The organism is Frigoribacterium sp. Leaf8, from assembly GCF_001421165.1.
Taxonomy (GTDB): Bacteria; Actinomycetota; Actinomycetes; order Actinomycetales; family Microbacteriaceae; genus Frigoribacterium.
This window is the reverse complement of the sequence record NZ_LMKB01000005.1, coordinates 1,214,891-1,259,700: the sequence shown is the minus strand read 5'-3', so window position 1 is coordinate 1,259,700 and position 44,810 is coordinate 1,214,891. Positions and strand designations below refer to the sequence as shown.

Here is a 44,810-nt window from a genome sequence, read left to right as displayed (position 1 = left end):
GGGTGGCCCCGCCGCGGCCGGGTCGACCCGCGCCTCCTGCCGGTTCAGGGGGAAGGAGGCGCGGGTCGCGACCCGACGCGACTCAGGCGCGGTGCAGGCGCAGTGTCACGACCTGGAACGGGCGCAGGGTCAGGTCGGCCCCGGTGGCGTCGGGCGCGAAGCGCAGCGCGCTGGGCATGGCCTCGGTCAGCGGACGCTCGAGCACGTCGACCTCGGTCACGCGGGTCACGTCGAAGTGGGCGTCGACACGGGTGCCGGCCCGGGCGCCGGTCGACTCGTACAGCCGCACGACCACGTCGCCCGTCTCGTCGTCGGCCAGTTTGAGCGACTCGATGCGCACCTGCTCGCCCGAGAGCGACACGAGACCCCCGACCGCCCAGGACGTCGACGGCGTCGAGGCGGCCGAGGTGGTCGAGCTGGCCGAGACGTCCGAGGCCGGAGGGACCTCCGCAGTCGTCGACGCGCCGTGCCCCGCACCCGCCGTGCTGCCGGCACCCGCGCCGAGCACGAACGTCGCCCCGCCGCGTCCGGCGCCGACCACGCGCACGGGCAGGTTCTGCTCGTACCCCGCGCGGACGACCTCGTCGATGGTCGCACCCGGCACGAGCGCGTAGTCGAAGCGGTGGTGACCGATGTCCTGCACGGGGTCCGGGCTGCGGGCCGCGCGCACCAGGCTGACGCGCACCTCGGTCTCGACCTCGCCGGTCTCGCCCACGGTGCGGGTGATGTCGTGGCCGTAGCTGCCCGAGTTCGTCAGGCCGACGCCGTAGCCGGGCTCCTCGACGTGCACCCAGCGGTGCGCCATCACCTCGAACCGGGCGTCGTCCCACGAGGTGTTGGTGTGGGTGGCGCGGCGGACGTGGCCGAACTGGATCTCGGCGCTGTGGTGCTGCGCGTGCAGCACGAGCGGGAAGCTCACCTTGAGCAGCTTCTCGTCCTCGCGCCAGTCGAGCTCGGTGCGGACGTGCACGCGGGCGTCGTCGGCCACGAGCGAGACGAACTGCTCGACCCGCGAGCGGCCGAACGAGCGCTCGACGCGCACCGTGACGCGCAGCGGCCCTTCTTCGACGATCTCGACCGCGTCGGCCTCGACCAGGTCGGTGCGGCTGTGGCGGTAGTGCGCGTCGATGTCCCACGCGTCCCACGCGTTCGGCAGGTCCTCGTGCAGCTGCAGCAGGTTGGCCGCGCGGCCGGCCGGCACCAGCTCGCGGTCGTGCCGCAGGTCGACGATCGAGGTGATCAGGCCGCGCTCGTCGACGACGATGCGCACGAGCCCGTTCTCGACCGTCGCACCCCCCGAGGAGGCGCGGGTCACCACCACCGGCGAGGTCGCGTCCACGGCGACCAGCGGCGCGACGCCCGAGCCGGGCACCGCTACCAGGGCGGCGGCGACACCCGAGGCGTCCTCGACCAGGGCAACGCGGTCGTGACCGGCCGCGTTGACGACGCTGCCGGGCGAGGCCACGGCGACCAGCGCCTCCTCGATCAGCAGGTCGAGCTCGGCGAGGCTGCGGCGGTAGTCGTCCTCGTTCTCGCGGTGCACCCAGGCGATCGACGAGCCCGGAAGGATGTCGTGGAACTGCTGCAGCAGTGTGAGCTTCCAGAGGCGGTCGAGGGCGGCGTACGGGTAGGCGGCACCGGTGCGGACGGCCGCGGTGGTCCACCACAGCTCGGCCTCGCGGAGGCGGTGCTCGGCCTCGCGGTTGCCGCGTTTCTCACGGGCGTGCGAGGTGAACGTGCCGCGGTGCAGCTCGAGGTAGAGCTCGCCGACCCAGACGGGGGCGTCCTCGTACTCGGCACGGGCCTTGGCGAAGAACTCGTCGGGGTGCTCGATCTCGACCCGGGGCGAACCCTCGAGGTCCTTCACCCGACGCTGGCGTTCCATCATCTCGCGGATCGGGCCACCGCCTCCGTCGCCGTAGCCGAAGGGGACGAGCGAGCGCGTGGCGGCGCCCTTCTCTCGGAACTGCCGCACCGCATGGTGCAGCTCTTCGGCCTCGAGGGTCGAGTTGTAGGTGTCGATCGGCGGGAAGTGGGTGAAGACCCGCGAACCGTCGATGCCCTCCCACCAGAAGGTGTGGTGCGGGAACGTGTTGGTCTGGTTCCACGACAGCTTCTGGGTGAGGAACCACTCGAGGCCCGCCAGCTTGGCGATCTGCGGGAACGACGCCGTGTAGCCGAACGAGTCGGGCAGCCAGACGCCGTGCGTCTCGACGCCGAGCTCGTCGGCGAAGAAGCGCAGGCCGTGGGTGATCTGACGCACCATGGCCTCGCCGCCCGGCAGGTTGCCGTCGGGTTCGATCCACTGCGAGCCGACGGGGTACCAGGTTCCGTCGGCGATGGCCTGCTTGATGCCCTCGAAGACGGTCGGGTAGTTCTCTTTCACCCACTGGTACTGCTGCGCCGACGAGCAGGCGAAGCGGAAGTCGGGATACTGCTTCGCCAGCGTCAGCACGTTCGAGAAGGTGCGGGCCGTCTTGCGTTTGGTCTCGCGGATCGGCCAGAGCCAGGCGCTGTCGATGTGCGCGTGGCCGATGCCGCTCAGGGTGTGGGCGCTCGGGACGGCCGGGCTCGCGAGCACCGGGGCGAGCACCTCGCGGGCGGCTGCCGCGGTGCCGACGATGTCGTCGAGGCGCAGCACGTCGAGCGAGCGTTCGAGGGCTCGCAGCACCTCGTGGCGACGCGGGTCGTCCTGGTGCAGCTCCTTCATCATCTGGTAGAGCACCTCGACGTCGAAGCGCAGGCCCCAGACCTCGTGCTCGAAGACGGCCAGCTGCGCGGTGCGGAACCGGTAGATCGGCTCCGTCGGCGCGGTCGACTTCTCGCCGTAGGCGGTCGGAACGAACTCGTTCACCAAGATGTCGGGGTTCCCGGCGGCCTCGACGAAGAAGTGCACGGCTTCGCCCCCGGCGGCCTCGTCGTGCAGGCGCACGTAGGTGTTGCGCGGGTGGATGCCCTTGATCGGCACGCCGTCCGGGGTGTGCACCAGGCACTCGGCCTGGTTGCCCGGCCAGTCGCCGATGAACCCGGGGTCGAGCACGAGCTCGACCGTGTGCCCGGCCCAGTCGGCAGGGACCTCGCCGAGGACTTCGAACCACCAGGTCGACCAGGCGCGTCCCCACGGCTGGCCGATCTCGAAGGGGTCGTACGTCTGGACCAGGGCCTCGGCGACCGGCACCGGTTCGTCGGGCACCTGCCAGGCGCGCAGGGTGACCGGGGTGGTCGCCGAGTGGACGGCGGGGGTGATGCGCTCGTTCAGCACGCGCTCGATGCGCTCTTCGACGAGTTTCTGGTTCTGGTGCACGGTGGGTCCTCACGGGGTGGGGCCCCGGCGGCGTCGCCGGGTAAGAGGGTGGTCGGGGGGAGGTCGAGGAGGCGCGGGTCGCCCCGGCCCTGCGGGGTCGCGCCTCAGCGCAGGTAGTCGAGCCCGGGGAAGCTCGCCATCGCGTCGCCGAGCAGCGAGCGGGCGACGGTGACCGAGTCGACCAGCGGGTGGTGCGCGAGGGCGCGCACGGCGGCCGCCTTCGAGCCGTCGACGCCGGCCTCGATCGTCTGGCGCTCGACGTACTTCGCGTTCGTGACGAGGCCGACGCCGAAGTCGGGCAGCGAGGTGCCCACGACGGGGTGGGCGCCGCTCGCGTCGACGACGCAGGGCACCTCGACGACGGCGTCCGCGTCGAGTTCGGGCAAGGTGCCGCCGTTCCGCACGTTGAGGATGAGTCGGGCGCTCTGGTCGTAGGCGATGCCGCGCATCAGGGCCAGCGCGACGTGCTCGTAGCCGCCCGAGACGAGGTCGTCCTGGTCGCGGTCGCCCATGCCTGCGGACTGCCGGTTGGTCGCCATGTAGGTCGTCTCGCGTTCGAGTCGGGTGCGTTCCCAGAGGGCGAGGGCCGAGCCGTCGCCCTCGGCGAGTTCGTCGTAGAAGCGGGCCTGTTGGTCGACGAGGTAACCACCGCGGGTCTGCACGGCCAGCTGGTCGGCGTGCAGCACGTCGCGGGTGAAGTAGTAGTAGTGCAGGTACTCGTTGGGCACGGCGCCCAGTTCGGTGACCCAGTCGGCACCGAACAGCTTGCCTTCCTCGAAGGTCTCGATGCGCTCCGGCTGCTCGAAGAGCCGGGGCAGCACGTCGACGCCGTCGACGGTCAGTCCGCGCAGCCAGCCCAGGTGGTTGAGGCCCGCGTAGTCGATGGTGACGCTGTCGAAGGCGTCGTCGGGCACGCGCACGTCGAGGGCTCCGAGCACGCGGCGCGCGAGGCCGATGGGGCTGTCGCAGATGCCGATCACCCGGTCGCCGAGCACGCGCGACATCGCCTCGGTCACGACGCCGGCCGGGTTGGTGAAGTTGATCACGAAGGCGTCGGGGGCCAGGGCCTTGACGCGGACGGCGAGGTCCATCACGACGGGCAGGGTGCGCAGGGCGTACGAGATGCCGCCGTAGCCCACGGTCTCTTGACCGATCACGCCGTGCGACAGACCGATCCGTTCGTCGCAGGAGCGACCGGCCATGCCGCCGACCCGGATCGCCGAGAAGACGAAGTCGGCTCCGCGCAGGGCGTCGTCGAGGTCGGTGTGCAGCGAGACCACGGGCGCGTCGAGGTGCTCGAGTGCCTGCTCTCGCAGCACGCGGGCGACGGCCGAGAGTCTGATCGCGTCGGTGTCGTACAGGGCCACCGAGGTGACCCGGCCCTCGGCGTGGTCGCGCAGCAGCGCCGAGTAGACGAGCGGGACGCGGAAGCCGCCCCCGCCCAGGATGGTCAGCTTCATGCGACGGTCACCGTCACTCCCTTGCGTGCCAGCGCAGCCGAGACGTTCTCGTGCGGCGTCGATTCGGTGATCAGCTGCGTCAACGACGCGCTGGGGGCGACGCGGCCGGCGCCGGTGCCCGGGAACTTGCTCGAGTCCGCGAGCACCGTGGCCCGGTCGCTCACCTCGGCCATGGCGCGCTTGATCGGCACCTGGCTCATGGTCGTGTCGCGGAGGTCGCCGTTGTCGGCGATGCCACTGACGCCCATGAAGGCGTGGTCGGCGTGCAGTAGTCGCAGGCTCTCGGCCGTCAGCGGGCCCGAGACGGACCGGTAGACCGGGTCCCAGTCGCCCGGCAGCAGGATGAGCTGGACGGCACGGTCGTCGCGCAGCAGATCGAAGACCGCGATGCTCGCCGTGATCACCGTGACGTCGCGACCCCGAAGGTGTTCGGCGACGTGCAGGGTCGTGGTGCCGATGTCGAGCACGACCGACTGACCGTCGGCCACCTGGGATGCCGCCGCCGCGGCGATGCGCTCTTTCGCGCGGCGATTGACCTGCTCGACCTCGGCGAAGGGGGCATCCGCCTCGACGAGCACGGCGCCGCCGTGGGTCCGTCTCAGCACCCCCGCCTCGTCGAGGCGCTGCAGGTCGCGGCGGATCGTGGCCTCGCTCGTGCTGGTGGCGAGGGCCAGGTCGGTGACCGTCGCCGCCCGCTCGGAGCGCAGCCGATCGAGGATCACGATGTCTCGGACGTCTTTCATAGTCTGAACAGTAGCGCGCAATTTCGAGCAGAAACAATCTTGTAACAAACAAAATCATTCACATTTGTGCGCACATGGGCTAGAAACGTCTCAGCAGGTCGACGCCGACGCCGATCTGACCCGAGGAGGACCCCGTGCAGACCGCACCCCGCACCGCCCCACCCGCCGAGAGCGACGCCCTCGCCGGCATGCTCGTCGTGGGGCAGCTGTTCGCCGACGTGGTGTTCGGTGACCTGCCCGGTGCGCCCGTGCTCGGTCACGAGGTCTGGACCTCGTCGTTCGGGGCCGGCCCCGGCGGCATCGCCAACTTCGCCCTGGTGGGCGCTCGCCTCGGTGTCCCCACCTCGATCGCTGCCGCCGTGGGCGGCGACACGTTCTCGACCATGACCCGCGCCTCCTTGGCTGCCGAGGGCATCGAACTGTCGTACCTCGTCACCGTGCCCGGCTGGGCCCTGCCCGTCACCGCGTCCCTCGGCTACGGCGACGACCGCGCGCTGGTCACCGGCGGCACGCCCGCTCCGATCGGGTCGGACGCCCTGCTGCCCGACGTCCTGCCCGCCGCCGCCGTCGCCCTCGTGCACCTCGAGGAGGCGCGCAGCACCTGGATCGCGCGGGCCACCGCCCAGGGCACCCGCGTCTTCGCCGACGTCGGATGGGACCCGTCCGAACGCTGGGACCCTTCCCTGCTCGAGCAGCTCGACGACTGCCACGCGTTCATGCCGAACCACCTCGAGGCCATGGCCTACACCGGCACCGACTCGGCGATCGACGCCGCACGCCGCCTCGGCGACCGCGTGCCGCTGAGCGTCGTGACCTCGGGCTCGGCCGGCGTCGTCGCCGTCGACTCCGCCAGTGGTGACGAGGTGGTCCGTCCACCCGTGCGGGTGCACGCCGTCGACGCCACCGGGGCGGGCGACGTGTTCGGTGCCGCGCTGGCCGTGGCCGGCTCGCGGTCCGACTGGTCGCTGTTGCAGCGCGTCGACTTCGCCTGCCTCGTGGCCGGCGTCACCGTCTCGCGACCGGGTGGCGCCTCGGGCGCCCCTCGGCTCGACGAACTCGCCGACTGGCTCGGTGCCCATCCGACGGCGGCCGAACCCGGCCGCTACGACTTCGTGCTCGAGGCCCTCCACGACCAGGGCGAGAGCAGCACGACGCTGTTCCGCTGACCCGTACCTCCTGCTCGTCCCCCCGCCCCACTTCGGCTTCCCCCCAACCGATTGAGAGACCCCATGGCACTCCCCACCCGACGCCTCGTCGGCAAGATCGCCGGCACCGTCGCCGTGCTCGCCCTCGTCACCCCCCTGCTCGCCTCGTGCGCCGGTTCGGGCGGGGGTGCGAACGCCTCCGGAGAGACCGACGTCTGGATCTGGCCCGACGGCCTGAGCGACAAGGTGTTGAGCAGCGTGGACGAGACGACGCCGATCAAGGTGTCGACGATCGGCGGCGACTTCAAGCAGAAGCTCGTCACCACGTTCACCGGCCGCACCGGCCTGCCCGCCGTCAGCGGCGTCAAAGGTGAGGACATGCCGTACTTCCTCAGCGAATCCGACCTCTTCACCGACCTGAACGACCTCGGTGCCAAGGACATCGTCGACCAGTTCCCGGCCTGGAAGCTCGCCGAGGCGACGACCGCCGACGGCAAGCTGATCGGCATCCCGATCGACATCGGCCCCACCGCCCTCTACTACCGGGCCGACGTGCTCGCCGCGGCCGGTCTGCCCTCCGAGCCCGCTGACGTCGCCGCGGCGACCTCGACCTGGGACGACTACTTCGCCTTCGGCGAGAAGCTCAAGGCGGCGACGGGGGCGAGCCTCGAGGTCGACATGGGCGACGTGTTCACCAAGTCGATCGGTCAGGGCAGCGCCCGCTTCGTGAACGAGGAGGGCGAGTTCACCGGCGACGGCGACGAGATCAAGGCGGCCTGGGACCGTGCGGTCGAGGCCAAGGAGAAGGGCCTGACCGCCGGGCTCACCGACGGCAGCCCCGACTGGGCCGCCGCCATCACCGGTGGCTCGCTGCCGACGCTGCTCGGTGCCGCCTGGTACCAGGCCGACATCAAGAGCGCCACGGCCGACACCTCGGGCGACTGGCGCGTCGCACCGATGCCCGGCGGCCCCGCCAACATCGGAGGGTCGTTCTTGACGATCCCCGAGGGCACCGACGACCCCGAGGCCGCATTCGCCGTGATCAAGGACATCCTGAGCGAGCAGAACCAGATCGTCGCCTACCAGGACAAGGGCATCTTCCCGTCGGCCACGGCCGCCTACTCGGCCCCCGAGCTGACCGCGGGCGACGAGTTCTTCGGCGGTCAGTCGACCGTCGAGGTCTTCGCGCAGGCCGCCGCCGACATGCCCACCGCGTACACCAGCCCGTTCGAGAACCAGGTCGCGGCGCCCTACATGACCGAGCTGCAGAACGTGCAGTCGCTCGGCAAGGACCCCGACCAGGCCTGGAACGACGCCGTCTCGGCCGGCGAGGCCGCCCTGAAGGCCGCCGAGTAGTGATCCCCACCGTGCTGAGCCCGGGAGCGCGCCCCACCGCGCGCTCCCGGGCGGGGCTGCGCAAGAGCTGGCCCTACTACGTCGCCATCGCGCCGTTCTTCGTGCTCTTCGCGATCTTCGGGCTGTTCCCCGCGGGCTACTCGCTGGTGCTGTCGTTCCAGGACTGGAACGGCCTCGGCTCGCCCGAATGGGTCGGCCTCGACAACTTCCGGGCCCTGGTCGCCGACCAGACCTTCTGGCTGTCGATCAAGAACACCCTGATCATCTTCGCCCTGTCGACCTTCCCGATGATGGTCATCGCCGTGATCGTGGCGGCCATGCTCAACTCGGCGAAGCGGTTCGGCACGTTCTACCGCATCGCGTTCTTCGTGCCGAACGTCACCTCGGTCGTCGCGATGGCGGTGCTCTTCGGCTCGATCTTCGGTGACAGCTTCGGCCTGCTGAACGCCGGCCTGCGGGCCCTCGGCTTCGACGGCGTGGCCTGGCTGTCGACCCCCTGGGCGATCCAGGTCACCATCGCCGTGCTGATCACCTACCAGTGGACCGGTTACAACGCGATCCTGTTCCTGGCCGGCATGCAGTCGATCAGTGGCGAGGTCTACGAGGCCGCCAAGCTCGACGGCGCGGGGGTGATCCGCAGTTTCTGGTCGATCACGCTTCCGCTGCTGCGCCCGACGATCCTCTTCGTGCTGGTGGTCTCGACGATCACCGGCCTGCAGAGCTTCACCGAAGCGCAGGTGCTGACGGCGTCGTCGTCGACGACGAACCCCAACTCCGGAGGCGCGGGTCAAGCCGGTCTCACGACGGTCCTGTACTTCTACCAGCAGGCCTTCAACTACAACCGCTTCGGCTACGGAGCAGCCATCGCCTGGGCCGTGTTCCTGCTCGTCGTGATCTTCGTGATCATCAACTGGCGGCTCGGATCGGGCAAGAAGGAGAAACCCGTGGACGTCGATCCCGTCTCCCCGCGCGAGGAGGTGGTCGCGCGATGAGCACGATCGTGAACGCCGCCCGCGGCGTGACCGCCGAGGTCGTCGACGCCACGGCGGACGACGATCCGAAGCAGCGTCGTGGCCGGGCCGCCGGGCGCGGCGCGAAGGTGCCGACCTCGCGAGCCGTGCTGCACGGCCTGCTCGCCGCCGGAGCCGTCGTCTCGCTGTTCCCGTTGTACTGGCTCGTGGTCATGGCGAGCAACACGACGAGCGACATCTACAAGTCGCCGCCCGTGCTCGTGCCCGGCACGCACCTGTTCGACAACATCCGCGCGGTGTTCGAGACCATCGACTTCGGTGGCTCGTTGCTCAACACGGTGATCGTCGCCGTCTCGGTCACGGCACTCGTGCTGTTCTTCGACTCGATCGCGGCGTTCACCTTCGCGAAGTTCTCGTTCCCGGGCCGCAAACTGCTCTTCACCCTGTTGCTCGTCACCTTCATGCTGCCCGCTCAACTCAGCGTGATCCCGCAGTTCATCACGATGATCAACCTCGGGTGGGTCGGTCAGCTGCAGGCCCTGATCGTGCCCGCCGCGGCCAACGCCTTCGGCATCTTCTGGCTGCGCCAGTACATCGTGTCGGCCGTGCCCGACGAACTGATCGACGCCGCCAAGATCGACGGCGCCGGGTTCTTCCGTCAGTACCTCACGGTCTGCATCCCGCTGATCCGCCCGGGCCTCGGCTTCTTGGGCGTCTTCACCTTCATCGCCTCGTGGAACGACTACCTCTGGCCCCTGATCGTGCTGAACGACCCGGGCACGCTGACGCTGCAGGTCGCGATGAGCCAGCTGAACAGCGCCCACGGCAAGGACTACGGCATGGTCATGGCGGGGGCCCTGCTCGCCGTCCTGCCCCTGATCATCGTGTTCCTCATCGGTGCCAAGCAGTTCATCGGTGACATCGCGAAGGGGGCGCTGAAGTGACCGAGGCCGTCGTCGGCCCCGAGGTCGTCGCGGCCTCGGGGGCCCACGAGATCGGCCAGCACGCGGCCGACGTCGTCGCCGCCTTCGTGCGGGCCGAACCCCATGGCGTGCTCGGCGTGGCGACCGGCTCGTCACCCGAGCCGCTCTACGCCGAGCTCGTGCTGCGCCGACAGGACGGCCTGCGCACCTGCGGCCTGACCCTCGTCGCGCTCGACGAGTACGTGGGGCTCGAGGCCCACCACCCCGAGAGCTACCGTACGTTCGTGCGTGACCGCATCGCGAGGCCGCTCGGCGTCGACGACGACCGGGTCGTCGTGCCCGACGGGTCGTGCCCCGACCCCGTCGACGCGACCCTCGCCGCCGACGCGCACGAGAGGCGCATCGTCGAGCTCGGCGGAGTCGGGCTGCAGATCGTCGGCATCGGGGCCAACGGCCACCTGGGCTTCAACGAGCCCGGTTCGCCGTTCGACGGCCGCAGCCGCGTGGTCGAACTGGCCGACCGTACCCGCCTCGACAACGCCCGCTACTTCGGTGGCGACGCCCGGGCCGTGCCGTCGCACGCGATCACGCAGGGGCTCGGGACGATCATGGCTGCGCGGCAGGTGCTGCTGGTCGCGCGCGGTCGCGCGAAGGCCGCGGCGCTCGCCGCGGCCTTGCAGGGCCCGGTGACCGAGTCGGTGCCCGCCTCGCTGCTGCGGCGCCACCCGCGTGTCACGATCGTCGCGGACCGGGAGGCGTTGGGCGCGGTCTGACCGCCCCGCGCCTCCCGCGCGCCTCCCGCCCCCCGCGCCTCCTGCGACCGCCCCCACCACAGAGAGCACCATGACCCACCTCGACGACGTCGCCCCCGGTTCCGCCTCACGGCTTGCCCCCCGCTCGTGGCTGCACAGCGACGCCCCGACCCATTCGCTCGACGGGCCGTGGCGGTTCCGACTGCTGCCCGAGGCTCCCCTCGACGACGAGGCACGGGTCCCCGAGGTCGCCGACCCCGAACTCGACGACGCCGACTGGGATGAGCTGCCGGTGCCCTCGCACTGGGTGCTGCACGGGCACGGGTCGCCGATCTACACGAACCTGCAGTACCCGTTCCCTATCGATCCGCCGCACGTGCCCGACGAGAACCCGACCGGAGAGTACCGACGCACGGTCGTCGTGCCGGCGTCGTTCCGGAGTGGCGCGCGCGTCGTGCTGCGGTTCGACGGCGTCGACGGCCTCGCGACCGTGTGGCTGAACGGCGTCGAGCTCGGCTGGACGACGGGCAGCCGCCTCGCCACCGAGTTCGACGTGACCGACGCGCTGGTCGAGGGGGCCAACGCCCTCGCGGTCCGGGTGAACCAGTGGTCGGCGGCCAGCTACCTCGAGGACCAGGACCAGTGGTGGATGCCCGGCATCTTCCGCAGCGTCACCCTGCAGTCGCGCCCCGCCGCGGCCCTCGACGACGTCGACCTGCGGGCGTCGTACGACCACGCCACCGGGGCGGGCCGGCTCGACCTCGACGTGGTCGGCGCGTTCCCCGTGACCTTGCGCGTGCCGGCACTGGGCGTCGACGTCACCTGGGCGACCCCGGCCGACGTGGCTCCCGTCGACCTGCCCGCGGTCGAGCCGTGGAGCGCCGAGGTGCCGCGCCTCTACGACGCGACCGTCGCCTCGCCGGGCGAGACCGTCTCGTTGCGGGTGGGGTTCCGCACGGTGCGCATCGTGGGCGACTCGTTCGAGGTCAACGGCCGCCGCGTGACCTTCCGGGGCGTCAACCGCCACGAGTCCCACCCGGTGCGAGGACGCGTGTTCGACGAGGCCGAGGCGCGTGCCGACCTCGAGCTGATGAAGCGGGCCCACGTGAACGCGATCCGCACCGCGCACTACCCGCCGCACCCGCGACTCCTCGACCTGGCGGACGAGTACGGCTTCTGGGTCGTGCTCGAGTGCGACCTCGAGACCCACGGCTTCTGGGACGTCGAGTGGCGCGGCAACCCCAGCGACGAACCCGCCTGGTGCGATGCCTACCTCGACCGGATCGCCCGCACGGTCGAACGCGACAAGAACCACCCGAGCATCGTGATGTGGTCGCTCGGCAACGAGTCGGGCACGGGGCGCAACCTCGCCGCCATGGCGACCTGGCTGCACGGGCGCGACGCCACCCGACCGGTGCACTACGAGGGCGACCTGGCCGGCGAGTACACCGACGTCTACTCGCGCATGTACCCGACCCTCGAAGAGATCGCGTCGGTCTGCGGCGAACCGGCCACGACGATCCACGAGACCGAGGGCGCCCAGGGTGCCCGGCAGCGGCAGAAGCCCTTCGTGCTCTGCGAGTACGGCCACGCGATGGGCAACGGCCCGGGCTCGTTCGCCGACTACGAGGCGGCCGTCGACCGCTGGCCAAGCCTGCACGGAGGCTTCGTCTGGGAGTGGCGCGACCACGGCATCGCCACCCGCACCCCCGACGGCACGCCGTACTTCGCCTACGGCGGCGATTTCGGCGAGGTCGTGCACGACGGTCAGTTCGTCATGGACGGCCTGCTGCTCTCGGACGGCACGCCCACCCCGGCCCTCGCCGAGTTCGCCGCCGTGATCACCCCGGTCCGCGTGCGTCTGCTCGACGCGGCCCGACTGGTCGCCGTCGAGAACCGACGGCACACCGCGTCGACCGACGACGTCGAGGTGCGCTGGCAGCTCGAGCACGACGGTCACGTCGTCGCCTCGGGCGTGCTCGACGTGCCGTCGCTGACCGCGCAGTCGACCGCGACGGTCGAGGTCCCCGAGGAGGCGCGCGCGGCAGGCGACGCCGCCACCGTCCGTGAGGCCCACCTCACCGTCACGGCGGTGACGCGTCACGACCTGCGCTGGGCCGGGGCCGGCCACGTGCTCGGGCGCGACCAGGCGCTCGTGGCGAGTCGCCCGGCGGCCCGCACCCGCGCCTCCGGGGCCTGGAGCGGTGACACGCTCGGTGCGCTCACCTTCGACGCCCGGGGCGCCCTGACCTCGTGGCACGGGCTGCCCGTGGCGGGGCCCCGCCTCGAACTGTGGCGGGCACCGACCGACAACGACCGCGGGGCCGGCCAGGGCTCGTACGAGCTCGCCGAACCCGAACTGACCCACGGTCGCGGGGCCGAGGAGACCCCGCCCTCGGCCGAGCGCTGGGTCGAGCGCGGCCTGCACCGGCTCGTGCACCGGGTGCTGTCGGTGTGCCGGTCCGACCACGGGCTCGAGCAGCGCGTGCGGGTGTCCGCCGCGCACACCGGCACCGGCGTCGACGTCACCTTCCGCTGGACGGCGACCGCCGACGGCGTGCTGCTGCGCACCGAGGCCGTGCCGTTCGGGCCGTGGGACTGCACCTGGCCGCGCGTCGGCGCCCGGTTCGACCTGCCGCTGTCGCTCGCGTCGTCGCCGGTCGACTGGCTCGGTACCGGGCCCGCCGAGTCGTACGCGGACAGCGCGGCGGCCGCCCGGGTGGGCCGGTTCACGTCGAGCGTCGACGGGCTCTCGGTCGAGTACGCCCGGCCGCAGGAGACCGGGCACCGCCCCGGGTTGCGGTCGCTGACGCTCGGGGGTACGGGTGGCGTCGCTGCGTCGGCGGGGGGCCCGGTGCTGTCGGTGACGACCGTGCCCGACGGAGCGGGGCACCGGTGCGGGTTCCAGCTCGCGAGGCACACGGCACAGCAGGTCGCCCTCGCCGCGCACCCCCACGAGTTGCCCGAGCCCACGGCGCTGCACCTCTACCTCGACGACGCGCAGCACGGACTCGGCTCGCGGGCCTGCGGTCCCGACGTGTTGCCCCGTCATGCCCTGTGGCCCTCCGCTCGCGCCTGGGAGGTCGTGCTCGCCTGACCCGTCGGTGCGACCTACTCCGCGTCACGACCTACTCCGCGTCGAGCGGCAGCAGGATGCCCTTCACGCGAGGGTCGGTCGCGAGGAACTCCTGCACGGCCGGGTCCTGGAAGGCGGCGACGAGCTTCTTCACGTTGTCCTCGTCGGCGTAGTCGCTGCCGATGGTGAGCTGGCCGGCGAACTCGTCCGGTGCGGCGGGGGCGAAGATCTGCTGCTCGATCGGCACGCCGGCGGCGAGGTAGTACTCGGTGTAGCCGACGGCTGCGTCGAGGTCGGGCAGGGCCCGCGACTGTGCGGCGAAGTCGAGCAGGGTGAACTGCAGGTCCTTCGGGTTCGAGGCGATGTCGTCCTGGGTGGCGTGTGCCTTGTCGACGCCGTCCTTCAGCGTGATGAGGCCGGCGCGCTCGAGCACCCAGAGCCCCTGGGCCTCGTTGGCCGGGTCGGAGTACAGCGACACCGTGGCACCGTCGGGCAGCTGCCCGGCATCGGTGTACTTCGACGACCAGAGGCCGAAGCCCCAGCGGAACACCGGCGTCGCCGCTTCTTCCCGGAAGTCCGGGTTCGAGGCGAGCACCTGGTCCAGCCAGAGTTCGTGCTGGTACACCGTGCCGGCGATCTCGCCCTCGCTGACGGCCCGGTTGATCGTGTTGCTGTCGCTCAGGCCCGTGAAGGCGACGGTGATGCCGTACTTCGGGGCGACCTCGTCGGCGACGAACTGCACGAGGGCCTGCTCGGACGCGTTGCCCTCGGCGGTGGCGACGGTCAGCGTCGCCCCGGCCTCGGCGACGGCCGGCCCGGCGGGCGCGGTCAGGGGCACGACGATCGCGGCGGCGACGGCGACGACCGCCACCGCGCCTCCGGCGATCCAGGGCCAGCGGCGACGACGCCTCAGCTCGAAGCCGTGGTCGTCCGTGACGGACGGGGTGCCGGGTGCGGGGGTGGGGGTGTTCTCGGGCATGGCTGTCCTTCGGGAGGGGCAGGCGGCGCCTGCGGGCGGGGGGAGGCGCGGTGCAGGACCGCAAGGGGGCAACGGGGAGGCGCGGTGCGGGACCGCAGAGGGGGACGAGGAGGCGCGGTGCAGGACCGCAAGGGGGACGAGGAGGCGCGGTGCGGCTCAGACCGCGGCGGCCACCGGGGGCAGGTCGGTCGCGTGGCGTCGCCACCAGCGGCGCCGGCGGACCGGTTCGGGGCTCGTGGCCCGCACGGCGAGGTCGCCGAGCTGTTGGACGGCCGCGACCGTCGCGACGAGCAACACGATCGTGACGATCATCACGGTATGGTCGAAGCGCTGGTAGCCGTAGGTGACGGCGACGTAGCCGATGCCGCCGGCGCCGATGGTGCCGGCGATGGCGGAGTACTCGATCATCGCGATCGTGTTGATCGTGAGGCCACCGATCAGGCCCGGCAGCGCCTCAAACAGCTGTGCCGTGCGGACGATCTGGAGGCGGGACGCCCCGCTCGCGGTCGCCACGCGCACCCGATCGCTCGGGACGCTCCGCAGGGAGTTCTCGACGATGCGGGTGAAGAAGGCGATGCCCGCGATCGACATCGGCACCACCGCGGCCGCGATGCCGATGTTGGTGCCGGTCACGAACCGGGTGAACGGGACGATCGACGCCATGAGGATCAAGAACGGCAGCGAGCGTCCGATGCTGATGACGGCACTGAGCACCGTGTGCACCGGCGCGTTCGGCACGAGGCCCGCGGGGCCGAGGTTGTGCACCAGGGCCCCGAGCGGCACCCCGACCAGCACGACGATCGCCATCACGATGCCGACCATCACGAACGTGTCGCCGAGTGCGGGGAGCACCAGGGCGGGGATCTGCGCCCACGGCACCGAGTTGTCGTACGCGGTCGACGGGCTCGTGCCCGACGCGAGGACGGTCGTCGTGATCGGGGCGACGGTGCTGGCGACGCTCATCGGACGAGCTCCTGTTCGGGCGTGGGCGTGAGCGTCCGCGTCGGCGTGGGCGTGGGCGCCGGGGACGGGTCGAGGGAGCGGGCGGTGAGTCCGAGTGCGGCGGCGACCCCGGGCAGGCGCGAGGCGACCGCCTCGGGGACGGCGACGGTCGCGTGCCCGACGGTCGCGCCTCCCAGGGTCTCGATCGAGGCTCCGAGTAGCGACACGGGCGACCCCAGGGCCGATCCGAGCGTGGTCGGCCAGTCGGTCGGGACGTCGGCCGAGACGTAGTCGAGCCGCCAGGTGCGGGAGCCGTCGGGGGCGCCGGCCGCCGGTCGGGTCGGTCGCAGCGCCGCACCGAGCGCCGACGCGGGGTCGCGCAGCAGGTCGAGCACACGACCCCGTTCGACGATGCGTCCGTGGTCGAGGCGCGCGACGGTGTCGGCGATCTGCAGCACGGTGTCCATCTCGTGGGTGACGAACAGGATCGACAGGCCGAGGTCGTCACGCAACTCGCGCAGCAGGTCGACGATCGAGGTGGTCGAGGCGGGGTCGAGGCCCGACGTCGCCTCGTCCGAGAGCAGCACGGTCGGCCGCAGGGCGAGGGCCCGGGCGATGCCGACGCGCTGGCGTTGGCCGCCCGAGAGCTCGTGCGGCCGGGCGTCGGCACGGTGGCCGAGCCCCACACGGTCGAGCAGCTCGGCGACTCGACGCCTCGTCTCGGCCTTCGTCACGCCCAGGTACTCGAGCGGCAGGGCCACGTTCTGTGCGGCGGTCCGACGGCCGAAGAGCCCGTCCGACTGGAACACCGTGCCGATCCGACGGCGGGCGACCCGCAGGTCGCGCTCGCCGAGCCGGGTCAGGTCGTCGCCGTTGACGACGACCGAGCCCGAGGTCGGTCGTTCGAGCAGCGTCACGCACTGGGCCAAGGTGCTCTTGCCGGCGCCGCTCGGGCCGACGACCGCGGCGATCTCGCCGGTGTCGACCCGGAAGTCGACGCGGTCGAGGACGGTCGTGCGGTGCGATCCGGTCTCGTAGACCTTCGTCAGCTGCTCGAGGCTGATCATGGGGGCTCCAGGGTGTCGGCTGAGGTGGTGGGTTCGGGGTGTCGCCGAGCATAAGGAGGCGCGGGTCGCGTTCGCGAGGACGTGTCACGTCATGCGTCGCCGCGTGACGCCGTGTGTCGCACCGCCCGGCCGCGGGGCCCGGTCGCGGGCGCCGACCGCGGGGCCCAGCCGCGGGGCCCGGCCGCACCACGCTCGCGTGGTCGAACCAGCCCCCCGGGTGGTTCGACGACGCGAGCGTGGTGCGACCTCCTCCGACGGCGGGCGCGGCAGGATGGGCGACATGCCCGCACCCACCACGTCCCTGCCCACCGCACTCGTCACCGGCGCCTCCGGCGGCATCGGCGCGGAGTTCGCCCGGCGGCTCGCCCCCGACCACGACGTGGTGATCGTGGCGCGCAGCGGCGACCGTCTCGAGCAGGTGAGGGCCGAGCTCGTGGCGACCCGCGCCTCCGGGTCGTTCACAGCCGTGGTCGCCGACCTGTCGACGCCCGACGGGGTCGAGACCGTGCTGGCCGCCGTCGGCGACCGCGCGATCGACGTGCTGGTGAACAACGCCGGCGTCGGCTCCCACGGGGCGTTCGTCGAGTCCGACCTCGCCGCCGTCCAGGCGCAGGTGCACCTCAACTGCTCGCAGGTGGTCGCGCTGACGCGCGCGCTGCTGCCGGGCATGGTCGAGCGACGCCGCGGCACGGTGGTCAACGTCGCCTCGACCGCGGCTTTCCAGCCGATCCCGACGATGGCGGTCTACGGGGCGACCAAGTCGTTCGTGCTCTCGTTCAGCGAGGCGGTGCACGCCGAGGTGCGGGGGTCGGGCGTCACCGTCACGGCCCTCTGCCCGGGGGCGACCGAGACCGGCTTCTTCGCCGCGACCGGCAGCGACTTCCTTACGAGCGGTCGCCAGACCCCCGAGCAGGTCGTCACCGCGGCACTACGGGCCGTGCGCCGTCGCCGTGCCGTGGTGGTCAGCGGGCTCGGCAACGCGATCGGTGCCCAGGCGCACCGGTTCCTGCCCCGGCGGCTCGTGAGCGCGGCCTCGGCCCTGATCGTGCGCGAGCGCTAGGAGCCGGGCGCGATCGCGGGCGGGGCCACCGGGCCGGCCTCGGGCCCGGCCACCTGGGCCGGGCCCCGGCCCGCCCGCCGCGGTCGAGCAACGCACCGCCCGCTGGACGTCGCACCGCCCACATCGGCGGTGCGATGTTCAGTCGGCGGTGCGACGCGACCGGTCGCCGGCTCGACCGAGGGCGGCGTCGCGCGCCGCGACGAGCAGGTCGGTCAGCACCGTGCCGGTGGCCCCGCGGTCCTCGGGGTGCCATTGCACGCACCACACCGGAGCCGTGACGTGCTCGACGGCCTCGACCGTGCCGTCGTCGGCCCAGGCCACCGCGCGCAGCCCCTCGCCCAGGCGTCCCACCGCCTGGTGGTGCGAGCTGCGCACGACCAGCGACGTCGTGCCGAGCATCGAGGCGAGGGTGCTGTCGTCGGCGAGGCGGACCGGGTGGTCGACCATGCTGTCCGAGACGTCGTCCGGGTTCACGTGGCCGGGGTGTTCGAGGTGCTGCACGAGGTCGCCGCCGAGGGCGACGTCGACCACCTGCATGCCGCGACAGATGCCGACCAGCGGCAGCCGCGCCTCCACGGACCCGCGCACCACCTCGATCTGCACCCGGTCGGCGTCGGCGAAGGTCTGGCCCCGCCCCGGGTGGTCGAGGGGACCGCCGTAGTGGCTCGGGTCGACGTCCTCGCCACCGGTGACGAGCACCGCGTCCGCCTCGGCGAGGGCGGCGTGCACGTCGCCGAGCCGGTTGGCCGGCACCCGGCGCACCGTGAACCCGACCTGCTCGGCGGCGGCGACCACCGAGGTGGACAGGTCGTCGAGCTCGCGCTCGAACGCGGGGTCGTCGCGGGCCTCGTCGGTGACGTCGAGGAGCAACAGGTTCAGGAGGCGCGGTGCGGGCGAGTCGCTCATCGCGCCATCCTGGCAGCCCCGGCCGCACCGCACCGCCTTTCGTGCACGGCACCGCGACGAGACGCGGTGCCGTGCACGAAACGCGGTGCGGAGGGCCGAGGGCCGAAGGCCCCCGGCTAGTCGGTGCCGTCGATCCCGCCCAGCCGTTCGAGCACGCCCGTGAGGATCGTGCCGGCCGCGTCGGGGAGCACGTGGTGATTCATGTAGATCGCCTCGAGCCAGGGCAGCACCTCGTCGCGACCCCAGCCCACGGCCTCCCAGTCGACGCCGGGCAGGGCCTTCGTCCGGGGCTGGTCGGTCCGGGGGTCGAGCCAGGCCTCGGCGATCGGCACGCCCTCGGACGCGCCCTGGGGCGTCCAGGTCAGCGCGATCGGGTGGTCGTCGCCCTCGATGTGGTCGTGTTCGACGGCACCCGAGCCGAGCCACGGCAGGGTCAGCAGCTCGCCCTCGATGTCGACCTCGACCAGGTCGAGCTTGCGTGGTTCCTCGACCTCGCAGACGTAGAGGTCGAAGCCGGCGTCGTGCCAGGCCGCTGCCTCGTCGACCTCGTCGAGCAGGTCGGGCATGCGGCGGTGCAGGTCGACGATCAGCCGGGTCGACCACTCGACGAGCACCCGCGTGTCGGCGACGCCGAAGGGGCTGAGGTCGCTGTCGTCGCCGTTCGCGAGGTGGAAGTGGTGCTCGACGTCGCCCGAGGGCGTGGTCTCGAGGTGCACCTGTCCGGTCTCGTAGCCGACGTACAGGGCGGTGATCAGGTCGTCGTCGTCGTACTCGGCGTAGAGGTTCGGCTTGCCGAGCGCGGTCGGCAGCGGCGTCTGCGCGGCCGGGCGCTGGCCCAGGTCGAACACGGCACGGAAATGGGTGGTGGGGAGCCTCAGGCTCATGTCGGTCACGGCGTGGGGTCCAATCGGTTGCTCACGCCAGGGTAGAGGACGCGGCCGCCCGTCCGCGGCCCGTCCACGGACGAGGAGGCGCGCTCCGGGACTTCCCGGAACGCGCCTCCTCGTGTGGTCGCCTCGACGGCGTCGGTGCGGCGCGGCGTCGCTGCTACGCGGCGACGGGGCTGCGCTGGCCGACGACCGAACCGGCCTCGGCGGCCTCGGCCGACGCGTCGGCCCCGGCGGCCGCACCTCGGCGGACGAACTTCTTCAGCAGGACGAGCACGAACGCGCTCACGACGGTGCCGGCGACGATAGCCAACGCCCACATGCCCAGGTTGCCGATCGCGAAGAACACGAAGATGCCACCGTGGGGGGCCTGCGACGTGACGCCGGCGGCCATCGAGATGGCTCCGGTCACCGCGCCTCCGACCATGCTGGCGGGGATCACGCGCAGCGGGTCGGCCGCGGCGAAGGGGATCGCGCCCTCGGAGATGAACGAGGCGCCCAGCAGCCAGGCGGCCGTGCCGTTGGAGCGCTCGACCTGCGAGAAGCCCTTGCGGTAGAGGACGGTCGACGCGAGGGCCATGGCCAGCGGCGGCACCATGCCGGCACCCATCACGGCGGCCATGATCATCAGCGGAGCGGGGTTGTCGCTGATGGAGCCCGCCGACAGACCGGCGACGGCGAACGAGTAGGCGACCTTGTTGACCGGACCACCGAGGTCGATGCACATCATGAGGCCGAGGATGACGCCCAGGACGATCGCCCCGGTGCCGCTGAGGCCGTTGAGGAAGTCGGTCAGGGCGACGGTCAGGGCGGCGATCGGGCCGCCGAGCACGAGCACGAGCAGACCCGAGGCGAAGATCGACGCGAGCAGCGGGATGATCACGACGGGCATCAGGCCGCGCAGCCAGCGGGGCACGTCGGGCTTGCCGATCCAGTAGGCGGCGAAGCCGGCGAGCAGACCACCGACGAGACCGCCGATGAAGCCGGCCCCCATGAAGACCGCGACGGCGCCGGCGACGAAACCGGGCGCGATGCCGGGTCGATCGGCGATGGCGTAGGCGATGTAACCGGCCAGGGCGGCGACGAGGAAGCCCATCGACAGGTTGCCGATCTGGAACGCGGCGGCACCGAGGAAGTAGATCAGGCCCTCGGGCGGCAGGTTCACGAGCGAGTAGTCGGTCAGCACGGTCGCGGCGTTGCCGGCGATCTCGTAACCCGAGAGCAGGAAGCCCAGGGCGAGCAGCAGGCCGCCACCGGCGACGAACGGGATCATGTACGAGACGCCGGTCAGCAGCCAGCGCTTGAGCGACGAGCCGAAGCCCTGCTTCTCGGCGGTCGAGCCCGCGGCGGCACCGGCGGCACCGGCCGTGCCGCCCACGCGGGCGGCGTTCGGGTCCTTGGCGGCGGCCAGCGCCTCCTTCACCATGGCGTCGGGAGCGTCGACGCCGCGCTTGACCGGTCCGCGGACGACGGGCTTGCCGGCGAAGCGGCCCTGGTCGCGCACGTCGACGTCGACGGCGAAGATCACGGCGTCGGCCTCGGCGATGACGGCCGGGTCGAGGGGAGTGACCGTGCCCGAGCCCTGCGGCTCGATCTGCAGGTCGGCACCGAGGCGCTTCGCCGCGGCGACGAGGGCGTCGGCGGCCATGAAGGTGTGGGCGATGCCGGTGGGGCAGGCGGTGACGCCGACCAGCTTCGGGCGCCGCGCGCCGTCGCCCGTCGCGGCGGCCGCGGACGAGGAGGCGCTGGTCGCCCCGGACGCGGAGGCGGCGGTGGCGCCGCGCGTCTCGGCGACCTCGCCGCTGACCTCGTCGTCGACGAGCTGCACGATGTCGGCGGGCGTCTTCGCGGCGCGGAGGGCGGCGGTGAAGTCGTCGCGGATGAGGGCGCGGGCGAGGGTCGAGAGGACCGTCATGTGGTCGCCGTCGGCGCCCTCGGGCACCGCGATCATGAAGACGATGTCGGCGTCGCCGTCGGGGGCACCGAAGCCGACCGTGCGCGCGAGCCGGGAGAAGGCGAGGGTGGGCTCGGTGACCGAGGCCGACCGGGCGTGGGGGATCGCGATGCCGCCGGGGACGCCGGTGCCGACCGAGGCTTCACGCTTGATGGCGTCGTCGGCGAGCGAATCGGCCGAGCCGGCGCGGCCCGAGGCCGCGACGCGCGCGGCCAGGGCGCGGATGACGTCGGTCGACGTGCCGCCCAGGTCTTCGTCGAGACCGACGAGGTCGGTGCTGATGAGGGATGACATGCTGTTCTGCTCCTTGGGGTTGGGCGACGCTGCTCAGAGGTGCCCGACGGCCGCGGGGGCCACCGGGACGACGTCGATGTCGTCAGGGAAGGTCTGGTCGAGGCGGGGGACGATGCTGCCGGGCAGGGCCGCGGCGGCGGCTCCGGACGCGACGGCCTGGGCGAGGCGGGCCGGGGCGGGTGCCCCGGTGGTCTCGGCGAGCAGGTAGCCCGACAGCGACGAGTCGCCGGCGCCCACCGTGCTCAGGGCGGTGATGACGGGGGCGGCGGCGAACCACGAGCCCTCGTCGTCGATCAACAGGGCGCCCGCGCTGCCGAGGGTGAGCAGCACGGTCTCGACGCCCAGCTCGCGCAGGCGTCGGGCCCCGGCGACGGCCGAGGCCGGGTCGGCCTCGTACGCCTCGGGGTCGCCGCCGACGATCTCGGCGAGCTCGTCGGCGTTGGGCTTGACGAGGTCGATGCCGACGCCCGACGCGATCAGGGCCGCGAACGGCTCGCCCGACGAGTCGACCGCGATGCGCGGGGCGGCGTCACCGCAGGAGGCGCGCACGGCCCGGACGACGTCGGCCAGCCAGGTCGTCGGCAGGCCGGGCGGCAGCGAGCCGGCGAGCACCAGCCACGAGGCGAGGGCCGCGTGTTCGACGACGAGGGCCGTGAGTTCGTCCACGTGGGAGCCGAGGTCGGGGCCGAGCTCGTTGATCTTGGTGGTCGTGCCGTCGGGTTCGGTCAGGGTGACGTTGGCCCGGAGGCGCTGGCCGATCGGCAGGTTGACGGTGGGCACGCCTCGCTCGCGCAGGGCGACGAGGACCGGGTCGTCGAGGGCGCCGGGCAGCAGGGCCACGGTCTCGGCACCCGACGCCGCCAGGGCCCGGGACACGTTGACGCCCTTGCCGCCGGGCTCGTCGGTCGTGCTGACCGAGCGCTGGACCGCCCCGCGCTGCAGGGTGCCCGGCAGCTCGATCGTGCGGTCGAGCGAGGGGTTCGCGGTGACGGTGAGGATCATGCGGGTGCCTCCTGGCTGCGGGGCGGTGTCGATCGGGGCCACGACGGGGCGGGGCGTGGGGGTCGGGGCGCTCATGCGACGATCACCTCGACGTCGGCGAGCTCGAGGGCCTCGCCCAGGTCGGGCGCGGGGGGCGCGTCGGTGACCACGGTGTCGATCTCGGCCAGGCGAGCGAACCGCACCAGCGCCTCCTCGCCGTGTTTGGTCTGGTCGACCACGGCCACGACGCGGCGTCCGGCACGGACGTACGCCGACTTGACGGCGCCCTCGAACTCGTCGGGGGTCGACAGCCCGAAGCCGGCGCTGACGCCGTTCGCGCCGACGAAGACGATGTCGGGGCGGAGCGCCTGGATCTGCTCGACCGTGCTGGTGCCGACGGCGGCGCTGGTCAGCCCGCGGACGCGTCCGCCGAGCAGGTGCAGGTCGACGTGGGGGCTGTGCTGCAGCAGCGCCGCGATCGGGACGGCGTTGGTGATGACGGTGAGGACGGTGCCGGGCGTCGCCGGCGTCCAGCGGGCGAGTTCGGCGGCGACGGCGGCGGTGGTGGTGCCGGCGTCGAGGGCGATCGAGCCCGTGAACGTCGGCGGCACGAGGTGCGCGGCGGCCTGGGCCACCGAGGTCTTCTCGGGGCTGTGCCGGGTCTCGCGCTCGCTCAGGCTGAGTTCGCTGACGCTGGAGCGGCCGGCGGCGACGGCACCGCCGTGCACGCGCTGGAGCAGGCCCGCCTGTTCGAGGGCGTCGAGGTCTCGGCGGACCGTCTCGGCCGTGACGTCGAGACGCAGGGCGAGATCGCTGACCGACACCCGACCGGCCGAGCGCAGGGCTTCGGCGATCGACTCGTGCCGTTCGGTGGCGTACATGCGACCTCCTCGTCGTCTCGCGGTGCTGCCGGCATGCGTGCTGCCGGCGTGGGCCGACTGTACGTCGCTTCCACAGAGAAAACAAGACAAAAGCAGAAAAACGAAGAAGAACGCAGATCGTGCAGGCGAGGACCGAGCCATGTCCGCAATGCGCACTCTTCCCGATCTGGCTAGTTCATCTAGCAATCGGCCTGCCACAGTGGTGGGCGTACCGGTTCACGGCGGTACGGGCACCGACTTCACGGGCGGTGCCGGAGTTCCAGCAGGTTCCTCAGGTGACGCAGGGTCACCAGAAATGAGAAGAACATGAACACCAGCAGCACCTCGCTCCAGGGCCTCGGCCACGAGCAACTCGTCTCCCTCGTCCGGGGCACGGTCGGTTCGGCCCGCCCCGCGGCGACCCGCCCGACCACCGGTCGCGTCGACGCGGGCCTCTACCGCCGCGACCCCCGCGTCCCGGCCGTCCGCATCGAGACCTACCCCCGTCGTCGTCGGGCGCGAGTCGCGGCCGTCGCCCTCGCCGCGCCGATCTCGGCAGCCGTCTCGGCCGTCGCCCGGGTCGACGAGCCCACCTACGCCGACTTCCTCGTGGCCGCTCCGGCCCACGCGATGTCGGCCTGAGGCGCGCGTCGTGACCTTCGCCCAGCGCATCCTCGCCGACCAGGTCGGCGATCACGTGTCGTACTTCGACACGGCCCTCGACGACACCGACGACCTCGACTGAACGGCCCGACCATGACCTCCTCACTTCCCTCGCTCGACACCCTCGTCCACCCCGACCTCCACGAGTACGTGGCCGATCGCTACCCCTTCGTGGCGGGTCTGGTGGACGACGACCAGATCTGACCGTCCCGGGCCCCGGCCCGGTGCACGACTTCGGACGGGCTGACGCCCGGCCCGTCGACGGTGCGTACCAGCGACCCGCAGCGCGGGACGCCGACGAGCACCCCACGAGAGCCCCCTCGCCGCACGGCGAGGGGGCTCTCGCGTGTCCGCGGCCGCGACCCGCGGAGGAGGCGGGTGGTCCTCGGGGCGGACGCCGCGCCTCCTCGGGGTTCGTAGCGTGGACGAGGTCGCACCCGCGGGGCGCGACGGTGCGGCCACCCGGCCCGCACCGACGACGAACCCCGAGGAGGCACGGTGTCCGCAGTCGAGGTCGTCCCGCGTCACGGTCCGGGTCGCGTCGCCCGGGCGCGCGAGTCCTTGCTCGACCTGCTGGCCTTCGGCCGCGCCCAGGCCCTCTCGTGCGCGTTCGCCGTCGCGATCTTCGCCGGGCTCGCCGTGACCCGCGTGGTCGACGTGGGCGTGCCGCGCTACGACGCGATGCTGATCTGGTGCCTGCTCGTGCAGGTCGTCCTCGTCGCGACGCGGCTCGAGACCCGGGACGAGCTGCTCGTCATCTGCGTCTTCCACGTCCTCGGGCTCGGGCTCGAGGTCTTCAAGGTCGCGATCGGCTCGTGGTCGTACCCCGAGCCCGGCGTGCTGCGCCTGGGGGACGTGCCGCTCTACAGCGGCTTCATGTACGCGGCCGTCGCGAGCTACATCTGCCAGGCGTGGCGCCGGCTGGACCTCCGCGTCGACCCCGTGCCGATGGCGGCGACCATGGCCGTCGCCGTCGGCTTCTACGTGAACTTCTTCACAAACCACTGGATCGCCGACCTGCGCTGGGTGCTGCTCGGCGTCGCCGCGCTGCTGATCACCCGGCGGTCCGTGACCTTCCGCGTGCGGGGCGTCGACCGCCGCATGCCCCTGCTCGTGTCGTTCGCCCTCATCGGGCTGTTCATCTGGATCGCCGAGAACGCCGCGACCCTGCTCGGCGCCTGGACCTACGCCTCGCAGGTCGACGGCTGGAGCCTCGTGCACCCCAGCAAGATCGGCTCGTGGATGGTGCTCGTGATCTTCAGCTTCGTGCTCGTGCTCTGGCTGAAGCAGCGGAAGGGCGCCGCACCGACCGCCACGGCGTGACGGCGTGCTGGTGTGCCGGTCGCACCACCGTCGCGTCGTCGAACCACGCTCTCGGGTGGTTCGACGACGCGGACGTGGTGCGTCCTCGCCCGCAGGTCGCGGTCAGGGGGCGGCGTGGCGCCCGACGCGCGTGGGGGCCGGAGTGGGTGCGGCAGCAGCCGCCACGGGGACCGCACCCGCACCCGCAGCCGCAGCCGAGGGCGCAGCCGTGGGCGTAGCCGCGGGCCGGGGCGCGGCGACGACGCTCGTGGCGTCGGCCACGCCCTGTGCCAGCGCGGCCGCCTGTGGGGCGCGACCCGACACGGCCGCCGCGACCGCCGCCTCCCGGGTCTCGTACATCGTCGGCAGGTCGTGACCGCCCTCGGCCGTCTCGTAGCTCTGCAGCTCGAGTTCGGCGAGGCGGGCGAACTCGGCGAGCTTCTCGGACGACACGCTCTTCGCTTTGCGGGGCCGCGTGTTGTGCAGGCAGAAGGTGCCGATCGCCTCGCCGGACGACGAGTGGATCGGGTGCCCGGCGTAGAAGTACCCGTGGTTGAGGTCGAGGTAGGGGTTGTCCTTGAACCGGTCGTCCTTGCGGGCGTCCTCGACGATCACGGGTGCGTCGGCCGCCACGGTCACGTCGCAGAACGTCAGCTCGCGGGGGATCGAGACCGGCAGCAGCTCGGTGTTGACCGCGTAGTAGAGCTTCTTGCCGTCGAGCAGCGAGACGACCGCGACGTCGACGCCGAACTCCTTCTCGGCTCGGCGGGCGAGGTCCTGCAGGGTGTCCGACCCGCCGCTGCTCGCGAGCTCGACCAGCTTCTCGGCTCCCGACCACTCGAAGGTCGGCTCGGGCAGGGCCCGTCGCGGACGGGCAGGAGGCGCGGCGTCGGTCGTCGAGGTGGCCCCGGTTCCGAGGGCGGTCGCGGGTGCGTCCGCCGGGGTCGGTGCGGGTGCGGGTGCGGCAGCCGGGGCCGGCGCGGGTGCGTCCGCCGGGCGTGCCGACGCGGGTGCGTCCGCCGGGCGTGCCGCGACGGCCTGCTCGGCCTCGAGTCGGGCGACGGCCGCCCGCGCGGCCTCCAGCTGCGCGACGACCGGGTCGACCGGGGCCGGTGCGGCCACCGACGCCGCCAGTCGGGCCACCTCGAGCTGGGCGGCGACCCGCTCGGGCACGACGGGCGCGACGGACGTGCGTCCGATGTGCTCGACGGTCTCGCCGCGGCGCACGACGTCGAGGGTCGGGGCCACCCGGTCGGCGACCACGGCGCCCCACTGCCGGTACATCGTCTCGCAGCCGTGCGGGCGACCGGGCTGCAGCTCTCCCGGGGGCAGCCGGAAGTACGAGGCCGACGGGTGCTGCGCGGCGATCCGCTCGGTGATCTCGTTCATGCGGGCGGCGTGCCGGTCCGCGACCGATCCGAACGGGTTGTCGAACCGCGTGACCGAGCGCACGGGCTGCACGCCGACCAGCACGATGCGGGCGGTCGGGTGGACGCGGCGGGTCAGGTCGGTGACGAGTGTCGTCACGTCACGCTGCCATCCCTCGAGCGGGGTGAGCATGACGGCGTCGTTGAGGCCGAGCATCACGACGACCGTGTCGTACAGGCTGAGGTCGTGGTCGCCGATCCACGAACGGGCCGAACCGGCGTTCATCATCTCGTCGCCGATGTAGTCGACCGAGCAGGCGCGACCGGTGCTCTTCGAGGTCTCCTTGGCGATCTGACCGGTGAGGGCCTGCTCGTGGCTCGTCACGCCGAAGCCGTGGGTCGGACCCGTGCCGATCAGCAGCACGGTGTCGGGGTCGGGGGAGTCCGCCCGGTAGGTCGGCCGTCCGCGTGGCGAGGGCACGTGGCGGGAACGCGAGAGCGTCCACAGGTAGAACAGGCGCATGGCAGGCCTCAGCCGCTCGTAGCTGCGCGTCGGGTGCGCGGGTGTGTCGACCGTCCTGGTCACGTGGTGCTCCTCGGGTGTCTCTCGGTGTCTCGTCCCCCTGTCCCAGGCTAGGCAGCGGTCGGCAGCCGGGCTGCCCCCAGTGCGGGTCGACGGTGGCCCCCCTTCTGGTCGCACCCCCGCCCGGAGCCCGTCGACGCGGACCGCCGGCCCGAACCTGGACGCCGGAGGCGCGGGGCGAGCAGGCTGGTACCCGTGACCCCCGCAGACAGCACGACCCCCGACGACGACCACGGTTCCGTCGCCACCGCCCTCGAGCTCGTGGCCGACGAGGTCGACGCCGCCGTCTCGGCGGTGCTCGACGCGGATGCCGGAGGCGACGACTCGTCCGACACGTCCGGCCAGCTCGACGCCTTCGCCGACCTGCTCGACGACGCCGAGCGCGTCTTCGTCCACGGTGCGGGTCGCTCGGGTCTCGCCCTCCGCATGACCGCGATGCGGTTGATGCACCTCGGGCTCGAGGTCCACGTCGTCGGCGAGGTCACGACGCCGGCCATCGCCGACGGGGACGTGCTGCTCACCGCGAGCGGCTCGGGCACGACGTCCGGCATCGTCGCCGCGGCCCGGACGGCCGTCGACGCCGGCGCGCGGGTGGCCGCCATCACCACCGCCGCCGACTCGCCGCTGGCCGACCTGGCCGAGGCCGTGCTCGTGGTGCCCGCCGCCGACAAGCAGGACCGCTCGGGAGCCGCGTCGTCGCAGTACGCCGGCGGGCTGTTCGAGCAGACCGTCGTGCTGCTCGGTGACGCCGTCTTCCACGCGCTGTGGAAGCGCTCGGGTGCCGATGCCGACGAGCTCTGGCCCCGCCACGCCAACCTCGAGTAGCCGCCCCGCGCCTCCTCGCCTCCGCGCGGCTTCTTCGCCCCGCTCTGCACGAGGTCGCACCACCGTCGAGTCATCGAACTGCCCCGTCGGGCGGTTCGATGCCGCAGACGTGATGTGACCTCGTCCTCGCCCTGCCTGTGGACGACCACTGGCGGACCGCCATGTGACGGCAGTCTCTCCCTGTGATCGAACATCTGCCCCACATCATCCGGTCCGACCGGCTCGAGCACGGGCGGCGGGAGTCCGAGGCCGTGCGTCGTGGTGTCGAGCGGGGTGAGTTCGTCCGGGTGCGTCGTGCGGCAGCCGTCGACGCTGCCGCGTGGCGAGCGGCCTCCTCTCGGGATCGCCACCTGATCCTCGTCCTCGCCGTCATGCCGCGGCTCGCTTCGCGGATGGTGGTGTCTCATGCGTCGGCGGCCGCATGCTGGGAGCTGCCGGCCCTCGGTGAGCGGCCGAGCCGCGTGCACGTCGTCGACCCGGACCGCCGCACGACCCAGACGACGGCGAACGTCGTGCGGCACCCGGGACCGCTCTCCGGTGAGGAGGTGCGGTCGATCCCTCCACTTTCCCTCACCTCTCCGGCTCGAACAGCAGCCGATCTCGCCCTCACGTCGTCGTTCCGTGACGCGGTGGTCGCCCTCGATGCCCTCGTGCGGAGGGGGCTCGCGACCGCGGATGACGTGCGGCACGTCCTCGACGGACGTGGGTCGGCACGAGGCCTGCCGAGTGCACGCCGGGCGGTCGCCTTCGCGACGCCCGAGGCCGAATCCCCGGGGGAGTCGCTGACGCGGGTCGTCCTGCACGAGCTGGGCGCGCCTCCTCCGGTGCTCCAGCAGCATTTCACCTGGGGCGACGGCGGCCTCTTCGCCGACGTCGTCGACTTCTGGTGGCCCCGGTTCGGCGTCGTGCTCGAATTCGACGGACGGATCAAGTACGCGGAAGGGCGGTGGAAGAAGGGCCGGTCGCCCGGACAAGTCGTCGTGGACGAGAAGATCCGAGAGGACCGCATCCGCAACCGGCCCGAGGTCAACGGATTCGCGCGAACGGTCTGGGACGAGTTGTCGCACCCACCCCGCCTGGCCGCGAACCTCCGCTCAGCAGGGCTGCCCTTGCCGTGACGCTCAGGTCGCACCACTTCCGAGTCGTCGAACCAACCCCGAGCGTGGTTTCGTGACGCGATCGTGGTGCGACCTCGGTGCGGGTGCGGGTGCGGGTGCGGGTGCGGGCGGGTGCGTCTCTAGGCGAGACGGGCCGGAGCCGGACCGGCCGGGCCACGTTTTACCCGCGCGAAACAATTCGTATACAAAACTGGGGCGTGCGGCAGGATTGTATGCAATCCACGCCGCGCAGACCGATACCACCCGAGCATCGGAGGCCCGATGGCCCGCCCACCCCGCCCGACCCGCGCCGCGAGCGCCGGCACGGCCCGCGCCGCGAGCGCGACCCCCGCCGCGAGCTCCCCGGCCGGGCGTCGCCGCCTGCGCCGGGCCCTCGCGCTGCCGGCCCTCGCCGCCGCCGCGACGCTCGCCCTGACGGCCTGCGTCCCGCAGCAACCCGCCGGGACGAACCCGCCCGACAAGACCGACGTGACCACCGCGCCGATCGGCGACCGGACCATCGTCGAGGGGGGCGACCTGGTCATGGCGCTGTCCGCCGAGCCGGACGCCCTCGACCCCACCACGTCGTCGTCGCTCTACACGCGCTACGTCATGGAGACCGTGTGCCAGAAGCTGTACGACATCGACGCCGAGGGTGACCTCGTGCCGCTGCTGGCGACCGAGCTGCCGACGCTGTCGGACGGCGGGCTGACGGTCGACATCCCCGTGCGCACGGACGCCGTGTTCGCGGACGGCACCCCGTTGGACGCCCAGGCCGTCGTCACGACGCTGCGTCGTCACCTCGACAAGCCCGACTCGTCGCGGGCCAGCGAGCTCGGCCCGGTGACCGGGGTCGAGGCCCTCGACGACGACACGGTGCGCCTGACCTACGAGCGCCCCTTCGCCCCGCTGACCGCGGCCCTCGCCGACCGCGCGGGGATGATCATGTCCCCGACGGCGCTCGAGGCCGAGGGCGACGACTTCGGCGACGCCCCGGTCTGCGTGGGCCCCTTCAAGTTCGTCGACCGCGTGCCGCAGACCTCGATCTCGGTCGAGCGCGACCCGCTCTACTACGACGCCGAGGACGTGCACCTCGACTCGATCACCTACCGCATCATCACCGACGCGAGCATCCGTGCGGCGAACGTCCGCGCGGGCGACGTGCAGGTCGCCGACTCGATGTCGACGATGGACGTCGACTCCCTCATGGCGGACGACGGCCTCACGGTGCTGCAGGTCGGTTCGTTCGGCTACCAGGGCATCACCGTGAACATCGGCAACCAGGACGGCGTCGGGACCGACCCCGTCCAAATCGACACCCCCTTGGCGAGCGACGTGCGCGTCCGTCAGGCGCTGGCCATGTCGATCGACCGGGACGCGCTGGTCCAGAGCGTGTTCGGCGGGTGGAACGACACCGCCTGCTCGCCGATCCCGCCGACGAGTCCGTTCGCCACCGATGCCAGCGACGCCTGCCCGGGCTACGACCCCGAGGGGGCGAAGCGCCTCCTCGCCGAGGCGGGTGTGACGACGCCCTACGAGATCGAGATCCAGGCCAGCAACAACGCCGACACGCTGCGCCTCGCCCAGGCGTTGCAGGCCCAGGTCGCCGACGGTGGGTTCCGCCTGTCGATCACCCCGGTCGAGTACTCGACCCTGCTCGACGTCCAGTCGCGCGGCGACTTCGACGCGCTGCAGCTCGGCTGGTCGGGCCGCGTCGACCCGAACGGCAACATGGTGAACTTCCTGCGCACCGGTGGCGGCAACAACTACTCGGGCTACAGCAACCCCCGGGTCGATGAGCTGCTGGCCGACGCCGCCGCGTCCATCGACGTCGACGAGCGTGCGGCGCTCTACGGCGAGGCCGTGACGCAGGTGCAGGAGGACGAACCGCTGATCTACCTGTACCGCACCCGCAGCCTGACCGCGCTGACGAACGAGGTCGCCGGGGTGTCCACCTACGCCGACGGCGTCGTGCGGCTCAGCAACGCCGCGTTCGTCGAGGGGGAGTGACCTGATGACCCGTTACCTGTTCACCCGGCTCTGGCAGTCGGCCGTCACGCTCGTGATCGCCTCGATCGTCGTGTTCTGGGGCGTGCGCCAGCTGCCCGGCGACCCGGCGCTGGCCCTCGCCGGAGAAGAGGCGACGCCCGAGCGCGTCGCCGCGATCCGGGCCGACCTCGGCCTCGACGACTCGCTGCTGGTCCAGTACGGCCGGTTCGTCGGCAACTTCGTCCGCGGCGACTTCGGTGAGTCCACCCGCACCGGCACCCCGGTCACCGAGCTGATCGGGGCCACCCTGCCGGTCACTCTGTGGCTCGCCCTCTACGCCATCGTCGTGGCGGTCGTCGTGGGCGTCGCCCTCGGCGTCGTCGCCGAGCGCTACCGCGGACGCTGGCCCGAGTGGATGGCCAACGCCGCCGCCCTGGTCGGTCTGTCGGTGCCGAACTTCTGGCTCGGCATCCTCGCGATCCTCTGGCTCGCGGCGGGCCTCGGCCTGTTCCCGGCGTCGGGCTACGTGCCGGTGGCCGAGAACCCGGCGAGCGCGTTCTACCACCTGACCCTGCCGGCTCTGATCCTCGGCACGAGCCTCGCCGCGGTCATCATGCGGCAGACCCGGGCCTCGATGATCGAGACGATGAAGACCGACTACGTGCGCACCGCGCGGGCCAAGGGGCTCGGGCGTGGGCGGGTGCTGATGCGCTACGGCCTGCGCAACTCGATGATCGTGGTCGTCACGATCGTCGGCCTACAACTCGGCGGCCTGATCTCGGGCGCCGTGGTGACGGAGCGCATCTTCGCGCTGCCGGGCTTCGGCAAGCTCACGCTCGACTCGGTCTTCACCCGTGACTACCCCGTGATCCAGGCCGTCGTGCTGATCATCACGGTCGGCTACATCCTGATCAACCTGGCGGTGGACGTCCTGTACTCCGTCATCAACCCGCGCATCAGGGTAGGAGGCGCATCGTGACCGTCATCGAGACACCCACCGCCGCAGGGGCGGGCCTCGGGTCGGGGCGGGGACGCGTCTGGCGCGGCCTCGTCCGCAACAAGCTCGGCGTCACGGGCGGCGTCATGCTGCTCGTCGTGCTCGTCGCCGGCCTTGCCGCGCCCCTCATCGCCCCGTACGACCCGACCCGGGTGAACTTCGAGCTGCCGTTCCAGGTGCCCGGCACGGTCGGCTACGTGCTCGGCACGGACGACCTCGGCCGCGACATCCTCTCGCGCACCGTCTACGGCATCCGCGTCTCGCTGCAGGTCGGCGTGCTGTCGGTGCTGCTGGCCGTCGTGGTCGGCACGCCGCTCGGGTTGCTGGCCGGCTACTGGCGGTGGCTCGACGGCGTGATCTCGCGCCTCACGGACGTCATGCTGGCGTTCCCGTTCCTCATCATCGCCGTCGCGCTCGCCGCGATCAGCGGTCCCAGCCTGACGAACGCGGTGGTCGCCCTCGGCATCGCGCAGGTGCCGACGATGATCCGCGTGGTGCGCGGCGAGACGCTCCGGATCAAGTCGACCGACTTCGTCCTCGCCGCGGCGACCATGGATGCCTCGGGGCTGCGGGTGATCTTCCAGCACGTCCTGCCGAACTGCGTCTCGGCGATCATCGTCCAGGCGACGGTCATCATGCCGGTCGCCGTGATCGGCGAGGCCCTCCTGTCGTTCCTCGGGCTGGGTATCCAGCCGCCGACGGCGAGTCTCGGCATCATGCTCAGCGACGCGCAGCAGTACCTGGCCAAGGCGCCCTTCGCGGCCGTCGTGCCGGGTCTCGCGATCGCCGTGATCTGCCTCGGCTTCAACCTGTTCGGCGACGCCCTGCGCGACGCCCTCGACCCCACCGCCAGCGACCGGAAGTGACCCCCTCGTGACCTACACCACCCCTGACGAGTTCGTCACCCGCCCCGACCTGCGCGGCACCTTCGGCATGACGTCGTCGACGCACTGGCTGGCGACGGCCTCGGCCCAGTCGGTCCTCGAGCGCGGCGGCAACGCCTTCGACGCGGCCGTCGCGGGCGCCTTCGTCCTGCACGTCGTCGAGCCGCACCTCAACGGTCCGGGCGGCGACCTCACGGCGATCTACGCGACGGCCGAGGCCCCCGACGCCCCGACCGTGCTCGTCGGCCAGGGCCCCGCCCCGGCCGGGGCCACCCGCGAGCACTACCTGGCCGAGGGCCTCGAGCTCGTCCCCGGGTCGGGAGCCCTCGCGGCCGCCGTCCCCGGTGCCGTCGACGCCTGGCTGAAGCTGCTGGCCGAGCACGGCACCTGGTCCCTGGCCGACGTCCTGGCCTACGCGATCGGCTACGCCCGCGACGGCCACCCGATCGTGGCGCGCGTGGCGTCGACCATCGAGACCGTCGCCGACCTGTTCACCGAGCACTGGCCCACGTCCGCCGCCCAGTGGATGCCGGGTGGCGAGGTGCCGCGTGAGGGCGACCTGCTGACGAACCCCGCCTACGCGGCGGTGCTCGACGAGTTGGTCGCGGCGGGCGAGGCCCTCGGCCCCGACGCGTCCCGCGAGGCGAAGATCGAGGAGGCGCGGGTCGAGTGGGGCAGCGGACACGTCGCGCAGGCGATCGACGCGTTCGTCCGCACTCCGCACCGTCACTCGTCGGGCACCGACCACGCGGGCGTGGTCACGGCCGCCGACCTCGCCGCCTTCCGGGCCACGACCGAGCCGGCGACCACGATCGAGTTCCGCGGCCACACCGTCGCCAAGACCGGCGCCTGGGGTCAGGGTCCCGCCCTGCTGCAGGTGCTGGCGCTGCTCGAGCCGCTCGACGACGCCCTGCTCGACCCGTCGACCGCCGACGGCGCCCACACCATCGTCGAGGCGCAGAAGCTCGCGATGGCCGATCGCGAGGCCTGGTACGGCCCCGGGGACGTGCCCCTCGACGTGCTGTTGTCCGCGGACTACGCCGGCCGGCGCCGCGCGCTGATCGGCGAGCGGGCGTCGCACGAGCTGCGACCGGGCGACGTCCCGGGGCGCGAACCGTTCGCCCTGCCCACGATGCGCACCGAGTACCTGCCACCCGCGCTCAGCGAGGCACCGGCCGGCGTCGGCGAGCCCACCGTCGCCGCCCCCGGACGGGCACCGGTTCGCGCCGACGCAGCCGACGCAGCCGACGCAGCCGACGCACCCGTCGCACCGACCGAGGACGCCCCGGCGACCGCCACCGCGCCTCCGGCCGACCGTCTGGCCGAGCCGTTCACCGAGCCCACCGGCGAGACGCGCGGCGACACCTGCCACCTCGACGTCGTCGACCGCTGGGGCAACGTCGTGTCGGCGACCCCGTCGGGCGGCTGGTTGCAGTCGTCGCCGACGATCCCCGAGCTTGGCTTCTGCCTCGGCAGCCGGCTGCAGATGTCGTGGCTCGACGAGGGCACGGCGTCGACGCTCGCACCCGGCACCCGCCCGCGCACCACGCTGACGCCCACGCTCGTGCTGAAGGACGGCGAGTCCGTCGTCGCGCTCGGTTCGCCCGGCGGCGACCAGCAGGACCAGTGGCAGCTGCTCTACCTGCTGCGCACGATCGTCGGCGGCTACACCCCGCAGCAGGCGATCGACGCCCCGGCCCTGCACACCACGTCGTTCCCGGGCAGCTTCTGGCCCCGCACCTGGGAGCCCGGAGGCGTCGTGGTCGAGGACCGCCTGGGCGACGACGTCATCGACGCGCTGGTCGCCCGCGGCCACGTCGTCACCCGCGCCGGCGGCTGGTCCCTGGGCCGGCTGTCCAGCGTGTCGCGAGACCCCGAGACCGGTGTGCTCTCCGCCGCCGCCAACCCCCGAGGAGCCCAGGCCTATGCCGCAGGACGCTGAGAACCCGACCTCCCCCCTGCTGAGCGTGCGCGACCTCCGCGTCTCGTTCGGCGACACCCCCGCCGTCCACGGCGTCGACCTCGACGTCCTGCCTGGCGAGCGGGTGGCGATCGTCGGCCAGTCCGGCTCGGGCAAGTCGACGGTGGTCGCCGCCATCCTGCGCCTGCTGCCCGGGGCCGGCCACATCACGGGTGGCACGATCGAGCTGGCGGGGCCCGACGGCGGCACCCTCGACCTCGCGCAGGCGACCGAGGCCCCCATGCGTCAGGTGCGCGGCGCCCGGATCGGCCTCGTGCCGCAGGACCCGTCGACCAACCTGAACCCGTCGATGAAGGTCGGCGCGCAGATCGCCGACGCGCTGCGCACCCACGGCCTCCGCGGCCACGACGAGGTCCAGCGTCGCGTCGTCGCGCTGATGAGCGAGGCGGGCATCCCCGAGGCCGAGCGCCGGGCGGGGCAGTTCCCCCACGAGTTCTCGGGCGGCATGCGCCAGCGCGTGCTCATCGCGATCGCCCTGGCACGGGAGCCGCAGCTGCTCATCGCCGACGAGCCGACCAGCGCGCTCGACGTGACGGTGCAGCGGCAGATCCTGAACCACCTGCAGACGCTGGTCGAGAGCCGTGGCACCTCCCTGCTCTTCATCACCCACGACCTGGGGCTCGCCGCCGACCGCACCGACCGCATCGTCGTGATGCTCGAGGGACGCGTCGTCGAGCAGGGCACGCCCGAGCAGATCCTGCGTCGCCCGCAGCACGAGTACACGAAGCGCCTCGTCGCGGCGGCGCCGACGCTGGCCTCGGCCACCGCCCTCCGTCGGGGCGAGGCCGTCCTCGACGAGGCGACGGACGCGAAGGAGGCGCGGGTCGACCCGATCCTGACCGTCACGGACCTGGTCAAGGAGTTCCGCCTCCGTGGTCGCCGTGGCGAGCAGGTGCGGGCCGTCGACCACGTCTCGTTCGAGGTGCCGCGCGGCACCACGACGGCGATCGTGGGGGAGTCCGGCTCGGGCAAGACGACCGTGGCCCGCATCGTGCTCGGCCTCGAGTCGGCGACGAGCGGGTCGGCCCTGATCGACGGCGAGAGCATCACGACGAGCCGCGGTGCGTCCCGTCGCGCGCTGCGTCGCCGGGTGCAGCCCGTCTTCCAGGACCCCTACGGTTCGCTCGACCCGACCTCCAGCGTCGAGCGGCTGATCGACGAGCCGTTGCGCATCTTCGGCGTCGGCGACCGTGCCTCGCGTCGGCACCGGGTCGCCGAGCTGCTCGACCAGGTCGCCCTGCCGCGCTCGGTCGCGCAGAGCCGTCCGAACGAGTTGTCCGGCGGGCAGCGTCAGCGCGTGGCCATCGCCCGGGCGCTGGCGCTCGAGCCCGAGCTGCTCATCTGCGACGAGGCCGTCTCGGCGCTCGACGTGCTCGTCCAGGAGCAGATCCTCGAGCTGCTCGGCGACCTGCAGCGTCGGCTCGGCCTCAGCTACCTGTTCATCACGCACGACCTGGCGGTCGTGAGGCAGATCGCCCACGACGTGGTGGTGATGCGCAAGGGCGCCGTGGTCGAGCGCGGTAGCGTCGACGACATCTTCTTGTCGCCCCGTGCCGAGTACACGACCGAACTGTTGGGAGCCATCCCCGGTGCCAGCCTCGCCCTCTGAGGGCCCGACGCCCGTCGTCCTCGTCGACGCCCTGCGTCGCGAGATCGTCGAGGGCGCCCTCGTGCCGGGGACGCGCATCACCGAGGCGTCGGTCGCCCGCCGCCACGGCGTCTCGCGCGTCCCCGTGCGCGAGGCGCTGCGTGCGCTCGAGGCCGAGGGGTTCGTCGAGTCGACGCCTCACGTGGGCAGCCGGGTCGCGGCGATCCCGGTCGACGAGGCCGACGACCTCTTCGCCGTCCGCGAGGCCCTCGAGATCTCGACCGCGCGACGCGCCGCCCAGCGGGCGCGCGAGCTGTTCGGAGAGCCGCGCCCGCCCGAGGACTGGTGGCGCACGCGGCGCGTGCTCGGCCAGCTGCTCGACGACGGGGACGCCGCCGTCGAGGCCGGCGACCTCGACCGTCTCGTCGAACTGAACGACCGGTTCCACGTGGGCGTGGCGCAGCTGAGCGGGAGCGCCACCCTGGCCACCCTGCTGCGCCAGCTGTCGAACAAGATCGAGTGGCTGTACGCCCTCGACACCTTCTCGCGAGGCAAGCGGCTCTGGCCCGACCACCGACGCATCCTCGCGGCGATCGACGCCGGCGACGAGGCCGGGGCCGCCGAGCTGATGGGCTGGCACGTGCGCGAGTCGCGCATCGGGTTCCTCGCCCGCACCGAGCCGGCCGACCGCGTGGCCGACCTGCGGGCCACTCCGCCCGCCCTGCCGCCGACCATCCCGACGCCGACCATCCCGACGCCGACCATCCCGACGCCCACGATCTCGACGTCGGAGACCTCCACGCCGACCACCTCGGCGGCGGCGGCCCCTCCGGCCTGACCCGCGCCTCCTCGGCTCGAGGGCGGGTCGACTGCATCGACTGCACGTTCTCAGGCATCGGTCGGGGGATCTGCTTACTGTTCTCGGTCATGGACGAACCTCCCTCTCACATGCCCTGGCCTCTCCCACGCCTGACCGCCCGCGCGGTCGTCACAGACGGGGAGGGGCGACATGAATGACTGGGTCATGGTCGGCATCGGCCTCGTGCTCACCGTCGGCACCGGCTTCTTCGTCGCGTCCGAGTTCTCGCTGGTCAACCTCGACCGGAACGAGCTGGAGGCGCGGCGCGACCGGGGCGAGAAACGCCTCGGTCCCACGATCAAGGCGTTGCGCATCACCTCGACGCACCTCTCCGGTGCGCAGCTCGGCATCACGCTGACGACCCTGCTGACCGGGTACACCTTCGAGCCCGCCATCAGTTCGATGCTGAGCGGTCCGCTCGACTCCCTGGGCGTGCCCGCCGCGGCCGTCCCGGTCGTCGGCAGCGTCGCGGGCATCGTGCTCGCCACCCTCTTCTCGATGGTCGTCGGCGAGCTCGTGCCGAAGAACTTCGCCCTCGCGCTGCCGCTCGCCACCGCGAAGTTCGTCGTGCCGTTCCAGGCCGCGTTCACCACGGTCTTCAAGCCGCTCATCCTGCTCTTCAACAACACCGCCAACGCGGCCATCCGCGCCATGGGCATCGAGCCCAAAGAAGAGTTGTCGGGCGCCCGCTCGGCCGAAGAGCTGAGTTCGCTCGTGCGCCGGTCGGCCCTCGAGGGCCAGCTCGACCAGGACCACGCGACCCTGCTGGGCCGTACCCTGCGCTTCTCGCAGCACGACGCCTCCGAGGTGATGACGCCGCGCGTCCGCATGACGACCATCGCGTCGACCGGCTCGGCCGCCGACGTCGTCGAGGCCGCCCTGACCTCGGGCTTCTCGCGGTTCCCCGTGATCGGCGACGACAGCGACGACATCGTCGGGGTGGTGCACGTGAAGCACGCGTTCGCGGTCCCGCTCGCCGAGCGCGCCTCCGTCGTCGCGACCGCCCTCATGCAGGAGGCGCGCTTCGTGCCCGAGAGCATGGGCACCGATTCGCTGCTCGGCCTGCTGCGCCACGGCGGCCTGCAGATGGCCGTGGTGCGTGACGAGTTCGGCGGCACCGCCGGCCTCGTCACGCTCGAGGACGTCGTCGAAGAGCTCGTCGGCGAGCTCGAGGACGAGCACGACCGAGCCCGCGTGGGCATCGTGCGCCAGGCCGGCACCGTGCTCTTCGACGGTGCCCTCCGGCCCGACGAGCTGGCCGACCGGGCGGGCATCCGCGTGCCCGACGACGGCGACTACGAGACGGTGGCCGGATTCGTCATCGACCGGCTCGACCGCCTGCCCGAGGTGGGCGACGAGGTCGCCCTCGAGAGCGGCAGCGGCAGCCTGCGGGTCGAACGCGTCGCGAACGGACGCCTCGAACGCCTGCGTTTCGTGCCGGCCCCACCTGACGGCGGCCTCGATGCCGCCGCACCCACGACCGAGCACGACCGCGTGGTCGCCTCGCTGACCGAAGGGGTCGACCGATGAACGAGTACCTGCCCGGAATCGTCTGGCTGGTCGTGCTGCTGATCGTCAACGGGTTCTTCGTCGGCGCCGAGTTCGCCGTCATCTCGGCACGCCGATCGCAGATCGAGCCGCGTGCCGAGGCCGGCAGCAAGGCCGCGAAGACGACCCTGTGGGCGATGGAACACGCGACGCTCATGCTGGCCACCAGCCAGTTGGGCATCACCGTCTGCTCGCTGGTCATCTTGAACGTCTCGGAGCCGGCGATCCACCACCTGCTCGAGATCCCGCTCGGTCTCACCAGCCTCTCGGCCGAGGCGATCGGCGTCGTCGCGTTCGTCGTGGCGCTCGTGCTCGTCACGTTCTTGCACGTGGTCGTCGGCGAGATGATCCCGAAGAACCTGTCGTTCTCGGTGCCCGACCGGGCGGCGCTCATCCTGGCGCCCCCGCTCGTCTTCGTGGCGACGGTGTTCAAGCCGGTCATCTGGTCGCTCAACGCGATCGCCAACGGCGTGCTGAGGCTCTTCCGGGTCGAGCCGAAGGACGAGGCGACGAGCTCGTACACGCTCGACGAGGTCGCCACGATCGTCCAGCAGTCGACCCGCGAGGGCACGCTGACGGACTCGTCGGGCACCCTGTCGGCGGCGTTCGAGTTCACCACCCGCAAGGTGCGCGACGTCGAGGTGCCCCTCGACGAGATGGTGCACCTGGCGCCGGGGTCGACTCCGGCCGACGTGCAGCGCGCCGTGGCGGCCCGGGGGTACTCGCGGTACGTGCTCACCGACGGAGACGGCCAGCCCACGGGTTACCTGCACCTCAAGGACGTCATGGACCTCACCGGCGACGGGGCCTTCGAGGCACCCGTGCCCGAGAAGCGCATCCGCCGCCTGGGCGCCGTGGGCCGCGACACCGACCTCGAGGACGCCCTGGCCTCGATGCGCCGGGTCGGCGCGCACGTCGCCCGATCCGTCTCGCCCGAGGGCGTCACCACCGGCGTGCTGTTCTTGGAGGACATCATCGAAGAACTCGTCGGCGAGGTCGACGACGTCACGGCGGTCTGACGGGTCGAGGGACGGTCGGCCGTGCCCGCTCGGTCGGCCGTGCCCGCTCGGTCGCCCGTGCCCGCTCGGTCGGCCGCGCCCGCCCGCTCAGGCGACGGGGCGCTGGCCGGGTAGGGCGTGCAGGTCCTCGGCGGCGAGTTCGGCGGCGATGGGGTCGCCCGCCTCGGTCGCCTCGCGCAGGGCGGCGAACGAGTCGGCCATCGAGTCCCACTGCAGCACCTGCACGATGTTCGGCACGCGCAGTTTGTAGGCGAGGCCGTCGGTGACGTCGGTGCAGACCTTGACCAGTGACGGATTGCCGCAGTGGTCGACGTAGGTCGAGAACAGCGCGATGGCGTGGGCGTTCAACGCCGGGGCGTCTTCACGGTCGAGGTCGCCGAGGCAGACGTCGATGGCCCGCACGATCTCTCGCTTGACGGCGTCCGGCAGGTTCGGGACGGCCAACCGGACGGCGCCGCCGAAGAGCACGCCCAGGGTCTGGACCGCCTGGACGGCCTCTTCGGCCTTCGGCGTCGCGACCTTCGTGTAGCGGTTCGGCGCCATCTCGACGAGGCCGGCGCGCACGAGGTCGCCGAGTGCCTCGCGGATCGGGGTGCGCGACACCTGCAGCCAGGCGATCAGCTCGTCGTCGTGCAGGCGTTCGCCCGGTTCGAGCGTGCCGTCGATGATCGCGTCACGGATGCGGCTGCGGACCGTGTCGCGCAGCAGCTGTCGTTCGGCGGCAGGGGGAGTGACGGGAATCGGCATGCGGCCTCCTAGATCCTCACGGGCGTCTGCCCGGCCAGCATCCTAATACGGAAACGTCACATTTTGCCCGATGGGCAGCGAAGTCGACATGTCAATGTCAGGTCACGAGATCCTCGGCGACGACGACGAAGCCCCGCCCCTCGGAGGGAGGGGCGGGGCTTCTCGATCGGGTCGGTGTCGTCAGTTCGTCGCCGCGGCGGGGGCCGCCGCAGGCACGTGCTGCGAGTGGACCTCGACGCCGTGCGAGTCGCGCAGGGTCGTCAGGGTCTGCTCGATCTCGTCGTCGCGCTGCTCGGTCGTCCATCCGAGCGAGCGGGCCATGACGTCCGCGATCTCGGTGAGCAACTCGATGGTGACGCCCCCGACGAACGCGAGGTTCGTGCGGCGCAGGACGACGTCGGCCAGGTGGACGGCGTCCTCGTGCTCGGCGAAGTAGGCGATCTCGGCCGTGGTCAGCGTCGAGTCGGCCTCGAGGGCCTGCGACGGCTGGTCGAGCAGCACCTCGATGACGTCGGAGGCGCGGGTGCCGTAGCGGGTGAGCAGACGGTCGACCTGGTCACAGTCGAGCCCGTCGGCGTGGGCCGCGACCCAGGTGGTGCGGGCGCCCTCGGTGGTGGGGAAGCCCTTGCCGCCGCCGATCGCCATGCCGGTGGTGTCGACCGTGCGCTTCACGCCGAGCTTCGTCGTCGCCTCGGTCGAGAGGTGCGCCGACAGGGCACGGAAGGTGGTCCACTTGCCGCCGACCAGGCTGAGGACGGCCGTGCCGGGCAGCTCGGCGACCTCGGTCTCGACGATGCGGTAGTCGCGCGACACGAAACCCGCGGCGAGGTCGTCGTGCTTGGGCAGGGGGCGGACGCCCGAGTAGCGGTAGACGATGTGGTCGCGATTGAGCTCGATGTCGGGGTAGACGTGCTTCACCAGGTCGAAGAAGTAGTCGACCTCTTCTTCGGTGCAGACGGCCGGCTCGGCCATGTCGGCCTCGAGGTCGGTCGTGCCGATGAGCACGCGACCCTTGAGCGGGTAGATCAGGACGATGCGGCCGTCGTTGTTCTCGAAGAAGATCTCGCGACCGTTCGTGGCCTCGAGCAACTCGGGGCTGTCGACGACGATGTGCGACCCCTTGGTGCCGCCCATGTACTGCGACTCGGCACCGAAGGCCTTGTTGGTGAGGTCGGTCCAGGGGCCCGACGCGTTGATGACGACGTCGGCCTTCACCGTGAACTCGGTCCCGCTGACGACGTCGCGCAGGGTCACGCCGCCGTCGGCGGTCCCTACGGCCTCGAGGTAGTTGGCGCTGCGGGCGTTGTCGCCGGCGGCCAGGCCGTCCTTCAACACGTCGAGCGCGAGGCGCTCGGGCTCGTGCACCGACGCGTCGTAGTAGGTGCCCGTGTACTTGAGGGCCTTGTTGAGGTGCGGCATCTCGGCCAGCGCCTTCTTGCGACCGAGGAACTTGTGACGGGGCACCGAGCCGCCGTCACGCGAGAACGAGTCGTACATGGTCATGCCGACCTTGATCAGCAGTGCGCCGCGCTCCTTCGTGGAGCGCTGCTTGTGCGTCAGCATGCGCAAGGGGGCGTTCATGATGCCGCTGAACGTCGAGAAGATCGGCATCGTGGTCTGCAGCGGCTTGACGTAGTGCGGGGCGATCTTCAGCAGGCCGTTGCGCTCTTCGACGCTCTCGCGGACGAGGCGGAACTCGCCGTTCTCGAGGTAGCGGATGCCGCCGTGGATCATGTGGGACGACGCGGCGGACGCGCCGGATGCGTAGTCGGCCCGTTCGACGAGCACGACGTCGACGCCCTGGAGGGCGAGGTCGCGGAAGGTCGCGATGCCGTTGATGCCACCGCCGACGACGAGCACCTGTGCCGTCGGGCGGTCGACGATGCGCTGCACGTTGGGACGGATCGAGTCTGTCTTCTTCGACATGGTCACTGCTTCTTTCGAGATGCGATGTCAGGTGGTGGTGACCGACTCGTCCTGCGGGCCGGTAGATTCATCGTCGTCCCGATGCACACAAGGTGCAACGTATCTGCACGAACGTGCAAGGAGGTCCCGTTGGTCGCTGGCGACACGTCCGAACGCACACAGGAGGCCCTGCGCGCCGCGCACCTCTACTACATGCAGGACCTCACGATGGAGGCGATCGCGCACGAACTGCAGACGTCCCGCTCGTCGGTGTCGCGCCTCCTGAAGGCGGCACGCGAGACGGGCCTCGTCGACATCCAGATCAAGTCCCCGCTCGACCAGCCGACGGCCGTGGGCGACGGGCTGCACCGGCGGTTCGGCGTGGTCGCGCACGTGGTCCCGGTGCCCGACCAGACCAGCGACGTCGACCGGCTCGACCGGGTCGCGCTGTCGGCTGCACGAACGCTCACCCAGTACGTCGACTCGAACATGGTCGTCGGCGTCGCCTGGGGCTCCACCGTCAGTGCGGTCAGCCGGTACCTGGTGCCCAAGACCACGCACAACACCGTCTTCGTCCAGCTCAACGGTGCGGCGAACACCCGCACGACCGGCATCGAGTACGCCAGCGAGATCCTGCGTCGGTTCGGCCACGCGTACGGCGCCCTGATCCAGCAGTTCCCCGTGCCCGCGTTCTTCGACGACCCCGCCACCAAGAGCGCCCTGTGGCGGGAGCGCAGCACCCGACGCGTCCTCTCGCTGCAGGGCGCCATGGACCTCGTCGTCTTCGGCGTCGGCTCGCGCGAGGCACACGTGCCGAGCCACGTCTACTCGGGTGGTTACCTCGAGCAGAGCGACCACGACAGTCTGGCCCACGACCACGTGGTGGGCGACGTCGCGACCGTGTTCTTCCGCGAGGACGGCTCGTCGGCCGACATCGAGCTCAACCGGCGCGCCACCGGGCCCGACCTGGCGACCATCCGACGCACGCCGCGTCGCGTCTGCGTCGTCGCGGGGGAGGCCAAGGTGGTCAGCGTCCGCGGTGCGCTCGCCGCGGGCCTGGTCACCGACCTCATCCTCGACGAGGGGACCGCCAGGGCGCTCCTGGCCAGCTGAGCGGGAGGGGCCGCGGTCCGGAGGCGCGGGTGGGGTACACCGAGCCAGCCACGACCCAGCCCGCCCGCGTAGACGGGAGGCGTCGCACACCGGGCCCCGACCGGCCCCGAGAGGAGCATCACCATGGCAAGCACCGAACTCACCGGACGCCGCGTTCTCGCGATCGTCACCAACTACGGCGTCGAGCAGGACGAGCTCATCGTCCCCGTCGCGAAGCTGCGCGAGCAGGGCGCCACCGTCGTCGTCGCCGGCGTCTCCACCGAGCCGATCCAGACGCTCGTCGGCGACAAGGACCCGGGGCAGACCGTCCGCCCCGACACGACCATCGCCGAGGTCGACGCCGCCGACCACGACCTCCTGCTCGTTCCCGGCGGCACCATCAACGCGGACACCCTCCGCACCGAGAGCGACGCCGTCGACCTGGTGAAGGCCTTCGCCACGGCGGGCAAGCCGATCGCGGCGATCTGCCACGGCCCGTGGGCGCTCATCGAGGCCGGCCTCGTGACGGGCAAGGAGCTCACCTCCTATGCGTCGCTGCAGACCGACGTCCGCAACGCCGGCGGCAGCTGGGTCGACCGTTCGGTGGTGACCGACGTCGAGCAGGGCTTCACGCTCGTCACGTCGCGTGACCCCGGCGACCTCGACGACTTCGTCCGCGAGACCTCGTCGGCGCTGGCCGCCAC

General features: G+C 72.0%; 35 protein-coding genes. 21 read left to right on the top strand and 14 right to left on the bottom strand.

The genetic code is table 11. From position 1 onward, the window contains the following. Positions 1-82 precede the first annotated feature (82 nt). From ASL10_RS10505 to ASL10_RS10495, 3 genes are all read right to left on the bottom strand, one after another. The gene (locus ASL10_RS10505) at positions 83-3,304 is read right to left on the bottom strand and encodes a glycoside hydrolase family 38 C-terminal domain-containing protein (RefSeq protein WP_056046905.1); all 3,222 of its coding nucleotides are present in this window, start codon (positions 3,302-3,304) and stop codon (positions 83-85) included. Positions 3,305-3,408: 104 nt separating this feature from the next. Beyond that, positions 3,409-4,764, bottom strand: coding sequence for a 6-phospho-beta-glucosidase (locus ASL10_RS10500; protein ID WP_056046903.1), 1,356 nt, complete (start codon positions 4,762-4,764; stop codon positions 3,409-3,411). Continuing rightward, complete coding sequence (locus ASL10_RS10495; protein ID WP_199859672.1) at positions 4,761-5,507, bottom strand: DeoR/GlpR family DNA-binding transcription regulator; 747 nt, start codon at positions 5,505-5,507, stop codon at positions 4,761-4,763. Before ASL10_RS10495 ends, ASL10_RS10500 begins: the two co-directional genes overlap by 4 nt. 134 nt (positions 5,508-5,641) lie before the next feature. Between ASL10_RS10495 and ASL10_RS10490 the strand changes: the two genes are divergently transcribed. The 6 genes from ASL10_RS10490 to ASL10_RS10465 all read left to right on the top strand — a co-directional run bounded on the left by ASL10_RS10490 (position 5,642) and on the right by ASL10_RS10465 (position 13,751). After that, positions 5,642-6,673, top strand: coding sequence for a carbohydrate kinase family protein (locus ASL10_RS10490; RefSeq protein WP_235452672.1), 1,032 nt, complete (start codon positions 5,642-5,644; stop codon positions 6,671-6,673). A gap of 63 nt (positions 6,674-6,736) precedes the next feature. Then, positions 6,737-8,008: an ABC transporter substrate-binding protein gene (locus tag ASL10_RS10485; RefSeq protein ID WP_056046900.1), complete on the top strand. Its 1,272-nt coding sequence runs from the start codon at positions 6,737-6,739 to the stop codon at positions 8,006-8,008. Further along, positions 8,008-9,000 carry a carbohydrate ABC transporter permease gene (locus ASL10_RS10480; protein ID WP_056046899.1) on the top strand — a complete coding sequence of 331 codons (993 nt, stop codon included), beginning with the start codon at positions 8,008-8,010 and terminating at the stop codon, positions 8,998-9,000. Before ASL10_RS10485 ends, ASL10_RS10480 begins: the two co-directional genes overlap by 1 nt. Further along, complete coding sequence (locus ASL10_RS10475; protein ID WP_082460355.1) at positions 8,997-9,923, top strand: carbohydrate ABC transporter permease; 927 nt, start codon at positions 8,997-8,999, stop codon at positions 9,921-9,923. Before ASL10_RS10480 ends, ASL10_RS10475 begins: the two co-directional genes overlap by 4 nt. Then, positions 9,920-10,675 carry a glucosamine-6-phosphate deaminase gene (locus tag ASL10_RS10470; protein ID WP_056046897.1) on the top strand — a complete coding sequence of 252 codons (756 nt, stop codon included), beginning with the start codon at positions 9,920-9,922 and terminating at the stop codon, positions 10,673-10,675. Before ASL10_RS10475 ends, ASL10_RS10470 begins: the two co-directional genes overlap by 4 nt. Before the next feature lie 70 nt (positions 10,676-10,745). After that, positions 10,746-13,751 (top strand): glycoside hydrolase family 2 TIM barrel-domain containing protein, encoded by a 3,006-nt coding sequence (locus ASL10_RS10465; protein ID WP_056046895.1) that lies wholly within the window; start codon positions 10,746-10,748, stop codon positions 13,749-13,751. Positions 13,752-13,782: 31 nt separating this feature from the next. Here ASL10_RS10465 and ASL10_RS10460 read toward each other — a convergent pair whose 3' ends face one another. From ASL10_RS10460 to ASL10_RS10450, 3 genes are all read right to left on the bottom strand, one after another. After that, complete coding sequence (locus ASL10_RS10460; protein ID WP_056046892.1) at positions 13,783-14,709, bottom strand: MetQ/NlpA family ABC transporter substrate-binding protein; 927 nt, start codon at positions 14,707-14,709, stop codon at positions 13,783-13,785. A gap of 156 nt (positions 14,710-14,865) precedes the next feature. Beyond that, complete coding sequence (locus ASL10_RS10455; protein WP_082460354.1) at positions 14,866-15,672, bottom strand: methionine ABC transporter permease; 807 nt, start codon at positions 15,670-15,672, stop codon at positions 14,866-14,868. After that, positions 15,669-16,718: a methionine ABC transporter ATP-binding protein gene (locus ASL10_RS10450; RefSeq protein WP_056046889.1), complete on the bottom strand. Its 1,050-nt coding sequence runs from the start codon at positions 16,716-16,718 to the stop codon at positions 15,669-15,671. The genes ASL10_RS10455 and ASL10_RS10450 overlap by 4 nt, the downstream gene beginning before the upstream one ends. Positions 16,719-16,998: 280 nt before the next feature. Here ASL10_RS10450 and ASL10_RS10445 point away from each other — a divergent pair, with 280 nt between their 5' ends. Next, positions 16,999-17,778 carry an SDR family oxidoreductase gene (locus ASL10_RS10445; protein WP_056047908.1) on the top strand — a complete coding sequence of 260 codons (780 nt, stop codon included), beginning with the start codon at positions 16,999-17,001 and terminating at the stop codon, positions 17,776-17,778. 138 nt (positions 17,779-17,916) lie between these two features. Here ASL10_RS10445 and ASL10_RS10440 read toward each other — a convergent pair whose 3' ends face one another. From ASL10_RS10440 to ASL10_RS10420, 5 genes are all read right to left on the bottom strand, one after another. Next, complete coding sequence (locus ASL10_RS10440; RefSeq protein WP_056046887.1) at positions 17,917-18,684, bottom strand: gamma-glutamyl-gamma-aminobutyrate hydrolase family protein; 768 nt, start codon at positions 18,682-18,684, stop codon at positions 17,917-17,919. A 116-nt stretch (positions 18,685-18,800) separates the two neighbouring features. Then, complete coding sequence (locus tag ASL10_RS10435) at positions 18,801-19,577, bottom strand: hypothetical protein (protein ID WP_056046885.1); 777 nt, start codon at positions 19,575-19,577, stop codon at positions 18,801-18,803. Between the two features lie 154 nt (positions 19,578-19,731). Further along, the gene (locus ASL10_RS10430) at positions 19,732-21,819 is read right to left on the bottom strand and encodes a fructose-specific PTS transporter subunit EIIC (protein WP_056046882.1); all 2,088 of its coding nucleotides are present in this window, start codon (positions 21,817-21,819) and stop codon (positions 19,732-19,734) included. A gap of 33 nt (positions 21,820-21,852) precedes the next feature. Next, positions 21,853-22,821, bottom strand: a complete 969-nt coding sequence (locus tag ASL10_RS10425) for a 1-phosphofructokinase family hexose kinase (protein ID WP_056047905.1) — start codon at positions 22,819-22,821, stop codon at positions 21,853-21,855. 71 nt (positions 22,822-22,892) lie between these two features. Next, complete coding sequence (locus ASL10_RS10420) at positions 22,893-23,681, bottom strand: DeoR/GlpR family DNA-binding transcription regulator (RefSeq protein ID WP_056046880.1); 789 nt, start codon at positions 23,679-23,681, stop codon at positions 22,893-22,895. A gap of 306 nt (positions 23,682-23,987) precedes the next feature. Here ASL10_RS10420 and ASL10_RS10415 point away from each other — a divergent pair, with 306 nt between their 5' ends. After that, positions 23,988-24,302, top strand: coding sequence for a hypothetical protein (locus ASL10_RS10415; protein WP_056046878.1), 315 nt, complete (start codon positions 23,988-23,990; stop codon positions 24,300-24,302). A 519-nt stretch (positions 24,303-24,821) separates the two neighbouring features. Further along, positions 24,822-25,646, top strand: coding sequence for a DUF817 domain-containing protein (locus ASL10_RS10410; protein WP_082460353.1), 825 nt, complete (start codon positions 24,822-24,824; stop codon positions 25,644-25,646). A gap of 102 nt (positions 25,647-25,748) precedes the next feature. On the opposite strand, the gene ASL10_RS10405 is transcribed toward ASL10_RS10410, so the two are convergent. Continuing rightward, positions 25,749-27,578 (bottom strand): GAF domain-containing protein, encoded by a 1,830-nt coding sequence (locus tag ASL10_RS10405; protein WP_157485383.1) that lies wholly within the window; start codon positions 27,576-27,578, stop codon positions 25,749-25,751. Positions 27,579-27,770: 192 nt separating this feature from the next. Here ASL10_RS10405 and hxlB point away from each other — a divergent pair, with 192 nt between their 5' ends. The 10 genes from hxlB to ASL10_RS10355 all read left to right on the top strand — a co-directional run bounded on the left by hxlB (position 27,771) and on the right by ASL10_RS10355 (position 40,362). Continuing rightward, a complete protein-coding gene (gene hxlB, locus ASL10_RS10400) occupies positions 27,771-28,400 on the top strand; it encodes a 6-phospho-3-hexuloisomerase (protein WP_056046874.1) in 630 nt (209 codons plus the stop codon). Positions 28,401-28,582: 182 nt separating this feature from the next. Then, positions 28,583-29,518, top strand: coding sequence for a hypothetical protein (locus ASL10_RS10395; protein WP_056046873.1), 936 nt, complete (start codon positions 28,583-28,585; stop codon positions 29,516-29,518). 261 nt (positions 29,519-29,779) lie between these two features. After that, positions 29,780-31,507, top strand: a complete 1,728-nt coding sequence (locus ASL10_RS10390) for an ABC transporter substrate-binding protein (protein ID WP_082460352.1) — start codon at positions 29,780-29,782, stop codon at positions 31,505-31,507. A gap of 4 nt (positions 31,508-31,511) precedes the next feature. Next, complete coding sequence (locus tag ASL10_RS10385; protein ID WP_056046871.1) at positions 31,512-32,465, top strand: ABC transporter permease; 954 nt, start codon at positions 31,512-31,514, stop codon at positions 32,463-32,465. After that, positions 32,462-33,349 (top strand): ABC transporter permease, encoded by an 888-nt coding sequence (locus ASL10_RS10380; protein WP_056046869.1) that lies wholly within the window; start codon positions 32,462-32,464, stop codon positions 33,347-33,349. The genes ASL10_RS10385 and ASL10_RS10380 overlap by 4 nt, the downstream gene beginning before the upstream one ends. 7 nt (positions 33,350-33,356) lie before the next feature. Further along, complete coding sequence (locus ASL10_RS10375; protein WP_235452670.1) at positions 33,357-35,309, top strand: gamma-glutamyltransferase family protein; 1,953 nt, start codon at positions 33,357-33,359, stop codon at positions 35,307-35,309. Next, positions 35,293-36,957, top strand: a complete 1,665-nt coding sequence (locus ASL10_RS10370) for an ABC transporter ATP-binding protein (protein WP_056046866.1) — start codon at positions 35,293-35,295, stop codon at positions 36,955-36,957. Before ASL10_RS10375 ends, ASL10_RS10370 begins: the two co-directional genes overlap by 17 nt. Then, positions 36,938-37,774, top strand: a complete 837-nt coding sequence (locus ASL10_RS10365) for a GntR family transcriptional regulator (protein WP_200922588.1) — start codon at positions 36,938-36,940, stop codon at positions 37,772-37,774. Before ASL10_RS10370 ends, ASL10_RS10365 begins: the two co-directional genes overlap by 20 nt. 171 nt (positions 37,775-37,945) lie before the next feature. Further along, complete coding sequence (locus ASL10_RS10360) at positions 37,946-39,325, top strand: hemolysin family protein (RefSeq protein ID WP_056046864.1); 1,380 nt, start codon at positions 37,946-37,948, stop codon at positions 39,323-39,325. Then, positions 39,322-40,362, top strand: a complete 1,041-nt coding sequence (locus ASL10_RS10355) for a hemolysin family protein (protein ID WP_056046862.1) — start codon at positions 39,322-39,324, stop codon at positions 40,360-40,362. The genes ASL10_RS10360 and ASL10_RS10355 overlap by 4 nt, the downstream gene beginning before the upstream one ends. 87 nt (positions 40,363-40,449) lie before the next feature. Here the strand turns inward: ASL10_RS10355 and ASL10_RS10350 are convergent, their stop codons facing one another. After that, positions 40,450-41,109 (bottom strand): GntR family transcriptional regulator, encoded by a 660-nt coding sequence (locus ASL10_RS10350; RefSeq protein ID WP_056046860.1) that lies wholly within the window; start codon positions 41,107-41,109, stop codon positions 40,450-40,452. Positions 41,110-41,289: 180 nt separating this feature from the next. After that, positions 41,290-43,035 carry a glycerol-3-phosphate dehydrogenase/oxidase gene (locus tag ASL10_RS10345; RefSeq protein WP_056047894.1) on the bottom strand — a complete coding sequence of 582 codons (1,746 nt, stop codon included), beginning with the start codon at positions 43,033-43,035 and terminating at the stop codon, positions 41,290-41,292. 192 nt (positions 43,036-43,227) lie between these two features. Here ASL10_RS10345 and ASL10_RS10340 point away from each other — a divergent pair, with 192 nt between their 5' ends. After that, positions 43,228-44,127 carry a sugar-binding transcriptional regulator gene (locus tag ASL10_RS10340; protein ID WP_233568409.1) on the top strand — a complete coding sequence of 300 codons (900 nt, stop codon included), beginning with the start codon at positions 43,228-43,230 and terminating at the stop codon, positions 44,125-44,127. A 123-nt stretch (positions 44,128-44,250) separates the two neighbouring features. Next, positions 44,251-44,810: type 1 glutamine amidotransferase domain-containing protein (locus ASL10_RS10335; RefSeq protein WP_157485467.1), on the top strand; the 560-nt coding region annotated here is incomplete at its 3' end.

What these genes read in the sequence shown, in the direction of transcription:
- ASL10_RS10500 (WP_056046903.1), bottom strand. Translation starts at nt 4,764, where the DNA reads ATGAAGCTGACCATCCTGGGCGGGGGCGGCTTCCGCGTCCCGCTCGTC.
- ASL10_RS10495 (WP_199859672.1), bottom strand. Translation starts at nt 5,507, where the DNA reads ATGAAAGACGTCCGAGACATCGTGATCCTCGATCGGCTGCGCTCCGAG.
- ASL10_RS10485 (WP_056046900.1), top strand. Translation starts at nt 6,737, where the DNA reads ATGGCACTCCCCACCCGACGCCTCGTCGGCAAGATCGCCGGCACCGTC.
- ASL10_RS10475 (WP_082460355.1), top strand. Translation starts at nt 8,997, where the DNA reads ATGAGCACGATCGTGAACGCCGCCCGCGGCGTGACCGCCGAGGTCGTC.
- ASL10_RS10465 (WP_056046895.1), top strand. Translation starts at nt 10,746, where the DNA reads ATGACCCACCTCGACGACGTCGCCCCCGGTTCCGCCTCACGGCTTGCC.
- ASL10_RS10460 (WP_056046892.1), bottom strand. Translation starts at nt 14,709, where the DNA reads ATGCCCGAGAACACCCCCACCCCCGCACCCGGCACCCCGTCCGTCACG.
- ASL10_RS10455 (WP_082460354.1), bottom strand. Translation starts at nt 15,672, where the DNA reads ATGAGCGTCGCCAGCACCGTCGCCCCGATCACGACGACCGTCCTCGCG.
- ASL10_RS10450 (WP_056046889.1), bottom strand. Translation starts at nt 16,718, where the DNA reads ATGATCAGCCTCGAGCAGCTGACGAAGGTCTACGAGACCGGATCGCAC.
- ASL10_RS10445 (WP_056047908.1), top strand. Translation starts at nt 16,999, where the DNA reads ATGCCCGCACCCACCACGTCCCTGCCCACCGCACTCGTCACCGGCGCC.
- ASL10_RS10440 (WP_056046887.1), bottom strand. Translation starts at nt 18,684, where the DNA reads ATGAGCGACTCGCCCGCACCGCGCCTCCTGAACCTGTTGCTCCTCGAC.
- ASL10_RS10430 (WP_056046882.1), bottom strand. Translation starts at nt 21,819, where the DNA reads ATGTCATCCCTCATCAGCACCGACCTCGTCGGTCTCGACGAAGACCTG.
- ASL10_RS10425 (WP_056047905.1), bottom strand. Translation starts at nt 22,821, where the DNA reads ATGATCCTCACCGTCACCGCGAACCCCTCGCTCGACCGCACGATCGAG.
- ASL10_RS10420 (WP_056046880.1), bottom strand. Translation starts at nt 23,681, where the DNA reads ATGTACGCCACCGAACGGCACGAGTCGATCGCCGAAGCCCTGCGCTCG.
- ASL10_RS10415 (WP_056046878.1), top strand. Translation starts at nt 23,988, where the DNA reads ATGAACACCAGCAGCACCTCGCTCCAGGGCCTCGGCCACGAGCAACTC.
- ASL10_RS10390 (WP_082460352.1), top strand. Translation starts at nt 29,780, where the DNA reads ATGGCCCGCCCACCCCGCCCGACCCGCGCCGCGAGCGCCGGCACGGCC.
- ASL10_RS10385 (WP_056046871.1), top strand. Translation starts at nt 31,512, where the DNA reads ATGACCCGTTACCTGTTCACCCGGCTCTGGCAGTCGGCCGTCACGCTC.
- ASL10_RS10370 (WP_056046866.1), top strand. Translation starts at nt 35,293, where the DNA reads ATGCCGCAGGACGCTGAGAACCCGACCTCCCCCCTGCTGAGCGTGCGC.
- ASL10_RS10360 (WP_056046864.1), top strand. Translation starts at nt 37,946, where the DNA reads ATGAATGACTGGGTCATGGTCGGCATCGGCCTCGTGCTCACCGTCGGC.
- ASL10_RS10355 (WP_056046862.1), top strand. Translation starts at nt 39,322, where the DNA reads ATGAACGAGTACCTGCCCGGAATCGTCTGGCTGGTCGTGCTGCTGATC.
- ASL10_RS10350 (WP_056046860.1), bottom strand. Translation starts at nt 41,109, where the DNA reads ATGCCGATTCCCGTCACTCCCCCTGCCGCCGAACGACAGCTGCTGCGC.
- ASL10_RS10345 (WP_056047894.1), bottom strand. Translation starts at nt 43,035, where the DNA reads ATGTCGAAGAAGACAGACTCGATCCGTCCCAACGTGCAGCGCATCGTC.
- ASL10_RS10340 (WP_233568409.1), top strand. Translation starts at nt 43,228, where the DNA reads ATGCAGGACCTCACGATGGAGGCGATCGCGCACGAACTGCAGACGTCC.